The organism is Vibrio sp. 10N.286.51.E5 (assembly GCF_041469125.1).
Taxonomy (GTDB): domain Bacteria; phylum Pseudomonadota; class Gammaproteobacteria; order Enterobacterales; family Vibrionaceae; genus Vibrio; species Vibrio crassostreae_C.
In genome coordinates this window covers 1,188-57,863 of sequence record NZ_JBFRJZ010000008.1, presented here as the reverse complement: position 1 = coordinate 57,863, position 56,676 = coordinate 1,188, and the positions used below count along the sequence as shown (strand labels likewise).

The following is a 56,676-nucleotide window of genomic DNA, read 5'->3' as shown; positions in this document are numbered from 1 at the left end:
ATCGATGCTCATGTAAATTGCACGACTTCGGTAGCTCTGTTTCGACAATGAGGTACGCAAGACCCCATGACTAATGCTGCTAAACAAAATAATGCTCATAAATCACCTCGGCTTTATTCGGGCTCATACCCGTATTCGTCGAGACACAGACCACCAGCGTCATTGAGCCTCACTGAAACACCTTGAATGCCAGTGTTGTAAACAATGGATTCCTCTGTACTCCCGTTCGCCAGTGACTGGTCGATGAATTCCTTAAGCTCACCGAGCGTTAATAGATCTTGGGTCTGTGGAGTCGCGTCGATATCTTGCATTTGAATTGTGTCTGTCATGGTCATCACCTTAGTGTTGGTTGTGATACTGGATGTGGAATGAAACGAATTGGCAGTGAACAAGCGGTTAAACGTACCCGCAGTTACCAATCGAAAGTCTCAAACAAAGGGATTTGATTGGCGTCTCGGTCGAATTCAATTAAGCCGATGTGGTTGGACGTTGCCCAAGCCATGATTTGATTAAATGTGTCACTCATACCATCCATCGTATTGAGGGTTAGACCTTCACTGCTCATTGAGTCATCGGGGTCAGCGGCTTGCAGCTTAATAAAGTAGCCATACTCTCGCTCTAGAACGTGTGTGTGGGTGTTACTGTGTTGTTGAACCAAAACGCTCAAGCGTTCGGAGTCATCTTTCGTAAGATGGCTAGTCGATAATGCCAGTGAGAGATAGAGTTCCATGCTGCTTGTTTCAGCGAACTTTTGGATATCGGTTTGGATAGAGTTAATCATCGTCAATCTCCAAGTGATGTGGGTACATAAGGTATGGCCCATCATAGGGAGAGCTGAATGCCACTCCCCCCGAACTGGCTGGCAGGGCAATCATGACAATGGATAGTGAATGAAACGGGGGAGAGATAATTAACGAAGTTGATTTAATGGCAATACGAATGAATAAGGCTATTTATGGTGCCAACTGTTTCCCCACATAATTTCTGCTCGGTTCATTTCTCCCCCCGTTTCCGCCTGGTGCTGATTTGCTCCCCCCAATTTGCTCGCGTAGTTTGATAGGACATCCACAAAAAAAGGGACTCATTATGGGAATCGCAATCTTTACTCGTCAGCAAGTGGAAGAACTTGTCCAATTCTGTAAGAAGCACAATAAAACCCAGTTTTTCCTTGCCAAAGACCAAGGCTTGTACATTGGTCAAACCGTTGGCAGTCAAAAAAACAATGACTTTGAGAACAACATTCAATATGCCAACGGGTGTGATCCTAAGTTGGATGATGATGAGTGGTGGGATAATTCAAGGGACATCGCAGGTGGCGACGATTTTGGCGAACACCTCCCTTTAGGCACGATTGAGAAGACCTTAGCTGACAACTCTTGGAAGAATCTTAAAGTGAAAATCACTGAAACCGAACTGACGTTCATCGTCTAGTAAAGAGTGGCAGTGTTGAAGTATTTTGACATACGGCGTTGTGAGCACAGCGATTGATTTATTTATAGTGGAGTCGCACTACCCGCACATGCGTTCCCACTATAAATATCGCTTTTTCACGATCGATTAGAACTCAGGGCTGCGTTCAGGATTTGCAATGTGACCCCTACCTCTTGCCTCCCGCAAAACCGCCTACGGCCATAGCCAGTTGACAGTACGGCTTTAAGAATGAGTACACCACACTGAGTAGTGCAGATACTGAACTATGACCCTCACCTCCCCCCTAAAATCGCACAAGCCATTATCCAATCCCCAGCGAACAAAGAAATGGGGGGATAGCTCACTATGGCGAGCTAAATTATTCATTCAGCAGCTGACTGTGCTCAATATCAGCCGAATAATAATGTCCAACTAGGAGGTCAACCATGGGAACCCTAATGAACAACAACCAGATAACAAAAAGTATGGGTAAAGCCTTTGGGTTATTAAAGGGAGAAGTGGTACTTGATTCATTTGCGGGAGGCGGAGGTGCCAGTACCGGTATCGAACAAGCGTTAGAGTGCTCAGTCGACATCGCGATTAATCACAATTTGGACGCGATCAACATGCACAAAATGAACCATCCCAACGCGCAGCATTACTGTGAAAACATCTGGGATGTTGACCCTGAAGAAGCCTTACTTCGCAGTGGAGGTGATTCTATCGGATTGGCTTGGTGGTCACCCGATTGCACCCATTTCTCGATTGCGAAAGGAGGTACGCCCGTCAAGCAAGCAATACGTGGGTTAGCTTGGGTTGTCATCAAGTGGGCGCTACGGGTCCCAATTCGCGTTAATTTTCTTGAGAACGTTAAAGAATTCAGCACTTGGGGTCCCTTATTACAAGATGAGCACGGCGACTGGCGACCAGATCCTGATCGTAAGGGAGAGACATTCAGAGATTTCACCAAAGCGCTGACGGTAGGGTTATCCCCTCGTGACCCGTCGTGGAAAGAATGCGTACTTGCTTGTGGGATTCAATACGACATTAAGCAGAAGCTCAAACTGTTCAAAGGGCTCCAGTACGATGTTGATTTCCGTGAACTAGTGGCAAGTGACTACGGCGTACCAACGATTAGAAAGCGTTTGTTTATGGTCATGAGAAATGACGGACAACCGATTGAATGGCCAGAAGTCAGTCACGGTGATCCAGCAATCAATAATCAATTAGCCCCACAAAAGGTTGCTGCCGACGTGATTGATTGGACTATCCCTGTAAAATCCATATTCAATCGTAAAAAGCCATTGGTAGAGAAAACCATGGCTCGTATCGCCAAGGGGTTACAAAAATTCGTTTTTGATTCTGATGCGCCTTATATCGTCGAGCACAAAAACCAACGACCATTCATTACCGAACACGCCAATGCGAGCAGTCAACGCAATATGCCAATCGATGAGCCGTTAAGAACCATTTGCGCTCAGGTGAAAGGGGGGCATTTTGCTGTTGTGTCAGCAGATTTAGAGCAAGCATTCCCCAATGAGCAAAATAATGACTCGCCATCGGTCAAGGACAACAACCAAGAGTTGTTAGCGTTCATGGCCAAACATTTTTCAGGATGTTCTGGTGCCGATATCAATGATCCGTTAGCGACGATCACAGGCGTCGACCACAACGCATTAGTGACAGCGAACGTCGAAAAATCGATTATTCCCACCTATGAAGAATGGATTCAATCTACTGAAAGATGGGGAGGGACACGCGCTGAATATGAACGCCTGTTTGGTCAAGACGTGGACACAGTTACTACCAGTCACGTTATTAAGATGAGAGGCACCAATCTTGGGCATACAGTGAGTGAACCGGCTCATACAGTGAGCGCTGGTGGCAATCACTTAGGGATCGTCAACAGCTTTCTCATTAAGTATTTTGGTTCTAATTTCGGCACTGACATCACTACGCCAGTTCACACGTTAACCACCAAAGAGCGCTTTGGGCTCGTTGTCGTGCGGGGCGAAGTGATGGTTAAGATGCACGGTGCTATCTATCGAGTGATCGATATCGGTATGAGAATGCTAGAGCCCCATGAACTCTTCTTGGCTCAAGGCTTTCCAAAAGACTATCAATTTCAATTTGACCAAAATGGAAAGAAAATCAGCAAAGCCAAACAGGTCGCACGCTGTGGTAATTCTGTTTGTCCTCCCGTGGCAAAAGCATTGGTTTCGGCCAATATCAAGCACATACCGATGAACTACGCTTTACCAATAGCCGCTTAATACCGTCGTCTCCAGTACCCATGAACTAGCGGCCTAGTTGGTCGCTAGTCACCGAAAGCCAAAACAATGTAACACCATCACGGACATACGGAGTTCACATGGCAACACAGCTTCAATGCGAAATCAAAATCTCGACAAGCTTAATGGCCGTTTCAGTGGTATCTGTCCACTACGATAACAATCAATTTCTCGGACTCATCGATCAAGACTGAGATATTTTGGGTATGCCATTCAACAGCCGACCTTACAAGCCAGTCAATCCATACAGTGAATCACATAGCAAACCACGTATCGGTGAGCCCTACATCGGTTACGCCGCCAAGCAACGTTACGATGGCACCTACGATATCCTATCCGAGCCAAAACCCGTTTCAAGATCCTGGGAGGACATCGAGGATGCACAAGTCACCGAACTTTACTGCAAATAAAGGCAGGAATCTCTGCGGCTAATTGAAATTTCACCGAGCCCTTCTTGTTATAAATGGATATCGTCAGAAATTGGAGACATCACAATGCTAAAGAAAATTACGAGCTTTACCCTAAAATCAGTGCTCGCGTTCTCTGTAACGATAATCCTCGTATCATTCGGTCAATTAGGTCAACTCATGGCGAGTAAAACCCACCTTGAAATGTCAGTCATTGAAAATTGGATCACCTCTCACCCAGCTGATATCGTGCTGGTGGCCGAGTATCGAGAGAATTGCTTAAATCATGGCAAACAGGTTACCAGAGATAACCTCGAACAATCCTTAGCAGCGGCCAAACTAGAAGATTTCCTTGTCACCAAAGAGCGCTGTGCGAAATCGATGGGTTTAGAAGAGCTGCATAACAACATTGAAGTCGCCGTCCAACAAATCGAGTCGTATGCTTGGCCATTGTCATTGCTGGACGACTCACTAACGAACTAGCGATAAGGAACTTGCCATGTTACATACACAAACAAGCCCAACTGCGGCACAACTAAAACATATCATTGCAAAAGCCGAACAAGACAAAGCGTATCGATTAAAAACGGCAGCGTTTAAAGAGTGGCAGCACAAACTCCACCCAAATGACCAACTCCCCCGAGGTGCCTTCTTTAAGAACAAACGTGCGGGAAAGCCCATCGTTATCATGGACGAATTTCATAGGTACTTTGAAAGACCAGCACATCCATTCCCGTATGACCCAACAGCCGCTCTCAGTACCACAAACCAAACACAGAACGCTTAAACCTAAGCCACATTGGGAACACGAGCGCGAATACTATTCAGATGATAGAGGAAAGGTATGACAACTTCACTTGAAGCAATGCAAAGAAACGGTGTTGTCATGGAAAGACAGTGAGGGAACGTAATCAAGCGGAAATAGCAGGTCAAAATATGCACAGTTTATGCAATTGGATTTCTTACACACCGAATTGGTTAAAAAATACACGGGGTTATACCCCCAAATCCTCTGAATGACAATCAAATGAATGAATATAGTTGCATAATAATTCACTCTAAAAAGCCCTGTCACCAACAATCAACCTAGAAAATATTGTCGATACGCCGTCGAGCGTCGGAACCACATCATCTCTACGCCAACAAAGCGACTCAGTTCACCATAAGCCTGTTTCATTTCACTCATCAAATCTGATGTTATTTCAAAGAGTTTGTAATAGATAACTTCATACTTTCGCTCGTTAAGTTTAGCCAATACTTGATAGGTAGGGTCTACATAGTCGCCATCAGCCAGTTTGAGCCAGCAGTGTTCTATCGGTAGCCAAGTGCCGCCACAATTCACCATCGCAACCCCGTAAACCACACAGTCTGCATTCAGTAAATTCAAAGCCAGAGCGCTGTTGTCATAGCAAAACGACGGAATTGTTACTTGCTCTATGACGGCCAATTTGTCATTAGGAAGGTCAGTCACCGTGACCCCCTCCATGTGGTCAGGATTAACGCAGATCATTTTCGCCATTTCTGGACTCGCTTGAATACTCATACTATGCCCACCACGGTTTGTTGCAGGCCCAAACAATGGTTGCTCCCGCTTCATATTTGCATTGCTCTGCAAAGTCATGAGCCTCTTCTGAATGGCCAAAGCTTTCATCGGTATCAATACCGAACACATCTGCCGCATGACCGTTCAGTCTTACGCCGAAGCCTGTGAACTGATTGGCTTTATCAAGGACTTCATAAATCGTTGCTGTGTTTTCTTCTGTATTCGTTGCTGTATTAATTGACATGATATGAACCTGTTATTGGTTGAGGACAGGTTCATTATGCGTAATGAAATATGCCTTCCCCCCAGAACGAGACGATGGCCAGCAATTTAGGGTTTCAGAGGCATTTACGGGGGGAGTTGGGGGGAGTGAGCGTTGTTAGCATGCCGAGTTTAGAGAGCGCAGTGCCATCTCACACAGACAGTATCACCTCAGTGACAATCAATGACATCAATCTAACAGGTCATGATCTTGTAATGCCCCATTGTCCCTCTTAGAAATTCTTTTGATACCCTCTTAATGTGCTCGATATCCGAGTCGTTGAGTTCCGGGTAGTAGTTGACAACCAAGGCACGCACCGCCGCATCACGACTGACATGGATACCCAAATCTCTTTCAATGACATTCACAAACTCAGGTTTACCTGAACCGCGAATACCTTGATCACGCTTCCGGCACGTCTTGAAGATAGCCCACTCTTTCTTGCTCATCGTAAAGCCCTTATATTCTGGATGCGCTCTGTATTAACGCGACGCGACCTTGACCACCAAATCAATGAATGGGGGTTAACGTCATACTGAAATCAGGTGCCACCCATTGCTTGAAGTCACCGGAATGAACAACAAGTTGAAGCTTATAGCCAGTATCCACCCCCTTACTTCCCTCGCCCCCCATTTGGGGTCTGGAGTGATATATGCCCTACACACATTGATCGAAAGGGGGGAAAAATAGTGTGCAGCCATAGAATAAAAGTTCAGGTACATAAACCGTCATTCAAAAACAGGGAGAAGAGCATGAGCCAAACCATTACCGTGTATTCATCGAACTACCATCACGGAAGCAAGTCTGATGGCGTATCGAGCAACGATCTGGAACCGTACATCTCCAACAATTACGCCGACGCTTTGGGTTACATATTCGATTACGTGAAACAGCGCATCATCCATTCTTGCCCGGACCTCTTTGTTGAAGAGCAGCTTGAACGTCCGTCGATGAACTGCGATGAGCTAAAAGTAATGCTCGACGAAGCGAGCCAAGATCAGCAGGAGAACTATTGTGATTGGTATTTTGAAATGGAGAATGAAAGCCTGACCACGGCTTCGTATTGCATCAAAGAGCATTCTATTTCGTTGTCGTGATGACGGATGGGGGCGTCCACCAGCAAATACGTATTGAGCCAATGTCCGTCTTAGACGGTGAGCCCCCCTTTCTGAATGTAGATCTTTTATACACATCAAAGTGACTGCATTCGGTAATTAATATTCCTAATTTGGGTCACTAATTGCTAATAGTAATTGTCCGGTAATGTATAAAAGATTGGCAACGATAAGATATAGCTTTGTACTTGTAAAAAATTCTCTTCTCGTTGCATTGTTGCTTTTTGAACATCGAAAAAAGTCTATTAGGATTTACTCTATGAAGAACCAATTTGTTAACAAAAAACTCGCTGTAAACCTATACCTTCCAGCTCTACTAGCCATCATCGTCTTTTGTTCTTTCTTAGGAGGTATCAAGTGGATGGGTAAAGGACTGTCTGATATCAGTGACAAATACATTGAACAAGTTGACACCTTGATTAATCAAAGCAGTAAATCGAACACAGACGAACGATTGTACGCTCAAAAATTTTCACCAGCGTTAGATTCCTTCGAACGAAAAATATATACGATAGAAACAAAAAAAGGGGTATATCATACTATCTACAACAGTGAATTGATCGTACCTCTTGGGGCAAAGGTCTTCGTCATGCACCCAATCACAAAGGACACTGAACTTTATACCCACCTGAATCTGGACAGATTTGCGGCCATTTGTATCGAAGATATGGATGATATCGAGTGTTATCGAGGTAAGATTCAGGAGCTCTGAATGGCTATCTAATCTCTCAAGTGCTCCCCGTTTCGTGCGAAAATAAACTCTATTACGTAGCCGTGATGCATGCTGGTGGAAGAAATAAAGTGAGTCTTGGCCAACAGAGAGAGTTTAAGACTCACAGCCTGCCATCGAATCAACGCTCGACATCCACTCCAGGTATGAGCCACCAGCCCTGAGCGCCTTCACCTAAATGTCGGTGGACAACTAAGATCGAAACTCAGACAATAAAGTTCGCAACTTTAACATTAAAGATTGAAACTTTTAGGGGTAAGCACTACTCCTGCTGAAACAGATTTTTGGACATTTCTGTGCCAGTGGTTTTGCTAAATTAGCAATTCATGAATAACTACAAGTATGGAAAGTCACTAACTTGGTGCCATGCGTGAATAGACCAGTTCAAGGCGCAATGCCCCTCGACCATCATCGAATAATTTACTTAATAAAGTGGCTTCAGGCTTGTTCAACACTCGGGATTTAACATTGGTTGCGCAACGCCTAATCCTTATTTGTTAAGCTAATTTCTGTCGACTACCTTTGCACAACTAAAACCGCTACCCCGAGAAAAGTCGACTGAACCAAAGAACTTAGGTGATTGTACAAACCAAACAGTATCCAAAAATTCCAAAGCTTTTTATAGCTTTCACAACTTTCTAAAGATCTTTGAGCCATAAAGTCTTTTTCGTGTTTTGGAGGATGTACAAATTTGTCTCCAAACTGCTCAAGACCGATTAGTTTTCTCTCATCCTCGAAATCAATGTTTTTAGAGTGAGCCACTGAGTTCCTGAATGAAACCATATTGGCAATAGTTTCACGGTGAGGCTCAACTAACTCTCTTTCATCAACTCCAAGTCGAGAAAGGAGCCAATCAAATTTACCCTGAATTGTAGCGTTGCCAAACTTTTTAAACTCTGCATTTTTTGTAAACACCTCTTTTCCGAAGGTATTTAGCTTTGACTCCATAGCGAAACAATAGAATGTCATAGCTGGGACTAACTTCTTGAAACGATACCCATCTTTTTCAACTTTTGCTTCGTTGTATAAAGCTATGGCGATAGATTCTAAATAACGGTCGTTTACAATCGAGCCTTCTATTTTATTCATTGCTGATATTTCCTCTATTAGCCTAGCCCAATTAAGGGGTGAGCAACGCTACCACCTAACCTAAAGCATTGTATCGTAAACACTAAAATTGAAGTAGAAGCAAAAATGCCAAGCGTTGTGAATCACTCTTAAATTGTTTATATGGCTATTCGATGAACCTACTGAACCACACCTTGAAAGCTTCAACTATTTCCATTAGGTCATCAAATTTATCAATTGTGGTTATGAAAGTGGCGATCACTAACAAAAATGTTAGCAACAACATTCTCTGTTGAATCTTAACCTGAGCTTTTTGTATGAGGCGATTATGCTCTTCATTTTTGATTTGCTCTTTTGTCAACGTGAAGTAGTGAATGCCTTTACCTTTCATTTTAAAAAGAGGGTCATGGTCTCGCTCGTGACTAACTCTGGATATTTCTCCATCTTCAATGGAAGATTCAAGTATCCAATCTAACGACTTGGATAGTTTCCGTGTTAGATCGAAATTAGCAATATGTTTGCCACCTAACAGACCACTAACAATGTCACTTTGACGAAATTGACCTGTTTTTAGGAACGTATCATTACTCATTAAGCTTTCATAGATTTCATACTTTGACTTCAATGGAGTTCTAAGTCTCTTGGTTACACGCCATGAATTGAGCTTGTTTTTTAGTTTTGTGTATGTGAGGTATGGATAGATAAGAAACAAAGCTCGCCAAAGCACAAACTTAATCAATGTTATTTCACTACAATGTTGCTCATCTATACGCCAACCTTTGAAATAATAGATTACGTCAAATCGGGCTCTTTTGAGCGAATGTTCTGAGACAAAGCAATTTTCAGTTAATTCTGGATTAACAAACTTGCATCCTGAGACTAATCCACTTCGGACAACACCATTGTCCTCTGGCATAAATTGGTAAAGAACTTTATCTCTACCTGTTGGGAAAATAACTCTAACTTCATAGAAGTTATACTTTTTAGCTTCGTCTGAAGACAATGAAAATTTCTTTGGACAGATATGCTTAGAGAAGTATTTTAACGCCCAAAATTTTATTATTTCTGAAAACACTGAACCTCCAAGCTCAACTGCCACATAACATTTAAATATCGTGCAGGCACGAATTTACACTTTCAGCACATCCCAAGATCATTATTTAACCAACTGAAAAATAAGGAAAGATCCTGATTTTTAGCCTGAGTTCAATTCCTATCTGGCTCATCTTGGGGCAAAAAGTGTTTCCGGTTTGCTAAACAGCGAAATACGGATTGGCTTATGTATGGTGAACTTGCAAGTACGTGGCCAAATATTTTTGGCCACTACAATGAGAGGGTTTAAATTGATTCAACTAGTTGTGATTCAATGTTATCTATCTGTTCAGAAACCCACTTTCTTGCAAGAAACAGTTCACTTTGTATTCCTGTGCCTAAGGGCTCCCATTCAGACTCAGATCTTACCATTGCTAACTCTTTCGCCGAACTATAAAGCTGTATTAGCTTCTGACTATTCTCTTCACTATGAACTGAGTTGTAATATTGGCACCATTCTGCAAACAGCCATATCCATAAAGCTACCTTCAAAGCATCATCCCATTTAGACCAATTTGCACTGCTAGCCAATGGCTGTTGAATTATTTGCTTTTGCTTTCTCAGTACTCTTTCAAAGTTTTTGAGACACTTTTTTTGGTGAGCTTTTGAGCTCTGTGTCCATAACCAAGCTGCTATGTTGGTCACTTCGCCTTCGCGGGAGGAATTGAACAAGCGCGAGCTTGTGGAAGTTTTTGGTTCGAGCAAATTAATAAGCTCTTCATGCCAAATCTGACTAGCATCTCCGAATAACACTCTGTCATCTTCGAGTAGAGGGGTAAGAACTTTGCGAGAGATCCAAGGTTCAGCCCAAGACAATTGCTTCATACGCCCTAGCATCGAGTCAATTGTACTTTTTAATTGGGGTAGATCTAACTTATTAGGAAGGCGTTGGTGAAGCTCTTTAACCAATTTATTGAATGACTCCGTGTCTTGTTCAACTTTAGAATTACGATTTATCAACCAGCCAATGAAGATACATTGCTCATGGCTTGGTAAAGTATCAATGATGCACAGATCACATGAAGAGATGACTTGCTTCTCCAGTGCACACCATCCCAGCCACTTCAAAAATTCGTTATTGCTGCGTAAAAGAGCTTTTAATTGAAGATCGTTTGTCTGTCCAAGCTCAATTGTCTGTGACATTTCTCGCAGTATCTGTCCTAGTACAGATAAACGTATACTGTCTTTCTCAATAAAATCTTTGCTTATCTCCTGCACCTGAACATCCACAATCTTAACTAAAGAAGTGGGGTCATATGCCCATAAATATTGAATGCAGAAGTAATCTCCCCAAGTAAGAAGTGACTGTTTGATCCCAAGTGAAAAATGATGAGGTGCTGTTGAACTACTTAGTAATTCAGACAACGTTTGGTGGAAATAACTAGGGGAAATTACAGATAGTTCATGTTTGTTACTTTCATCACTCGCTCTGTTGAATGTTGCATCCAAGATACTGGCAAGTGAACTCAAAAAGCTCGAATTTGATGAGAAATAATCAACATCGTGGCATTTAGAAACTGTACGGGATAAGACCACACCGATCTCCTCCCAGTAAATGCTAAGATCAACCTTAGATAAGTTGGTAGCATCTATAAAGGACTTAAGTCCACGTGGGTCTATAGCGTGAGGGAAGTCATCATGATATAGGCCTTGCTCTCTTAGCTTACTAGTTAATTCATTCCCTTTTAGCCCCTTTAACAGCGGTTCATTGAGCCAATGAGATAAGATATCGCCTATCACATCACTATCAAAGAGCTCATCATTTTTACCTGATTCAACCGCGTGAAACTCACATGTTTTTGAGTTGTAGAGATGGGAGACTTTCTCGTTAGAAGCAGATAGTAAGCTGTTCTTATATTCAACAACCTTATACAACACATCTGTAGGTATCGGAGTAATAAGTAACGGGAAGTTCTCGTTAGCGCTTTGGAAGGAATTTGATAGATGGTAGCCTTTGACAGGAAGCCCATTACCATCTGTCACTAGTATGTATCGATCGTGTAAACTGCCATCACGAACACCGTAGATATTCACGGTTTTTTGCTGCATTAGCTTTTGATTATGGCTACACGCTCGCAATAATGTTTCAAGCCCTTTAGTAGCTGTGTCACCATCTTTCTTATGATTCGTTCTAAAAATCGTATAGTCAGAATTAGGAGCTGAACTCAATAGTATTAGAGCTAATCCAGCGTCTTCAAAATACGGGTCAAAAATCGTAATTGAATTGTCTTGGTTAGTTTGTGCTAGAGATTTAAACCATTCAGTGAACTGAAGTCTACCTTCACCAGAGCTCATACCCCATTTAAGGAAGAAAGCACCGTCTGACTTTTTAGGATGAATGCGGTCAAATGTTTTTCTCAAAGAACGGTTTATCGTAACCCAAGAGTCTGTTTTCCTAGTCGTCACATTGTTTCGCATAGGAGAATTATTATTCTTTATCGATAGTACTTTCGCAACACGGTCTGACATCTGAGGAGTTACTGTTTTCTCTAACCACTCAAACTTGTTAAATTCAGAAGATCCACTGACTATACTTAGTTGAAAATTCATCTCCCTAATAAAATGGGAAGTCCAACGATCACAAAGAATTAGTTCATCTTTTATACTATTTCCACCATAAATGTCCAATGACATCGAGTCGGCAATGGAGTGAAGATCAGTGCTAGTCTCAAAAGTGCATTCATAGTTACCGTCGTCATTTTGGGTAGCTACCTTAAGTGATGAATAGAGAAGCTGCCCATCGTTCTCAATACGTAAATTGAACTGAAAGCGAGTGTATTGACGAATCTGAGTCGGTGTTAGACTAACATGAACTTCGTCTTTATCATTCGACCATCGAACATTCTTTAATGAACTCTCTTGCTCGTTAATTGAAGGGAGAATCATGAGTTCAATGTCACCAAACCGTTGTAGGTCACGGTCCTCAAACTTCAATCCCGTGTCTTGATTTAATTGTTCAATAACCATCGCGGTTAAGTCAGCGTTATAGTCACCTTGAACAACAAATAGTTCTTGCTTATTGCTTTGAACAATAGAAGAACATAGCCCTCCAGCTCCTCCATGAGGGCTAGCAATAGTCCCCATTGGATGAGCATCCTGATTAATCAAATATGCAAGAGGCTTATATATAAGCTCTTCATGACTGAGTTTCACATCACCAAATAGGTCGCCAATCTTGTCCTGCCCAAAGCCCAGTCCACATGCTTCGTTAATGTTTCGAAGGGTATCTCCTGAACAAAGCCTCTCAATAACATTTTTGGCTTTAGCTCCTTTCACATACAAATTAATCTTTTTGACTTGCGCTCGGTAACTGGAGAAGGCCTTAAAGTTTTCATTGTCACTAAATGACCACAAGTTATTGTCAAAGCTGTAAGGTAGCAGTCGTCCATAAATGACTCGGTTGTCAATAAAATCAACACCTTCGATTCGTAATAACCAGAGCTGTAGAGCACATGGGTACTCCTCTGAAAATAACCTTTCGATGCGTTTATCGTTCAAGATAGAGTCAAGTTCGAATGGCATAGAGTCTTGACTTTTGATCATAGTTGTCCATCCCTATGTGGTGACTAAATTGTTAGAATTTAATTTGGAATAATACACGGTATATGTATGTCAAATGTATGAGCACCTTCACGTTACCTCATAATGCTAACGCCTAAAACAATCATCACGGAGTAAGCCGTGGCCAATTTGAGGTACAAGACCACGATGCATTAGCTCACTTTATAGGAGAGCAAACTGGTCGTAAGAAGGTTTGGGCAGATCTGAGCTAGCTGGCACTTTTTAAGAAAAGTGCCGCGAGTAAAACTTCAGGTCGATGAAGCCTCTGGACAGGAATGCATTAGATATAAAGCTCTAACACGATCCCTTTGGTGAGAAAATATATGTTGAAACCTTAGGTGTTGAGTTAGTACATCTTAGGTGTCTAACATATCCCATTCATCACCTAACACCCAACGTAATGCTGACAATTTTCCATTAATCATGCCCCACTCAAAGTCGCTCCAAGGCCCTACATTGTCATAGGAGTCTTCAACACGTTTTGCAGACTTCATAGCACCTTTAAGGATATCCTCGTGAATGACATTATTGCCATATCGTTCAGTACCCTCAGAAACAACTTCGATTTCGCCATTTTCAATGCCCCACATGCGATTCTGGTGCCTGTTATACCAAACTTTATCGACTAGCTCGTCCATCGCATCGAGGATTTCTCTTAGACCTCTGGTTTCCTCTGTGTAGTCATACTCAAATTCAATACCATCTAAAAAATCCTCGTCAATTTGATTAATTGCTGATGCTAGATTATTAAAATAGAGAACATTCGTATCATTAAAAATATTACCAAAATCAGAATGTGGTTGGCGGTGATCCTTTGCAGAAAAGTCATTGTGATTGTGGGTTATGAAAAAACAGCAAGCTGACTCACTATCTACACCCTGCGAGAACTCATAAAATTGTTCGATGATGACCGCATCTGCTACAGAGTTTTTACTAATGTGAAATGGTGCTCTTTTATCTAAGCCACGCTGAACTGTGGCTACTTTAGATCGTTCACTAATACTGATTTTTTTTGCTGATTCGATGAGCTTTTCAACCCTGTGAATGGTCACATGATTGGCATCAGTTAACAGTGGCAAACGCGCATTGATGTCATTTAATACATCTATTGTTTCCGCTTGTTTATCGTCTGCAAACTCACTTACTACTGCTTTGACTTGTTTAAATTCTTGGGACAGCCTTTTGGCAGTTTTGTTTGCTACATCTTCCTTGTTCCTCTCGTACTCTTCGACAACTAGGTCGGTAACCACAAGTGTAATCACACCCGATGTAACCAACTCTTCCAGTGCAGAAACCAAAGGAAGGTCATGCTTTTTTGTCGAAATGTCTAAAAGAACACAGGTATCAAGAAAAATATAAAACATAGCACCTCTAATATGATTAATTTCTGCTAATAAAGTATCGTGCTACACAACGAGATCACTGATCTCAATGTTGCCATAAATATTGTGTTTGGCTACGCGCAACTTTAGATGAGACAAGTTTTCATTTTTCCTAACCAGTTCCGTAATAGTAGATTTGTCAAATTCGCTCATACCGTAACCAAAAATGATAGATTCAAATGCATCAAACGGTATTCGTTTGAGGTTGATTTCAGGGTAGCTCTTAAGAATAGGGGAGAGTTCATTAGGTAATTCAGCGCCAAAGTCTGGTTGTACTAATAGCCCTACTTTCTCTTCGCAAAACATAAGAGGGCATACAATTCGAGTTTCATCTTCAGAAGACCATTGTTTAGCTTTCGAATATAGCAGTCGTTCCGAGAACTCAATTACATTAATACCATTGCTACTAAGAGATTGCAGAACTCCTAATGGATTACCTAAATCTGCAACATGGAAGTTTTTCAACGGAGCACCATTCATTCTCATCATACCTTTATAATATGTAAGAGAAGCTCTTTTATCTGGAGTATAACTAACATCTTTCGGGGGGAGTTGGTTGAAAAACGCATGATCCTCATTGAAAGTAACAGCTAGTCCCTTACCTTCACTAGCATAATGTGTCCACATAAGTTCATTTGTGTCAGATTTTGACAGGGATAAAATCCCTAACTGGCAGCTTAATGCCTCAACTAAAAATGAGTTAACTCTTCCAGCCGTTTGAGCCAGTTGCTCCCGATCATAATCTTCCATTGAGTTGAAGCCTTCTTGATCTAGCATATGCGGGAAATGGTCTCCATATCGAGAGCCACACGGTTTTAGGAAGAAGTTTTCTAATTCTTCATTTGATGGGACATAGGAAGGATCTGTTTGCATTTTATCATGTTCTTTTTTTGCCCATGCATAATCCGCTGGTGAAAACTCATTAAAATATGGCCATAGTCTCGCCTCACTTCCTTTATCATTAAGGTATTTAGGCTGAGTCATGCGAAATAAACCGTTTGATATAAATTCTACTCTTGGTGACCAACTATTGGTTCTATTGTCGAAAACCAAACCATAATACTTTACAAGCATTAGTACTCTCCAGTCATGTAAGCCCACCTATGCGGCGCTGAGCTACCTTCCACACACATAATGCGCCATCTTTTATATGCTTGCAATTTACAATCAGTCCGTCACTTGAATCAAAAATTCATGAATTAGAATGCAGTAAAACCATTTAGTGCAACAGAAACCCATTACACACCTTCAGATAACTTTTTATAAGGCAAAGTCACACTAACAGGTGATGAATGAGTATTTACTCTGAATGTTTTTGGGGCATTTTCGTGATAGAAAGTACCGTGAGTAAGAATTCAGATTATGAAGATTTTGGACAGAAATGGTTTAGATCAAACGCACTAAACCATTAAATGAAGATTAGAAAAAGTATCCTGAACTGAAGCCTTAGACACTAATTATGTGTGATTTTAGGTAAGGGCGGATTCTTTCAAATAAGTCTTCATCGCTAACTTCATGCAAGGACAGTGCTAAAAAGTGGACCTTACCCTCTATCAATTGGTAAACCATCCATTCTCCAGTTTTGTTACGTTCACCCCATTCGAAAGACTTCAATAATTCTGAATGTACAAACATAGCAATATGGTCATTCCTCTCTGGGGAACTTTCTTCTAGATTTTGTATTGCCTGATAGATCGATTTATCGTTCGGATACTCGTCTTCGAGATAGCGCTTGAAGTTAAAGATTACTTCGAAGTTCAAGCTATGGTGAACGTGGTATAAATTCCAGCCGACCAAAGGGGAACCCTCACCTTTAAAAGGTTTATAGCTAGGTTTATTTTCCTCAACTCTTCTCATGCGCTCTAGCAGCTCAGTGTAGATATAAGGATAACATTTGCCTTGAAGTTCTAAGAATTTGTGGCTGTGAACCATAGCTAACTGATGAACCATTAACTCAGAAAAAGTAGACTCTGGGCAATAGTAGGTCAAAGATTCACGCACATTGTTATATGCACCTTGAACCTTTAAGGCATCTACATCCACTTGGGAAAGATGATAGATTGCATCTAGATGGGATACCGAATTGACAATTAAATCTCTGAATTTATTCATAATAAAAAACATAAAGCGATTTCACAGCGGCTCTATGTTCCTAATTCGCTCTACATTTATAGGTGTTCCGTAGGAATTAAAAAAGGTATTCGCTGAAGAACCGGACTCAAGTTCGGATTCACCATCTTCGATAAGCTTTAAGAAAAACAATGCCCTCGAAACTTCACCACCTTTTGGCTTAGCTGTGAATGATACGATAAAGGGATTTGTAATGTCTCGAAAGCGTTGAACCAGCTGCTCATAGTTTTCACCCAATAGGCTACCAGCAATATCCTCAACCATTTCAGGTGTGTGAGTATAGCTATGATTGGATCCCGGAGCCTCAATTGCCACACATCTGATTAGGAAAGCAAATGGTCCCTCATCATTGACAAACCCTTTTCCAGCAATAGATTCACAAAAAGGGTTTTTTCCTTTTTTTTCCAACCCCGAGGATAATGATATTAATCGAGAGTATAGCGTATCTCTAACTTTGCTCTTAGTCAGTATCCCATGGCTATAAAATAATGATTCATCCTCGACACGAGTTCCGTGAAACCAGAGAACTTCCATGTCATCATCAGGTTCTCCGAATTGCTGGCGAATATAAGAATCAACATTTTTCTCTAACGTGTAGTAGTCAATTTTTCTGTCATTTTCAACACTATCTAAGGCTGCTAAAAGGGCTTCCTCTGTCACATGAAATATCTCACACAGTGACTTCTTTGCTGACTCGTACGATGAGCAATCCAATATCATTGACAGACTCCTTTTGTGGTAAAGACTGAAAATATCAAGCGTCAAAAATTACGCCTAACTACCTGTAATGTGGTAATTTTTAGAATAAGATATTTTGCATATTTATAATACCCGAAACTTCCTTGTAAAACGGTCTGTCGTTCTTATCACACAGTTCGATAAACGCTTTGTAGGTGGTACTTTTAGTGAAAAGAAGTGTTACGTCCTCAATAGCAAACTCAAAGTCACCTTTCACTCTCCACTCTCGCTCATGTGTCCAATCAATGATGAAATCTGGATTTGATAGATCAAAGTTAACAATACGCCACCACTCAGACTCTGGTAAATACTTCTTAGCGTCTGCTGTTTTATCGTAGATTACTGGACGACCGCCGCTTTTATATATTTTTTGTTTAGGAAACATGAAACCACAAGGATGGTACCTTGTTTTTGATGTGTGACCACTAGCCCTAAGCTTTTGCTCAAACCAAGTGTTTTGACAAACAGAGCTTAAAGGAGCATCTTGGAAGCACACAGCCGTATCTTTACCAACAATAAAGCCTTGCTCTGTAGTGCTACCTTTTAGGGTTTGTTCAGTCAATATATTGAACATTAGTTCAGCAACAGCTGCATTGTCTGTAGCTCTTGTTAAATGAACTAATCCCGTGGATAAATCCGAACGCTCTGAATAACGATTGCGCCAATCTTCAAATTTATACGACATGTTTCCCTCATCACATAATGCTATTAGGCGGCTAATAGCCGCTTGTAATTCTCACATAATGCCGTCATTCATTTATCTCTTCAATGTATAATCAATAGGTTAGTGACATTGTTAGAGAATTAACTGTTCAGAGATGCATAATTTCTAGATGTGTTTAATTCGGATAACTTTTGGTAAGGCAAAGGCGCATTAACAGGATGTGACTGAGAAAAAGCACTAACCAAATAAGAGGCAGATCTGAGCTAGCTGGCACTTTTTAGAAAAGTGCCATGAGTAAAACTTCAGGTCTATGAAGCCTCTGGACAAAAGTGAGTTTGGCTTGTATGGCAAAATCTACCCATCATAAAGTTTTTCATCTCCCAAACAGCAGAAAGGCACCACTTCAGGTAATGCCGCTCGTAAACGAAACCGGACAATAGATTGGACAATAGCTTCCATCTCTGGTCCTCGGTGTCAGATTCACTTTATGCAAAGTATTGTCAATCAAGATAAACTCAATGCGTTATTTTCAATAACCTACAATCAATGACAAACTCAAGAAACATTGGACTAATCTGCCCAGTTTTTGACCTTATTTGACAAGTGCCAATGCACAACTTATTACTATTATCTCGTCCATCTAATCAATGATGGAAATCGTAATGAAAACAATATCAATCAATTCAAAAAATTTAGCCCGTGCAACCTTCGTATGGCTCGCGATATTTACCGTTTATGAAATTGTAGACAGCCTTATGTGGATGACACAGACTTCTACAATGTTTTTAGCTCACCCTGCATTAGGAAAATTTTCCGGTTATGATGCAGCTATGATGGGAGACGGTTCACTACAACGTTTACCAATAATTGTTGGAAAATGGATTGGTATGGCGAAGTTTTTTTTAACCGGAGCGCTACTTACCGTGCTCATTTTTGGTAATAATAAAGCAAGAGGATTTCTGTTTGCGTGGAATTTTATATGTCTGATGATTATGAGTGCCGCACTGTACCCAACACTTGATCATATTGCAGTGCAGTACCCTGAAGACTTCTCTAATGGTTTTTCAAAAATGTGGACACTTGAGACCTTGGTTGGTGTGTTTAGTGGTATTTTTTGCGTAGTTGCGATTGCTTCAGAAGTTCTTGCTCAGCAGGAAAAATAACAACATTAAAAATACCCATCATTACTTTAGTTACAAGATGAATCTATTAGTCAGTAAGCCGAGTGAGTAGATATCTTTAATCTGCTTTATCCTAATCGTAGTGTTATGAACGGTGCCTTAAAAATGAAAACAATCAAATATAATGGACTTGTTGTTTTTCAAAAACAAGATATCCCCAGTTTCAAGCGTATGCCGCGTGTGTTTGTAGACAGTGAAGCCTGTTTTGCGTTTGTTACGAATGGTAATTTTAACGTCAGGGAGCAGACAGAGTCCGCTTCATTGAACAAAAACTGTGGAGTTCTGGCAAAATGCACCAACTACTTTTATGAAAATACCAGCTACCATAATGATGAAGGTGTAGGTGAAGCGATTGGCATCTTGCTTTACCCTGAAATATTTCAGTCACTGTTTAACTTTGATATTAGCCAGTCAAACTACAGGGTTGATTATAATATTATGCAGGTTGAAGTGGATAGATTGCTTGAGCACTATCGCGACAGCATTAGCATATTGCTAGACTCTCCAGAGTTGGCGGATGATTTACTTATCGAGAGTAAGCTACGCGAATTTGTCATTCTTATGGCGAAAAGAACCAATGCCCCGTCTGAACTCGATTTTCTTGCTTCCATGTTTAAACCTAATTTTGCCAAATTTGAAGATATTATCCAAAGTAATCTGTATGCGGATCTGAGTGTGAATGAGTTGGCGGCATTGTGTCATATGAGTATTTCAACCTTTAAACGAAAGTTTAAAGAGGTGTATTCAGAAACACCAATGAAATACATTACCAAATTAAAGATCAACAAAGCTAAGGTATTATTGAAAAATAATACTTTACGTATCTCTGACATTGTTTTTGAAACGGGTTTCGAGTCTATTTCTACCTTTAACCGTACCTTTAAAGCTCAAACAGGTCTATCTCCTTCCGAATTTCGTTTAGCTTGACACCTCGTACTTACTCTTCGTACTCAGAATGGTTCGCTTGAGCTAATCTGAGCAATATTTGAACTTTTTTGAAGAGTCTGTCTCCTCCATATTCCATATAGTTACCCCATCAGAAAAACTGAGAAAGGTAACGAATTATGGGTATAAGCTTCAAAGAAAAGTATGGTGAATGGGCACTTATCACAGGGGCAACGTCTGGCATCGGTGCCGAAATGGCCAGCCAGATTGCGGCGAAAGGATTGAATGTTGTTTTGGTTGCTCGTCGAGAAAAAGAACTTGAAGAGCACGCTACTTTGCTTGCGGAACGCTACGGAGTTAAAACAATGATCGTTTCAGCAGATTTAGGTACCGCTGAAGGCGTTGAAAAAGTGAAGCAAGTGAAGCAAGCGATAGGCTTACTGGTACTTGCAGCAGGCATTGAAGTGAATGGCGCATTTGCTAAGTCATCGATAGACAAAGAATTACAGATGGTACAACTTAACGTGACCTCTGTATTACAACTTACTCACCACTTTACACCAGCGATGGTCGAAAGAAAAAGTGGTGGCATTCTAATGATATCAAGTCTTTCTGGTCATATGGTTTCCCCATACTTTTCAAATTATGCAGGTACCAAAGCCTATGTTCTTCAGCTGGGGGCATCTCTTCATGGCGAGCTTAAGCCCAAGGGTATTGATGTAACCGTTCTTTCTCCGGGGCTAACTAGCACTCCGATGACTGCGGACAATGGTGTTGATTGGACCAAATTACCGATGGTTGCAAAGGACCCTGCGGAAGTAGCAGAAATTGCTATCAAAGGTCTAGGTAAAAAAGCGGTTGTGGTTCCCGGTAAACGAAATCGAATGACTGCTATTCTTTCTGGAATAATTCCTCACCAAAAGCAGGCCACGATGGGTGAGTCAATGATTGGCAAAGCAATGCCTAAGGACAAAATGTAAAACTCAACTACTTAAAACTTAACTTAAAGAAAAGGTAAAACAATGATTAAAGCATACGTACTGTACCCAAATAAAGATGATGTTATTTTTGATTTTGATTACTACTGCAACAAACATGTTCCTATGATCGGAGAGCTGTTGGGAGAGGCCGTAAAAGGGGCAACTGTCGATGCAGGGGTTGCCAGTGTAGTTCCCGGCGAAGCTGCGCCATATGTGGCAATCAGTACCATTTCATTTGAATCTTTAGAGTCATTTCAAACTGCTTTTGGCCCAAATGCAGAAAAGATAAAAACCGATGTTCCAAACTTTACTAATACCGCTCCGACAATCCAGCTTTGCGAGCAAAAAATATAAACCGTCAGTTTTCAAATGTGAAAATAAGCAGGATACGAATAGCCAATAAATTTGGGTTCTGCTTAAAGTTATTTTGGTAAAAAAAATCAAAGGCGAAAGTCATGGGAGTATTGGGAATAAATATGAGCAAGAAGATCAAATTAGATATTGTCTCAGATGTGGTTTGTCCTTGGTGCATTATCGGTTATAAGCGTTTAGATGCCGCCATAAAAGAGCTTGGTATGGAAGATAACATTGAGATTGAGTGGCAACCGTTTCAGCTAAATCCAGATATGCCACCTGAAGGTGAAGACTTACGTGCCCACCTCAAAAGAAAGTACGGCACCACACTGGAAGATAGTATTCGTTTCAGAAAAGAGATGGCAGAGCTTGGAGAAGAAGTTGGATTTAAATTTGACTACTTTGACGGACTAAAAGCTGTAAATACGCTTGATGCTCATATTCTTCTAGAATACGCAAAAAGTGTAGGTAAGCAAACCGAGCTTAAAAATAGATTATTTGCTTCGTTTTACAGCGAGCAAAAAGATATATCCAACAAAAGTATCCTCGAACAAGAGCTGCAAAGTGTTGGTCTCAATGTTGACGACGCAATGGCATGTCTTGATGACGATATTCTGCGAAATCATGTCCGAGCGCAGGAACAACAATGGAAACATACGGGTATATCAGGAGTTCCAACGATTGTATTCAATCGTGAGAGTGCTATATCTGGAGCCCAATCAGTGGATACGTATAAGCAAGTATTAACTGAATTAGCTAAGGCGTAATTACTGCATCCCACACAATCGAAATTTTACACTATTTTGGCGTTCTGAAAAGGTAACGGTCTATATGAAAAATAGAGAACTTGAAGCCTACCTTCATCTTCATATTCCAGTCTCAAAGTCTCTCGGTATCGGTGTGAATATTTGTAGCGACAAAAATATCGAGCTTAACGCACCATTGAAAATAAACATCAACCACATGAATACGGTGTTTGGTGGCAGCTTATCTGTTGTCGGTATTCTAGCTGGCTGGTCTTTAGTTCATGCCCAGTTGGAGGGGGAGAAACATCAAATAGTAATTCAAGAAAATAACATTCGATACCTGAAACCCGCCAACGGTGATGTTCGTGTTGTATGTATATATGACAACCATACAATGTGGTCTCGGTTTCATCGTGCGTTTCAACGTAAAGGCAAAGGACGTGTTCAAATAGCCTGCAACCTATTTTGTGCTGATGAGTTGGTTGCTACTTTTGAGGGTGTATATGTCGTTTTTAATAAAGAGTAATTAGGTAAAGACAAAATGAAAATTATAAACAAAACAAAAGAAATTCAGTCACAGATTATCGAGGCATTTGAAGCTCGCCATGCCACGAAAGTATTCGATCAAGAAAAATATAAAACATAGCACCTCAAATATGATAAATTTCTGCTAATAAAGTATCGTGCTACACAACGAGATCACTGATCTCAATGTTGCCATAAATATTGTGTTTGGCTACGCGCAACTTTAGATGAGCCAAGTTTTCATTTTTCCTAACCAGTTCCGTGATAGTAGATTTGTCAAATTCGCTCATACCGTAACCAAAAATGATAGATTCAAATGCATCAAACGGCATTCGTTTGAGGTTGATTTCAGGGTAGCTCTTAAGCATAGGGGACAGTCCATTAGGTAATTGAACGCAAAGTCTGGTTGTACTAATGGCCCTACTTTCTCTTCGCATAACATAAGAGGACATACAATTCGAGTTTCATCTTCAGAAGACCACTGTTTGGCTTTCGAATATAGCAGCCGTTCCGAGAGTTCAATTACATCAATACCATTGCTACTAAGAGATTGCATAACTCCTAATGGATTTCCTAAATCCGCAACATGGAAGTTTTTCAACGGAGCACCATTCATTCTCATCATACCTTTATAATATGTAAGAGAAGCTCTTTTATCTGGAGTATAACTAACATCTTTCGGGGGAAGTTGGTTGAAAAATGCATGATTCTCATTGAAAGTAACAGCTAGTCCCCTACCTTCACTAGCATAATGTGTCCACATAAGTTCATTTGTGTCAGACTTTGACAGGGATAAACCCCCTAACTGGCAGCTTAATGCCTCAACTAAAAATGAGTTAACTCTTCCAGCCGTTTTAGTCAGTTGCTCCCGATCATAATCTTCCATTGAGTTGAAGCCTTCTTGATCTAGCATATGCGGGAAATGGTCTCCATATCGAGAGCCACACGGTTTTAGGAAGAAGTTTTCTAATTCTTCATTTGATGGGACATAGGAAGGATCGGTTTGTATTTTATCATGTTCTTTTTTTGCCCATGCATAATCCGCTGGTGAAAGCTCATTAAAATATGGCCATAATCTCGCCTCACTTCCTTTATCATTAAGGTATTTAGGCTGAGTCATGCGAAATAAACCGTTTGATATAAATTCTACTCTTGGTGACCAACTATTGGTTCTATTATCGAAAACCAAACCATAATACTTTACAAGCATTAGTACTCTCCAGTCATGTAAGCCTACCTATGCGGCGCTGAGCTACCTTCCACACACATAATGCGCCATATTTTATATGCTTGCAATTTACAATCAGTCCGTCACTTGAATCAAAAATTCATGAATTAGAATGCAGTGAAGCTATTTAGAGCAACAGAAAACCATTACACACCTTCAGATAACTTTTCATAAGGCAAAGTCACACTAACAGGTGATGAATGAGTATTTACTCTGAATGGTTTTGGGGCAGATCTGAGTTAGCTGGCACTTTTTGAGAAAATTGCCACGAGTAAAACTTCAGGTCTATGAAGCCTCTGGACAGAAGCTTGTTAATGCCTTTGCTAAGTTAGCGAGTCATGAATAAATGCAAGTGTAAAAGTCCCTTAACTCATTGCATTGTATTGATTGGAAAGGTCAGATACTGGGTGCTCCCAATTGATGAACAATTCCAAATCATCGCAGGGAGCAACCGTAATACCCTTAAATTATGTATGAAGAGGTGCTAACTGATAGCTCTGGCTAAGAACAGCTAAAAGCACTGTTCTTAGTTGAATTACTTGAAGTAATAAGAAAACACGAGTTCGAGGGTATCAACATCACCTGCTAAATGATGCCATTGTAGATCTGACTTAATTTGACCAAAGTCCAATACATTCACGCCGACGCCTATGTTGGGGTGAACATTATCCTCCACCTCGAAATCTTCCGCGTGGTTCGAACTTGCATCAAGATAACCTAAGCCCAAACTGAAGTACGGGGCGAATTTATCGCCCCAAAGCTGCGTAACTCGATAAACAAAGTTAAAGCTGTAATGTTGGTAATCGACCGTCATATCATTATATTGCGTATGTTCTGCTTTCAAATCGACACTATTTAGCCAACGATAAGTAAACTGGATACTCGCGTTATTATCAAATTGGTACCCTAAGCTACTTCCGAAAGAAAACTGACTGTTACTTTCCTGACTCCACGCGTTGTGGTCAGTATCTGGCTCTAACCATGAAATCCCAGGATTAGCTGTTACATATATTCCGTTATTCTCTTCTGCAGAATGAGCGAAAGGAGAAACACTTAACAATAGTGGGACGACCACTTTAACGGCAAGTGACTTTTGATGTCTAAACAGTGCGAGTATCGTCAATAGCAGCGTGCTTAAGAACCCTATAGAACCACCACTGCTGGTTCCCGCGATAACCTTCCCCCCATAAGGAACACCGGCTTGAATATGAAGATTAACGGTAGCAGGGTAACTATGTCTTGTTCCAATATCTGTAACATCATATTCAAAGCTATCATCGCCTATAAAACCAGCGTCAGGCGTGTAAATGAATTCACCAGTCTCCTTAAGTGTTACCGACCCATGCATTGGTTGTTTATAGATTCGCGCAGTTAAATCGGCATAAAAAGGAGCTTGTGTATTCGCGTCATCTGTATCGTTAAGCAACACACCTGGTGCAACAATAGTATCAATACTGTCTGCGTAAAGTGAGTAGCTATCATTATTAGCAACTGGCGCAGCATTGTTAGGGATAAGAGTCCAACCTGTGGAGAGAATTGTTATTGATACTTTTGCTTGGCTAGTATTGATTGAATAATAAAATTCATCATTGCCATAATAATCAGCATCAGGTTGATACTCAAAACTACCGTCAGCATTCAATGTGACACTTCCATACAAAGCATCTTGGTCTAATGCAGCGGGTGCTGAGTTTTCATTGGTATCATTTTTAAGCACTCCATTTTGACTAGAGACAATCAACTTAGTATCTTGATCAACCTCATAGCTATCTGGGTGAGCATAAAGAGATTCATGTTTTTCGAATGCGCCAATGTCGATTCTCAACCCCTGCGGGCGGGTTTGTTTGAGGTAATCTGATGTGATTGAGCTACCATCGTCATATAGCGCTTTATCGTCGTCGCCTTTATCAACAAGGGCTATTGAAAGCGTGTTTGGAACGAAACAATTAGTTGTAACGCACCCTGCAAGTGACAGGCCAGTGTTAGGGGTATCATCGACACCAGGTGACGAAATAAAGTTATCATTGTTCTCTGCTAATGGGTAAATAGTTGTATCGTCCCAATCTGTTGGATAAATTGCAGAGCCAACATTATTTACACCATCGACTGTAATGAGTAGATTGTTATTGGCTATAAGTTGAGCACTATTGATTAACTCTATATGGGTCGCTTTGTAAGTAGCAGGGTCTACATTTTTAGTAATAGTCGGGTAATACAGCGTGCTATTGGTTAGCGTCAATTTTCCTTTATTGACATAGATTGGCCAACCTCTATTAGCATCCCTTCCATCAAATAAAGTATTTATAATTTGTGCATCAGCTTCATTAAATCTAAAAGTAGAATTAAATAAGCCTTTAAATATACTATCTTTGATGACTGCCGTTGTGCTGCCTGAACTATCTTGACTAACTTGAATAACATGACTCGCTGTGTTTTCATCCAATGGTCCATTAGATTCAAAAGCCGTGTTTTCAATAAAAACATTACTATTAAAAATAAGGGTAGGTGCTGATCTTGGGCCAAGATTTTCGAATATAAATGAATCTTTTATTGTAACAATGCCATCTTGAGTAGACATGATGGATGCCTCTCCTTGCCTAGGCACTATCTTATATAGGATAACGTTATTGAGTGTTACATTAGCGTTATCGGAAAAGATAAAACCTGACATGTGTTCTGCCCACACATTTTCAATGGTGACATCAATGGGGCGCCCTGCGGTATTTCGAGGATTGATGTCAAATAAAAGACCAGATGATCTTAGAATCAGATTGTTAGGATCATTCGGATAACCAGTATTAAATGAGCCAGTATCAGAAACCCAGCGTTGATGGTCATTAATGTGGACATAATCATCGCCTAATCCTCGAATGATAATATCATCAGTAATTGTCATTCGGTTGTCGGTTTGACCTGAAGGGACTTCACCCAAATTAGGCGAGATAGGTGCTTGTGCATTATATGAAGCCGGTATTTCGATAGTATCTAAACCAGGATTAGCATTGGCCTTTTCGATGAAATCTCGAAGTGAGCCCATGCCTTGATCACTACTTGTTGTTACCGTATAAGTGGCAGATTGTACGCTCAAAGAGCTAAAAAGTAGTCCAAATAAAATTATTGACTTTGGAGTCATATTACCATCCTTGATATCCATGAAAAAACTAAGCCCAGATTTTTTTAAGTTCCTTGCAACCAACAACTTAGCTCATATATAAGAATGTCACAACTCTCCCTAAGTAATAACTTTTGGAGATGTGTACTGCTCCCACAGCATAGATAAAACAGACACTACATTAGCGGGTATTGCTGTCTCTCCATCTAAAACAGTTTGAACAGAAGCCTTCAAACCTTTTTCACCTTTTGGATTAGCAACACAGTATCCTAAAATTGTTCCTCGAATGTGCTGCCCTAAAGAAACAACACTGCGAGATAAGAAACGACAACTACTCTCTAAAGATTGCATAGATTGTTGTTCAAGCGATTTTGGGCGACTGCATTTAATACCTATTTGTATCGCGGCATTAGCAATGGCCAGAGTGTCGTTGTGATCAGTTTTATGACCTTCAAGGTATCCTTTTACTTTTTTGGGATTGATGATCCGTACTTCATGCCCAAATCTTTCAGCTAACTGTCCCCAATAATGACAACCACAGCAACCTTCCATGGCGACAATAGAAGGTTTTGCCTTAGCAAGAAATTCCTTCATTTATTGTCGGCTTAACGGTTTGTTGGAAAGCAACTCACCATGAACACTGATATGGCAGGCTTGAAGCACATTTTTTGCTAGGTCGATAGCGATAACATTCTTAGTCAGCATATTGGAATCCTCGTTTAGGGTCTCACTTTGCTAAGTGTAGATTGGCAAAGGAGGGAGTGGATTCCCTACATCAAGCTATATGACCCCGCAAGACTATGTAAACTAAGCAAAAATATTTGCCCAGTTTACTTACTTTCAATGTACCATCTAGCGGTTATTGAGGATGTGTTTCTGATTTAATAAATGGCTATGGAATTACACCACAAGCGAATTTATTAAATAATCTAGTATAGGGCTACTAGTAACAGCCTCTTCTCTACACGGCATAAACGTCGGTTTTTTTAGCCATCCACGATTCATTAATTCATCCAACAAATCATGATAACGGAAGCTGCATTTTCCAACAAACATACTGTCGATAGAACGCTGCTTCTCTGTCTGTAACGCTTGTAAGAAGCCCTTGAGGTAAAGGTGGTCCTTTGTAAAACCACCACCGCGATACACTCTTGACGTCAATGAAAATGCGCTCTCTATATCGAGATTCAGCCCATCATTGAGATAACTATAAGTTTGGTAAAAGTCCTGTTCAGTCAGCATTGAATCAACCGCTAAGACGCGTTTTGCCAGCATATTGATACGCTCGTGCGACAAGTCACCAGACTGGTACTCCGCTAAGATTGCGATGCCTTCTTGAGACAATGTAGAACCAGGCAAACCCAACCGAAAAATCTTTAGGGGCTGATTTTGAGCGTTGTAATTTGTTGCCATGTGAACGCCAAGTTCATGCTGGATCAGGCGAGCGACCTCTCGGTCAGTGAAGGTCGCTTTACTGTTCACATGCAGCGTTGGAGGGTTTGATGTCACCATCGCCCGCGCGGCGATAGTATTTGAACACGTTACCTTGCATCTCATGCCAAACTTCAGCGCAGCTTCGGACAATTTCTCCATGGTTTGTTTCGAAGTAAATGTCTCATTAATCTTTTCTTCAAGCGGTTTTGCGTAGAGTAGAAACTTAGCATTATCTAAGTCCTGCTCATTAGGCCGTCCGTGATAGCGCAGTGCGTTATATAGGAATGCCTCACTACCGACAGACGCGAGTAAGTCCATCTTATCACTCAGCTTTTGTACCATGTCACTGTACAAATGGCGCATATCAGGATCGGATATATCCTCTATCGGTAATCGGTACAACTGTTGTTTAAAATCGTTAACATTGATTGGTAGCTGTCGATAGCGATAGTTCGGTTTATAGCGACTAGGGTTGGCCTCAAATCGCTTGAACTCCGCATTCAAGTTTGTCGGGTTTACGTATTTGAGAGTTTCGACTTTACTAGCCAGTTGATAAAGCTGTCTGTCAACATTAAGTAGGCTTGACTCAATGCTAGAACTCAACATATCGGCTTTTCTTGTACAGCGCTTTTTGTTGTATTTGCGTTGAACAAAAGCACTAGTTTGGCTGAACGCAGCTTTCAAACCAGACTGTAATGCTTCGAGCACCAATGGATACGGTGTGCCGCTCTCTTCTTCCATAAAGACTTTTTTGACTTCAGTTGGTAGAACAAGGGTACGGTCAAAATGAGCATTGGTATGAGAGATTAAGTAGCCTCTGCCCTCAAAAACAGAGTCTAACTCAGCCGTTGTTGAAATATTAGGCAAAGGAGTCTTAGATAATTCAGAAGCAAACCGATGCACCACTGCACCCCAGCGCTCCATATCTATCTGAGTGGTGCCAATATTGAATACTGGCGCATCAATGCGCTGGCGCTTGTAGTTATATGAGTGGATATCAAACACCACCACGCTGTCATGCATTGCCTCAAGCTTGGTAATGATAGCTTCATATAGGGTATAAAATACCGAGTGTTTACGATGGCTTTCTGTTCGAAGTTTGTTGCTCAGTGGTTTCTTCCAGACCAGTCGATTCCATGCTGACTTATAATAAGTGCTTAGGGTCATCGCTCGATTTAGATCATATTCAAATCGCGAATCGAGCCCAACCATCGTAATGGGTTGGGATGAAATCATATTGTCAGTGAATGGGTCTTCTTCAAACAGTCGTTCAGACTCATTAAGCACACAGCGCTGAACTAAATCATCACGCAGACGTGAGCCAGCATGAATGGCGGTACAAACCACAGGAAGATATTCATCGATTTTTATGAAGCAGCCAGCATCTAAAAGTTCACCGACAAAAGGTTGCCCTCGCTGGATTAGCGAGAGCATTTCAGACAGGGTATATTGTTTATGGTTCAATGTGGGCATTCTCAACAGCCATACGGAAAGCACTTTTTCTCTGTTGAAGCAGATCTTTTGAGTTCACTATGTTTTCAACGAAATCAATAACCTGACGTTGTAGTCTGACACGGTTTAACTTGTTGATTCTCATGATACCGCCAGGACTTAATACGTTAACCTCAACCAACTTGTTGCCAATCACGTCCAAGCCCGTGAAGTAGAGACCATCTCGAACCAGTTTAGGGCCAATCGCGGCACATAAACGTTTTTCTTCTTTGGTGATACTGTGTTTAACAACGGTGCCACCGGCATGAACATTTGAGCGGAACTCTCCGGTAGCAGGTACACGTTTCATCGCACCAATTGGCTCACCATTTAGCATGAGAATCCGTTTGTCGCCTTCTTCTGCCCCTTCAATATAATCTTGTAGGATCACATAGTTACTTTGTTCACCTTCTCCAATATAGAAATCGAGCAAAGAACGGAAGTTTTGCTGTGCATTCTTTTCAATCACGATCACGCCGTGGCCGCCAAAGCCATTCAATGGCTTTAAGATCATTTTTTCGCTGTCACTTTCTTCTAAAACACGCTGTAGGTAATCGCGATTTTTAGAGACGTGTGTTGCTGGAATAAACTCACTAGCAGTACCACCCATACTCGCGGTATAGAGCTTATTGTTTGCTAGGCGAAGACCCTCCAGATCATTGATGATGAGAGTGTCATCTTTGATCGAGTCTAAGAAGTTCAGTGCCAAGTTATCCAAAGGTGGATTTGATCTCATGAAGATGACATCAAAGCCAGCCATAGGAAGGCGGGCTTTAGAAAATTCAGCTTGACGATAAAATGTAGGGATCTTATCTGATATCTTTTGACCTTTTTTCAGCACATTACAAAAACCAAATACGGTGCTGTCACGGATTGTTAGCCCACTTGTCGTTGTAATCGCTACGGTATGACCGCGAGATACACATTCGTGAACCAAACGCAGTGTAGTGTCAGTTTCCGGACAAACACGCTCCCATGGGTACATCAAAAAGCAGATGTTCATTAGTCGTCATCTCCGATGGAATAAGCGTTGTAATCATCCTCAGCGACAGTTGGCTTACTGTTTAATGTGTGAAAGCGTTTTTTCCCCCGAGAGAGCTTTACGTATTTCGCCCAGGTTTTTTCTAGTTTTGTTGAAGGCTCTTTTTTACCTTGAACCACTTCTAAGAAGTCCAATTCAGACTGATTTTCTGGTGTTAAATCTCCGCTTTCAAGCGCTAACAGAGTGCTGCCAAAGAAGGTTAAAATCTCGTCTTCAACCAAAGTGAAGTCGCCTGATTTAGAAAAACCACGTGAAAAGTGTTTATTGTCGTAAAAACGAGTTTTTCCTTGTCGAATTTCTTGAATAGACATCGCAATCGTCTCGATTAATGAGTGTTATGGATAGGCGAAAGATATGCGTAGATGAGCGACGTGAAAAACAAAAAATTTTTATCGTAAAGATTTGTTTTTTTTATTGCTCAGACGGTTATATGCATAGGTATCTACACAAATTGAGCAAAAAACGAACTAGCCAACTCTTTCATCCTGTTGATTTCCTCTGTAGTGTAAGAGTTTAATACCTCACACATTTGCAAGAACACCCAGAGACCTGCAAGTAAGGCTGAATGTGTTACTGGCTTTGAACGCTTCGTCAAACGCCCACTTAATTTCACTAAAAAACTCTTAAATTCATTCGCTTCTTCTGACTTATCTGAGTAAAGCTTGAAAACGAGCGTGGTCGCAACACTGGCTACAATTAATCGTTTGAGTATCAATTCACCCGTTGTCTGTTGCCACTTCTCAAGCTGATGACCATTCGTTTTCAACAGTTTGAACCAAGACTCAATATTCCAGCGGTGGCAATACCACATCGCTATATCTGTCGCATCAACATCGAAAACATTCGACAATAAATACCACCTTGCCAACTCATTGCCTTTTTCATCGGTCACTAAGCTCATAACAAGGCGACATTCAGGCGCTTGCGATGCCAACTTTTCCGACTTTCTCTGTAACTCAACCTTCGTCTCTCCGACAAAAAGATAACCCTCTCTCCCTCGTATTGAAACGACGCCTTTGATATCTGGATTTAGCTTTCGACCAATTACCTCTGCCGTTTTAAATTGCCCTTCATGACGGAAGGTGGAGGTTTTTTTGTTCGTGTTAGCCAATTTATAGACCCAAAGCGTCTTAAGTCTTTTGCTGAATCTGCTTCCCTGTCGACAACGTGGACTAAGGGCTTATCTAAGCGCAATTGTTCTTGCCACTGAATGCTTTCAAATAACGAGTCCAGATGGCTTTGTTTTGGTTGAATGTCTTGAGACCGACATTGATAAATTCCTTTATCAGTCAATAAGTTCAGACCTGCTGGAGCAATAGGCTCTCCCGTCTCAGCATCAACGAGTAGAGAGGTTTGTAGCTCATAACCCACATCCATAGCATGAGACATCTGGGTCTTATCAAACTTACTCTGATGTTTAGACAAATTGATACGACACCAGTCATGTGCCATCAAGACATAGCGACTTTGAGTGTCTTTTACTCCAGTTCTTGCCAGCCCGAGCATCGGACTACTCAGCATAGGGAAGGTCACATTGTCATTGTGGTAAAAGCGCCATGTGGCTTGGGTCGAAGCCCAAGATTGCGTATGGTGCTCTAATGATTTAGCCCCAGGGGCATTAGTCGAATTCACAGTCATATGTTCCATAACAATGGTCTGATAACGTTTAGAGAGTCTTGATTCTAAGAGGCACGGTAAATGATGTTGTTCGAAAAGAGTCATAATCAGTAAAGTGAAAGAATAGTTAACTCTCTTGATCACTGATCCGTGGTTCAGTTCCCTTAATCAAATTAATTGCTCAATATGCGACCAATCTGTGTAGATACCTATGCTCTTTAGCCTAAAACAAGGTGCGATCTCTACCGTTTTTGACTCATATTTTCTGTTATGTCTTTTGACAAAGCTAAGTTCTGCGCTGCATCCATCGACGCAACAAAATAGTTTACCAAAAGGTTGTTGTTCAAAGCCCAAAGCTGAGACCGAAGTGCCACTCGCTCGAATCGCTTCTGGAATTTTACTGCCCACTATTCCTCCATAGATTTATCAAAGTTCTGTTAAGGTGAATAACCAAAATGCCACGCGAGCCGAGTTACTTTTAATGCTGTTATGCGCCTATCCCTGCATAGTTTTCTCGGACTATTGCCATTGCAGACTCAGCAGCGACGTCATAGTCCTCAAACGTTCGTTTGTAAAAATAGAAAAATGCGACACCAAACTCAGCTAGTTCAATGAAGATAAAATTATTCGTAGAGTGGAAGAAATGGAAGTCATTATTCGTGGTATGGATAACACAAAGAGAGTTAAGCCTGTCTACCTTTGATTTCATACTCAATACTTGCAATGCAGAACGAAGGTTAGAAAAAATCTTTGAAGGACTTGTCTCCATAGGACCTTGAAACATTGCTATTGGCATTTTGCCAATAAAAGGAATGTAGTCTGCACCTTTTACCTTGTTTAAGTTTCTTCGAAGGTCAAGCACTTGAAATTTGTACTCTAAAGTTTCTAACCATAGAATGATTAACTCTAAGGTCTCTTGAGAGAACCCTTGGTTACTAACATCGAATTTTTCAAATTCATGCTTCAAATGCCTCTCTAAGTAACCGAGGAGATTCGAGTTGCACTCCTTGCACGCTGGTAGCGTCGTTTTATTGTAAGTCTGAGAAATGTCGTTAGTTGTTGTTTTGAACGTTCGTTTTGTACAACGGTTGTAGACCCATTGAGGAATCACATGCTCTCTAGTCAACTTCTCTTGAGAACCACAAATTATGCACATTTCTGCTGAGTGATCGGCAATGATTGCATCAATTACTTTCTTCTTATTTAGTCTAATTTTCTTTCGAAGTTGAACCAGCTTTAACTGAATGCTCATTTGAGAATTAGCTCCTAACTTACTCGGGACACAGAACGCTTTGATACGGTGATTAGCCGTATTTCATGGATATATGATGTGGTCTTTCTTTTAAGGGTTCAACATAAATTCAATAGCTTAGTTAAAAAGATAATAAGTTAGATTTCCACGTGATGCATTACTTCTTGATTTTCTGCATTCAGATAACTTTTAGTAGGGAAAATTCGCATTAACGGCATGTGAACGAGCTTTTACTCTAAAAAGAAAAGGGGCATTTTTGATTCAGAATAATTTGTGCAGCAACAAAAGACAGACTACGACAAAAAGCATCTAAAAGTTTCTAACTTTATTGTTACTTCTTGCTTTAAGTTGGCCTATTGAGTGAAATTGAGTTTTGATCTTTATTGTCAAATCTTTGCTATAGCGTCACGTAGCAATCAGCTCTGCGTAACAGAAAAGTTTCAATCTTTGTTGTTCACCGACAACAGCATGCACCAGTTTTGATTTCTCACGTTTAACTCTTGCTTGCCCCTTCTCGCTTACGACAAACTCGCAGTCCATCAATGACAATGAAGGACTGTAGCCAATCACCTTCCCATAAGACTCTTTCTCTCGTGACCGAATAGAATACACACGCGTCGTATCAGTGGAGCGATGTAAGTTCAGATACACATCAACTTTCATGTCATGATCTCCAAGGTGTTAAGAGAAAGAATCGAACAAGGTGTCATTTAGCAATAGCGAGCTTCATGAGCGGCTTTGAGCTTTTCCATCAGCGACGACAAGACAGCGGCTTCCACATCAGGCAGAGACTCACGAGCGAATACTTCAAGGAACTCGAAATCCAACGCCTCATAAGTAGCATCGAACTGACATACCTCATCCGGCGCTTCAACTGCTGCTCTTTGCATGTCATCCAAGAGCTTGCAATGGTCTAGGTATTGCTCGGTCGTACCATCAAGTAACTGGTTGGTTTCAAGCCAATGAAGGAGCCTATCCCATGCCATGTCTTCGTCCGTGGCATGCACAAGGTATGATTCAGGTTCGCCGCCTTCTGCGTGTGTAACGACTAAAAATAATTGCTTCATGTCTATCTCCAAATTAAAAAAGTTCGGGGGACTGGGTACACCATTACGTCCCGTTTTAGTCAGCTAATGCCACCTCTTGAGCTTGCTTTGTCGCGATGTCCACAATTTCGCTTTCGAGGAATTCCTTGATTTTACTTTTACGAATTTGCTTCAAGTTCTTGGCTTTAAGTTGAAAGTCTTCAATGGTTTCCTTGCTGGAGGCAATTTTCGATTCCCAATACTGAAGTTCGGTAGGATCGGATTTCAGCTGAACCTTATATTCTTCAAGATCACATTGAGCGTCATTGACCACCCATAAGTGAGCAAGCAAATCCAATCTCGATTTATCTAAGATATGACTTTTGCAGGCCAGCATCGCTGATCGTTGGTCTTTATGCTCAATGAAGGAAAAGCCTGAATTTTCAGGTAACGAAGGCATGATCACTTCTACAACCTCATTGCCTTTACTGTCGTAACCACCATCAGCACTTGGGTACTTCGATAGCATTAGAACGCCGCAATATGCGATCTCATCATGAATGACTTGATACCAACTGTTGCCCCAAAACATTGCCATGAAATTTCTCCAATCTGTTGTGTGTGATGACAGCTAAAGAATAGATTCGACCTATCTCCCCTCCCCCCACTCACTGTGGCAAGTCAATCGCTATCTACCGTGCTAACCAATACGGGGGGAGCCCTTACATTCATCCACTAAAGTATCTCTAAACCGCAATCACGGAGATGCAGCATGAACAACCTTACTTTTGAAACTTGGGTGGAATCCTTTAAACCAATCATCAATGAGAATGGGGGTAGCGCCATCTTCCTTGATGAAAAATGCATCTCATTCGAAACCTATGGCAACGACCTAGAAACCATCAAAAAAACCGACGCCAGTCGAGTTTGGACGATCATTGAGATTGACGTAGATGAAGAAGAGGATGAGCTGGGGGAGCCTATCGACAGTAAATGGGTGATTGTCAATGGATGCCATTGGGTTAACCGAGTTGCCTACATCATTACTCAAACGCCATGGCAAGACGGCAGTGACTACGAGATCACTTACGACTGATACAAATCACACAGACTCCTGAAAGGCAAAGAGAGGCTAATATGGACATGAATAATCAAAAAATCGTCGCTAACGATCTACTCAAGGCAAGAAGTACTGCTGATCCATCAATCGTATTGGAATGTGCTGATGGCAAAGTACGCATTTATTCGTTCCCAATCTCAGACCAAGACAGCAAAGAAAAGATGACCATGGCGCTGCGCGTTCTTATGGGTAAACTCAACGTGCTCAAATACACGTTCGTTCTAGAAGCTTGGATGAGTACCAACCCAGACATCAAACCTTCGATGTCGCCTACACGACAAGAGTATATGGTGTTTTTGATCAATGACCGTGTAGACGAGACATGCACATTCTGGCCGATTCAAAGAAAAGAAGATGGCTCTGGCTTTGTCACCGAAACACACGATGTAAACCAAAACGGACAATCCGGTCTAATGTGCGATTTGTTTGACACTGAGCCGTATGAAAAACTCAGTTTTACGAAAAAACGAGCGATCGACAAATTGGTTCTCAGACTACTGAACATGCGTGCAGAAGCAACGCCAACCTTTCATTAGTAAAAATATACCCACATAAAAAAGAGCACCTGAGTGCTCTTTTTTATATTACGCGACTTGTGAGTACTTGCTATCCGGTTCGCCATCTCGGACCAACTCATAGAGCAAGGGTTCATAATAGTTTGTGGACATAAGGATTAAGTACACCGGAACGCCTTGGTCATAGAGCGCTTTCTGAAACACTTTGATTTCTTTCAATGTCATAGAAGAAGTGCGCTCCTTCATCATTCGCGCTTCGTTAATCATGTTCTCTGAATAAAATTGGACGCCGATGGAATTGACCTTCAGGTACGGCTCGATGCGCTTCCCCAATCGGTGTAACAAGAACTGATCACTAAAACCAGACTGCTTCAATCGCATAACCTTGTCCTTCAACTGCTTTTTCCGAGCAGAGACGTACCGCTTTTGTTCACTTACCAATTGAGCAGCCTTTTCAGTAAGTCCTTTTTTATTTTTAAAAATGCCGTGCCGTGCGAGTCCTAATAATTCATGTTCATTCACTGTCGATGAAGATGGCGAACCATCAAGGTTGTACCGGGTGTAGGAAGCTCGATAGCAATTGATTAACGCCAGCTTGTATTCCCTACTGGAGAAAAACCTATCCAGATATACAGAGACATCTGCCTGCTCGAACGATTGGCAGAGCGTTTTGTGTAAAGAAGCACCAGCCCCAATTGCCAATGGCTTGAGTGGTGTTCTGGCCAGAATAGGAAATAGTGTGAATGCACATTGTTGGATTTGCTCTTGAATACCACGATCCATGTTTACCCTCGACGATTGTTCCATACCATCCTCATTGTATCTAAATGAGTTTACAGATTGACAAATAGCGAGTGAAAAAGGCGAAATTACCTAACACATGAAAATGGACTGGTAAATTGCTAAACCGTCATGGGTTTCGTCGTATAACAGAGTTAGTGCATAACTAGCGAGATATAGTATGACGCCTGAATTTGAAGCAAAACTCGACCGCTTGAATAAACTTCGAAAAAACGCAATGGAAAGCAATGCGTTCTCGGATGCTGCCAAAGAACACGAAAAAGCCATCCAACAAACCGACAGCCACTCCCCTGCCACCACCAAAAAGACCAAAAAGAAAGGTCCCAAATCATTAGCGGAAATCTACAAACCGCATACACATGAAGAAACCCATTAGATAATGGAATCTAAGAATGGGCGCTGCTGGTGGTATTAGCGGATACCCAATCTTTGATATACGCCGAAAATGCACTCTGGTCAGAGATATGCCCCGAGCAAGCCGGTTGACCCGTAAACTCCGCTTTTCGTTTAGCAATAAAAGCCATGAACTCCCAATTGGTGCCAGTTGGACACCATTGTTTGAAAGCCAAATATCGTTCATTCATGATTCTTCTCCTCGGCAGAAACGCTGTCTATTGATAGTAACGTCCCCTCGTCAGAGTACCTAGAAACCTCCCCCCGTTTGGTATCGCTGGTGGTTGAAATCATCGCCATCGAAGCCCTTTCTATTCTGGCTGCAGCTCTGTACTCAGAACCCGTCATCCGCCTGAAATATGAAAGTCACAGTTGGTCGATGCATGGAACTCAATAAAGCATATTGATTGTCAACAATGAAATTTTGGATAAATCAAGATTTTGCCACATAAAAATAAGCATAAATAACAGGTGCTTATGTAAAAAAACAAATAAACCTAAAAAAACGGCTCACTATTTGGAATTCAAAATTAGGTTACCTGCAATGATTCAAGGGCCTACTTAAAAGGTATTTACCGGAATTATTGGAGATATTTCTATGCAAAACACAATCAACGTCAATGATGTACAAAAAGTAGATTCAAAGACGACATACCTCGGCTTAATTACATTCGCGCTTATGTTTTTTACCGTCTCGGCCATTGCCGGTTCAGGTGGTGATGCGTTCCAAGGCCTATTTGATGAACTAGTGAGCTTTGCTGAAGGTGTTCCTGGACAAATTATCGCGTTCTGTTCTTTCGCAGGGATCATCATCTTCTCAATGGTTCGACCAAACCTTATCGGTCTTGGTGTTTCTGTCATCATCATGCTGGTGCTGGCGCAACTTCAAACCATTATCACTACCATGCTAACTGCCGGTCTTCCGGTATAAAGCAACAGATGTCTCTGGGCCTTATAGAAGAGGCCCAGAAGTACATAAGGGGGTCATATGAGTAAGTTAGACATCAATAATGATGCTCGTCCTCAACTACCGAACAATCAAACCTATGTGCCACTTCGAGTAAACGACAAACAATCGGTGATCGGAATGGAGTCGGATACAGCGGGGATTTTGCTTGTCGGTATCGCTATCGGACACATCAGCAAGAACCTGTTACTTATCGGTGGAATCGCCATTCTTTTCGCTCTCGCCTATTCATGGGTCAAAGATAACTATCCCAAAGGTCGGCTCAAACACATGTTGTGGTGGGCTGGAATCATTAACTTTAAATCCCGTAAATCGTTTCCAGAAGCATTTAACCGTACTTATTTTCGCTAACTCTTTGTAGCGATCCGTTTTTAAATTCTATGTGTTGTTTTAGCAAAAGTTTGAGGTTTGCTATGAATATATTTAACCGCAAAAAAAAGGGGCAGGATGAGTCTGAACTGGAGCATGATTCAGATTCGAATGTCCAACGTTCTTGGCAAGCAGCCATCGACCACAGCAACAAAATGACGAAGATGATGGGGCTGTCCATCATTATCTGCGCATTTCTAGCGTTTAAGGTAATGACAGCGAAACCCATCACCGTTGTTACCCCGCCTAATTTCTCTGAAGAAATTGTCATGATAGGCAACAAAGCCAACTCAGGTTATAAGAAGCAATGGGGCATATTCATTGCCAGCATGCTTGGTAACGTGAATGTCCGTAATGTGGATATTGTCTTAGATACGCTCAAACCAATGCTCTCCATTCGAGATTACGATGCATTGAATGAGCAAGTGATCAGTCATGTGAAAGCTTTAGACATCAGGGACCAAGTGCAAGAGTTCAACGTATTAGATGTGTTCTACGATAACAAATACGACAAAGTGATTGTTTACGGCGAGCGTAAGCTTACTGAGCGGAAGAAACGCGGCAATAAAAGCGATGAACGCCGTGCAGTACGCTGGACATACGAACTCAAGATTGCCAATGCACACGGTAGTCCAAAGATGAAGTCCATTGACCAATACGAAGGCGCTCCGCAGATAGAACGCAATCGTATCGAACGCAAGCAAGACAAGTAGGTCCCGTTATGAAAAATTTACATCACCTCGCTAGATATACGACCTTGCTTTGTGCCACGTTATCATTCGGTGCAATGGCAAACCTAAACGTCATCCCTATTGAACCTGTTGGCTCGAAAGTGGAGCGACAAACAACGCAACCAGAAAATAAAGCAGCTGTTGCGGCAATGGTTGACCAAGTAGTCAAATCTTTACCGACCGATAAGCAAGAGTCATTAAGTCAATTCACTCCAGTCAATGACCCAGCTGCGAAGCAACCTATTGTCAGCACAAAATCCGTCGATGAATTTGGAAGAGTCACCCAATCAGACAAGAACGTGATTGTCGCAACACCACCAACGGCCCAACCACCGAAACCTTCTCTGACTGCATTCGAACGTATGCAGCGACAAATGGCGAAAAAGTTTAAGCCGGTTCAGAAGTACAAACTACGCCCTTCAGACAATATTACGTTGCCTGCAGCAAAGTACATTCTCAACAGTATTCGCACCTCTTTCAAAGAAATTAACATTCGCAGTTCAGATCCCAATGTTGTCATGAAAGTGGATGGTAGCTTTATCTATTTCACATCTAACAACGATGCCCCTTTTAATATCATTATGTTCGAAAAAGGGGTGCCTGAAACCCAAGTTAACTTAACGATTTGGCCACTTGATGTCATGCCTGCAATGGTACAAGTCGATGTCCGATACAACAAAGCACTACAAGCAAAAGTGAACCGCGTATTGGCGTCCAAAAAACAGGATAAAATTGAGCAAGAAAAGCGCATTCAAGATATGGAATCTGAATTGGCCATTGCCAGTGATCCTGAAGTTAAGTCATCTCCATACGTCGAGGGTATCAACAAACTGTTTGCGCAAACGGCAGGAAAAGCAACACCTACAGGTTTTGACTTGCAGACCAACATTCCGCGAGACGCGTTACGTCCTTGTCGATTTGGAACATATGCAGAGACGAAACAACGTTTAATATCGTCTCGACGAATCGTGGACGTTGTATTGGTTAAAAACGTTACGAATCGAAATGTGGTTTTGCGAGAGCAGGATTGCTGGGTAGATGATGACGTGATCGCAACGGGTATCTTAAACAAAGCGACCTTAAAGCCATCAGAAAAAACCGAAGTATACGTATTGCGCGACCGACTGTACTACCAACGTATGCATTCTCGCAATGAACGTCCATCACTTCTGGATTAATCGAGGTGAACCATGAAGATTAACTTTAAAGAGCTTTGGGAAACCAACAAAAATTTCCGATATGGGGTGATTGGCGTCTGTATTGTTCCTGCCGCCTATGTTGCGATGCAATTTATTCATCCGGGCAAAATTCAACGACCGAACGCAGACGCGAATAAAATCGAAAAAGTGTTCATGCCTTCGAGCACACGTACCCAACTAGAGAGGGAAGACGTTGACGGAGTTCGTGACGCCTTAGTTGAAATTTCGGCTATCGATAAAAAGTCGTCGGCACGTAATGACAATTACCAGTACGACCTGTTAAGACAAGAGGTCGATGGTCTTCGTCAAAAAATGGCCGATCAAGATGCTGAGATTGCCGAATGGAAGTCAGGCAAACGACAATTGGAAAGAACCAACTATGATCCGAACCAAATCCGACAAGGCCGCCAAGTCGTTGTAGATCGACACGGGAACGCAACGGAAATCACTGTCGACACTAATGGCGTGCCGAACCAACAAGTGAGCCAGTTGCGCAGCTCCCCTCCCCCAGCTCTTGCAGGCATTCGAAGTGTCGATGAAGGGAATGATGCGATTTTGTTGCAAGACGGGCGTGTAAAAACCTTAGTAGAAGCGAACCAACTGGTCGATGAAGATGAAATGTCAGAGGCGCAAAAACGTGAGGCATTGAATCAGAAAGAAATGGAGTTGGCTGCAGCCTTGAAGAACTATCAGCAAAAACCTGAGCAAAAAGGGTATTCAATTTCATTGCCAACCACCAGCCTTGTAACCGGTACTTTGCTATCAGGCATGCAAGCTCCAACCAGTATTGGTTCAGCGAGAGAGCCCCTTCCGGCGGTCATGCGCATCAAGACAGATGCACTGTTGCCAAATGGTTATCGTGCTGACCTAAGAGACTGTCAGGCACTATTATCCGGCATTGGTCAATTGTCAGACCGCAGAGCCTACATGAGACTAGAAAAAGTGGTCTGCATCGATGAGGACGGACTCACGGCAGAAGCAGCGGCGCAAGGCTTTGCTACTGGCTCTGACGGTCAGGCAGGGATTCCAGGCACGTTAGTTGCTCGAAACGGTGAAGTATTGAAAGGCTCCATGTGGGCGGGTTTCTTTTCTGGACTGGCACAAGGTATTGCCCCATCAAGGGTGCCGGGTGTCGACATCAACTCTGACGGAACAGGCTTTCAAACACCCGATCTAGGGACACTAGGCACCTCGGCAGTACTCCAAGGTGGCGCCTCATCTTTGGACCGCATTTCGGAATACTACGTAAAAATGTTGGAAGAAATCTGGCCAACCGTTGACGTACCAGCAATGCAAGAAGTGACCTTCCTACTTCAAGCCCCTTTAAAACTGACGTTTAAGGAGATCTAATATGGCCACTGGTGATAATGAAAAGAAAAATGACCAACCAACTGAGGCGTCGAATTCCAGTCAGGAGCTTGAACAACTCATTGAGAAGGCATCAAAACCAACAATGCCCGACGAACCTAAAGGCGACGAAGAACCGACCGTGATTGAAGCAACGCAAACGCAAACGGAAAGTAAGACGTCAAATCTATTGCCGAAGATCATCTTAGTGTGGTTAATGGTCCTATCAGGGGTAATGGCTTATGCCATGATGGTGATCGACAAACAAAGTGAAACGTCATTAAGCCAACACCCCATTGTGTTTTACCCGTTTGGTAAAGCGTTTTCGGCTCTTAAATCTCAGGGTTATGATTTTGCTGCTATAGAAAAATATAACAACAACATGATCCAGATATTGAACTCTGAAGGGAAAGTGGTGCTACCTGCAGCTAGTGTGCATGGTCAGTTACCAGATTCTCTTGTTGTTAAGCTAATGTCCGTCGATGAAATGAACAGGCTGGCTTCGCAACAATCGGAGTAACAAAACCAATAAAACTAGCAAACAACACAGCTTGGCCACTTTCACAGTGGCCTTTTTTAATGCACTCCACTCGCGGCATCCATCGCACTCAAACAGATCGTGTCATACTTCGTCTTCATCACATTGACTTTGGTTTCTGCTCGAACCGCTCTGTTATATGAGGCCAACACCTCTTCGCTAGAGTCTTTCACCAACGCCAAGATCGCTTTTTTCTGAGTCTCTGTTAAGTCGGTGGCCAGCAACGCGTCGATGCTTTCATCTATACGATCAAAATACTGAGCTAACATACTTCCCTCCTAGTTAATTTCATTTTGAATATTCAATAGCAAGTGACGACAAGCATTGTCTCTAAAGCGAACGTAGTCCACGGGTGAACCAATACCATGTCTAAGCGCATCTAACGTTTCCCGAAGGACGACGACCGGCATGTCAGGGTTTCGGCACTGTAGTCCATAGAAGTCGAACTCAAAAACCGTCATGTTTGCTTCGTCGATCTGATAGCGCCTTGAGATATCTTCAATACGTGTAAATAGCCCATAGGCATCGATATATATCGTTTTCCCTTCAATATCGAAAGCATTGAGGTAATGAAGGTCAACGCCATACTCAGACAGAATCACACCTCGAATCGGGAACCGGCTACGTTCTCCAGCCACAATCAAACCCTCGCACAAGACATAACATTTTGAATGAGCGAACTCGTCAATAAATTCAGTGGTAACTGGGCTTGGCTGCTCACACAGATATTGGATGTCACTGAGAGACAATGAACGCATCACATCAATCAGCTCACGACATCCATGGCTATGCCACATTACCCGCTTTACTTCATTCTCCATTGCTGCTCCCCGGCTATTCGTTGAATTCAATATACGACGTTTCCCATACCTGGCCTAGCAATCTCCCCCCACTTAGTACGTAACCCACTGAACGAGAGCTCGAAACATGTATTTTGGATTCGTTAATTGCCATTTATTTCAGCCCCATACGCTAGATTGATACGGTTCAACCCGAAAACATCATCACTAGTATTAGTGATCGTTTTCTCCAAGCTGGAGAGCTTCCAATTCTCCCATGCTATGCATGTCCTTACTGTCAATGCACTTTGACACCAACAAGAGTTACCCACTCGCATTACTACACGTAATTAACCCCAATCAACGGTTCAAAACACACACCTCTTTGGTGTTTTTTGTGTACCTGCGATATCACCTACCCGTGAGGAACTATCCATGAAATTAAGCACTTTGTTCACCATACTATTTGGTTTAACGACGGTTTATTTCTGTATTCACCCTGTTCTTGTCGTTCGTAGCACAGACTTCCCTTCTGCATTCCATAATGTGGTCGAATTCTGTGAAACATGGCGTCATGTTTTGTTGATCACCCTACTCTCTTGGGCTTTGGCAGGCATAACACTTTGGCTAACATTTACGATTCACAAACACAGAGTTTAACCCCCTGTTAGAACCTGGTACTTCCACCAGCACTTAACAAACCTCATTGTCCAGCAATGACAACGAACCTCATCCAATCGGATGAAACTTCCCGGTCAATCGTTCCCCTTCAGGCATTTATGTCTCGTTGAATGCGCTTATAACCGGCTTGTAACCCCTTGTGATGTGCTCACCCAGCGCTTCGCAGATTCATTACCTACCCTATATCGAGGATAAGACTATGACTAACTCAAACAACTCAGTTCAAATCAAAATTAATGAAAACAATTTTCTTTCGAACCTTGGTGCGATTTTTTCCAATACCGGAAAAGTGATCAATGAATTGATTCAAAACGCTTCCCGCGCCAATGCTACAACCATATCGTTTACCACATCAGTCGAAAATGGCCGTGCCTGCTTAACGATTCTGGACGATGGTTCGGGTATCGCAGACATGCAAAAGCTTCTTTCTATCGCGGAGTCAGGCTGGTCAAGCGATGTAGACAAATGTAATCCATACGGAATGGGATTTTTAAGCACTCTCTTCGCGTGCGAACACATCAAAATCCAAAGTCAGCATCAAATGCTTTCATCAAGTACTGAAGCCATCCTTTCGGGTGAATCTATCGTGATAGAAGACAGCTTGCGAGGGAACGGTACATTGATTGAACTGGAAGGTATTTCCGACGCTTTATTTGGCTATTTAACTTCTAGCAAATATGACCGTGAGGTTGATCGAATTGGTGAAGGCTATGACATTGACGTCGTTCTAAATGGAGTTCTGATGTTTAAAAATCACTCAAGAACGACTTTAGAAAGTTCGACCCAATACATCGAGCACAAATTCGAATACGGGAGTATCTATTTTGACACTAAACACAACGGTTTATCTTGGCTGGCATACCTGCAAGGCGCACTGATTTCTAGCACCAATGCGGTCACCAGTTCAAACCAGTTAAACCCTCATCATATCGTTCACTTGAACGACGATGTAAAAGCAAGAATGCCTGATCGAGCTGAATTGTTAGATGCAGAAACTGTCAAGCAATCAATTCGAACGAGTGTTCAAACCCTGATGATGCAGTTCCTCCAAAAAGAACTGAAACGTCTTGGCCAGTCGTTTGCGTTCGACCGTTTACTATGGAGAAAAGCCGTGAACTATGCCCCTCAAGTTCTCAACAACGTTGACTATTTAACGAAGTCTGAGATTGGGGATACCAAAAGTTACGAGCTCGGACTCGCTGGATATGATGGCGTAGAACATAGCCAACTTGAACAGCCGATTTCTCGCGCTGAAGTGGAATCATCTTTACTCTTTGCCCTCCCAGAGCATGAAAGTGAAGAAGATACCATCAACATCAACTACCTGAAGCACTTAAGAAATGTGTTGTTTGTCAACGTGTGCGGCCTGCATGCAGACCACTGGATCCACAAGTGTGAAATCCGCGAAGTGAGTGAACTCGATGTCAGTATCGAATTGGTTAACCCTACTTCGACGGCCAAACTCAATGGCATGTATTCAATACCTGTCGTTATGTGCGACCAATACACGCTGAAAGGAGAATATGGTCAGGTAGTCATAGAAACGGATGCCGTAGTTGTGTCTGGTGATGAATTTGATTATGGAACGTTAGTTATTCCAGAAAGAGAACATTTATCAACCGCACTAGGAATCTATGCCAACTACGAAGATGAATGGGGATGTTTTAGTGAAAGTGACAAAGACCGCGACAATTATCTGCTTGAGAAATTGTACAACAAACTCAGAGCGTCAAGCCCTGAAGTGTTGATTCAAAAAATGCTTGATGAAGCATTCAGGGACTCTGGTATGAAGCGCAACCTCAACAACCTCACGTTCACTGTTTCGTTTTCAGGCACTGACATTGTAGTTACCGAAACTAAGTAACCACACTAACCCGCCAACCTACCTGTCTTTGTACGGTAGAACACCAAGTATGGAGTTACTATGAACTCATTTACTGACTCCCTCATCGACCATTCTCATGAATTGGGTCGGGGATATGGTCCTTACGCTCAAGTCGATATGTTACACAATATCCTTGAGTTAATTGGCCCAACTTTGGATAAAGTTAAATTGCAGGAACTCATTAACAGTGTAGGGTTTATTGAAGCCCTAGACTTAAAGAGTGAAGAAGATAAGGCATTTGTATTAGGGCAGTTACAAGACGCTCTTAATCAATAACTTATCGTTATCGAAAGCTCCCATCATGATGGGAGCTTTTTTTTGGTTCGACAATAGACCGCAGGGAAAGTCAGTATCGTGTTATAGCAAGGGCTTTTATTACATGGCTGCTTGACCACCAGCATCAAGAGATAATTATGCCACTGAGTTTATAGTAGGACGCGTCCTACTACCCAAAAACCGCCCTAACCAAACAAAGTTTTGCTGAACTCTTCTAATTGAGCAATCTGCTCAGGCGTTGCATTGTTCAGTTCAATTTTCGACTTTGTTTTACTCACGACTTGGAATGATACCGATACCTTCCCATTCTTTGCCCACGATTGAGGTTCCTTATTAATGCCCCCCAATTTAGGAGAAACAGGACTCCAATCTTTCAACCGTGCAATAAGCTCTTTGTTCACTTCCTCTGCATTCATGGCTTCGAATTCTGAGCGGTTTTCGTCAATCCATTTCGTGAAGGCACTTTGCTTATCTTCACTCTCTGAAACCGTGCCGATCAATTTACGAAGGAACTTGGCATCTCGGCTACTAAAGGCATAGTTTGAAAACAGGCTCTTCAGACTGTCAGGCATCGAGTAGATAGCGAGGGAGAGTGAGATGTCTGATTTTTCGTATAGACGTTCTTTCTCTAATTTGTACGCCGACCAATCATTCACTTCCATCAAACGAGAATAGAGCTTGCCCTTTTCGTAGTAATTGAAAGACGTTTTGATGTCAGACGACGCCACCAGCCAGGTAATGGTTTCAGGTGTTGGGATTTGATCTAATATTTCAAAGTCCAGCCCCACTTTTTTATCCATGGCAATATCAGTACGACATGAGCCATCCACGACATAGATCAGGCCATCTTCACCTTGGTAAGCAAGTACAGGTGAAATTTGCATACCGAACTCGATTTCATCACTCATCTTGTTGAGTTGAATCGTATTGCGGCTCGACTGTTCACGAACGTTGTCCACGTCAATCCTAACCAAAGTCATAATCTCATCGTATGACAAGGTACGTTGGATAGCACGGTAGCTTGTACCATCAATGGACTTAATCTCACGACCTGTTTGTGCAAAGTCCAGCTTCTTAGTCTCAGTTAAAAACTCTTGGAGACTAATGCCGCCCTCCTTTAGTGAAGCTTCAATGGAAGCCAACTTCCCCTGTGCTAAGGTCATAGTGGTTTCGCGCTCATTACCACCCATGAAGGCTTGGGGCTTGCGTTGTGAGCTCGACACACTCTCCACTTCAGGTTCAGTGATTGAAGGTGATTCTTGTGCGGCCTTAGCAGCGTTAGCAGCAGCGATTTTCTTTAGACGGTTATTGGCCATGATTATTGATCCTCACCTTTGTCCTGTTGTTTCCAAACGTCCGTTATCAGCTTATGAATGTCGGCCACGACTTCTTTACAGTTCGCCTGTGCCGCTTCTAACGCTTTGCCTTTCTTACTGTCCATTGACCTAGAGAATTCGAAAACACTGCTATGCTCAGACGCACAACGTTTTACAGCTTCACTGTGTTTCATTTTGGTCGACAACACTGCATCACCAAACTGACTGACTAGAGCATTGAAAATGTCCAGTTCCGAGTCACTGCCCTTCCAATTGGAAATGACAATCTTCGCAAAATCGTAGCCTTGATGACCTTTAGCAATGAAGTTACCAATGATGCTATCCAGATATTGAAAGTAGGCGCAGGTCGCATCGGTATCATTATGTTCCGCCTTACACGGAATCAACACGCTAGTCGCAGCGAAGTAGCTGTTCAACGTAGCAAAGCCCAATGAAGGCGGCGTATCAATCAGGATAATGTCAAACTCACCGTCGAGAGCATCTAAGATGTTTTTCAAACGGGTTGTAGGGTCAACATTCTGTCCCGCTAATTGGTTACTGGCACTCAAAGATTCCGAGTCTCTATCGGACTGAGACGCAGGGATAATTTTCAGATTGGGGATGAGCGTATCTGAAACGGCGTTACGAACCTCGTCCTGAAACGTGTCTGTATTTGGATCAAGTGCCATCAAGTCGCCAATGCTGGTGCGAGCGTCTGAAATATACTTAGCACCATTTCGCTCAATGTGTTTGGTTTCGTGTTTATGCACTGGAGGGTAGAAACTCGTCAGAGTTGACTGACCATCCATATCAATAAGACAGATCTTGTAACCAACATGATAGTTAATCGACAAACCTGTCGCTATTGCATTGGCCAGTGACGTTTTAGATACCCCGCCCTTTTGGTTTTGAACGGCAATAATCTGCGTCTTTTGTTTCGCTGTTCTTTGGAATGGTTTGTGTCTTTTCTTAAGAACGGTGGTATTCGGCATGTTATCGCGGATCAAGTACAGCTCTTCAAGAGTCAGGTAGTACTGAATACCAACCTCAGCATAGCGTTTAGGATCGATACCTAACGCTTTCGTTAAATCGGTCAATACCTTTTGAGAACATTCGAGGTACTTCAATGCCTCAGCTTGTGTGAAAGAACGAGGTTGCTTTTCATTTGTTTCGCGGCGCAATTCCAAGAATTTAGCACCTCCGTCCCCAAGTTCGTCAACTAATTCAAGCGTCTTGAGCTGTTTCTCTGTCATTGTTCCCATAGCAATATCCACCAGTGGCCTGTTTGAAAGCTAGTATGAACCAATATTAAAGGTAAGAAAAGATATAATAAGTCAATTTTGGATAAATTCATTGAAATTCGACTTACGATACAGTTTTGAACTAATGATGTACTTTTCTGCAAAAGATAGGGGAACGATAGAGGAAAAAACAAAACACAACAAAAACAACAACTTAAAATAGTAGGACGCGTCCTACTATTGTACTTATCGGCCATGTTGTGCAATTCATAAACGGACGTGAGTAAGGAGTAATGGGTTTGAAGCCACCACTAACATACGAAAAGTCAGCTCTGCGATACATAAACGCGGGAACTGACTGAATGTTAGGCTTCAATGTATGAGAAAGAAATTTTGTTGTAGTAGTGACCAAACAGGTGTGATGAGAATGTGGAAATGCCAACAAGATGAAAGCAAACCAGAATGAAGCTAGTCACACTAAACAATCAAAATCTCTTACTATTCTGTCATGATGACAGATTGGAACACGGGTAAAATGCCGGAAATATACTCTACGACACTTGCTCCATTAGGTATTCAAAAGCGGTTTCTACCTGTGCTTCTGTCATCGAATCAAATTCAAAGCGTTCCATCGATTCAATTAACTGACTGGGTACAGGTTGTGTGTCGTGATCAGAGTGAGTGCTCGGCACTTTAGTTGTATTCATGTATCTATCACCTTCTTGTCTTTGATGAGTAGATACTAAATCAACAAAACACCCCCTCCCCCCATATTGGCGTTAGGTAAGCATAAACAGGGGCCGAGAATAGAAAACGGGGGGAGATTGGCTTTGAGGTGCAGCACCGAATATTAAATTTTCGTCTCTAGCTGGCTTGAAGAGGACTCTTCATCGAGACAACTAGAGTGGAATTGATAGCTAAAGACTTTCACTAATTCTTGCTCACGAAAACTCGCCACAACAGCAATTTGGTAACCCATCGTAAAGAAGTCGTCATAAGAATAAGGGATCTGTGTTAATCGCTCACCGGTATCAGTAAAGCCAAGTACCCATGTATTGGTGCTTGAATCGAAATCAATGATGGTCAGTAGAATTGAGCGTCTTGCATCGAATCGATACACAGAATTGGTGGCCATGGAAAAGGCAAACCCAAATTCATCGTCCATAGTAGGTTCAGCCGGGACACGAGCATCAGCAAACAGCTTACAGGCAGATAGCTGACTAAGGAGAGCTTCAGAACTGCCTTCTACTTTATTGAAGAAACCAGATATCGCTCCGAGGAAAGTATACCCGCGTTTATTCGCCATCTTTGCAAGACCAGGTAAATCAGATTGAGCTTCACTGTCAATCAGAATCGCAATTTCTGTCTTCACCACCGTTTTTCGCCATATCGGTACTAACGACATCCAATGGCTCATAGGAAGACCGGTATACCCTTGTTCAGTTTTCAACGTTGCAAAATATCCAGAATCCACAGGGTAAATTGTCAGAACAGCAAGGGTAAAATTACTTGTGCCAGAAGTAGGAAAAAAACTGCAATCTGAATTGAAACATGTCGTCGAGTCAACGGAGAGGATGTCGTTATCTATCCAAGACATTGACGCCTCGGGAACTCGAAAACGGACCAGAACATCTCTTTCACGCACTGCCTTATATTCCTTGGGAAGACCTAACATAGACATATGTGGCAAGTTAATGTCATCAGGATGTGTTCGCAAACTCTTCACGACTTGCTGGTGGATATACACATCGGCCTGCTCTTGAGTACACTCAACTTCTTTGACAGAGCCGGTATCGCTGCGCTTAGTTTTGTAGATCAGTTTTTTGGAGCGACCACTCACTACAGAATGAGTGAGGAATACATTCTTCTTCCCTTGCGTGATGATATTCGCAGTAGGCAGTCGCTCAGGTTCGTTGTAAGTTTCAGTGTTCGTCATTAGTACCCCCACCCGCCCATAAAGCCATCAGAACCAAGAGTGGTTGGCGATGGGTTATCAGTTGACGGTTGTTCTGTTGCATCTTGAACCGGAGGAATAAATTCCATTTTTGGTCCATCAGTGGAACCTGCACGCTTAATCAAATCAGCAGCAGACTCACCTGTGTGTGTAACTACCTTCGAAGTACACACAGTATTGGTGTTCTTGATTGGCTGTCCAAAGGTGTTAACAGGAACGTTGTTTTGGTTTGAACTTAATAATTGCTTCTCTTTCTTTCCACGAGCGATCTCGTGGTCCATGGTGGATTTCATGTTCGTCCACATATTATCTTCTACGCTAATGAGCGTTTTAATACGACTGCGGTAATGAGGCTTATCGAAACCGAGTTGATTGAACAACAAGCGCATCATTCTACGAATTGCAGATTTCTTACGCATCTGACCAACAAATGCAGTATTCCAAACCGACTGGTTAGAACTGAAACTCATAGCCGCCATAAGCTCGATCTCATCCAACTCTTCACGGGATAGTGCTTCACAATAAACATGCCCTCCCAGTGTCTCCCCAACAGCATAAGCACATAGTAAGTCCCCACTTGCATAGGCACCTTGAGAAGTATGCTCAGGCAGTGAACGAGAGCCATGATAGACAAATTGGTCATTGCTAAAAACTTGATCCGCTGTAACTTGCGCCATTTCACCTGACTCGAACGCTAAGTGAATCAGTCCGTGGTATGTCGGCATAAATTCCAACACGAAGAAATTCGATACATAATCGTGACGATACAAAAAGGTGCCGTGATTCAAGCCTTCCTCAACAGACAAACCAATGGTCGCTTGGTTCAGTATGCTCCAATACACTGAGTTCGCATCCATATTAGAGGTAATCGACTCACCAAAGCTTTCCAGAATGTATGCCACATATTCCAGCTCTAAGTCTGTATCAAGACCCGATTGGTTCTCAGCAACGATAGTCGAAAAATGAGGACGTGCAGCCTCGACTGCTTGTAATACTAGTGATTGATTAGTCATGATAGCGCCCTCCAATTAACGGCAGTACTTCGGAATAGTGATAGAAGTGATTCCTGATAGATTCACGCGTTTTGTCCATACGCCTGTAGAAAGGCAAGTCGCCAATGTATGTAGCCCATCTTTGAACTTAATCATCGATTCTTCCTTTCTTTGTAAGTCATAGACTTCACATAAATCAGCATCGACATACTCAATGCATGCAAACAAGAAGGCACCCAAGTTCACCTCAAGCAAGCTTGCTACGTAGGTATAGAACGCTTCTTGAATGTGATATCCCAAGTTACCCGCTTGCTTGGCAAACGCATCAGGGTCCGTACTCGCAGTTGTTTTTACATCAACGGCAATACAGTCGAAGCGTAGCCAGTCAAAGCGACACTTGAGCCACAAGCCAGTTTCTGGGCAGCGAGCGATAAAGGAGATCTCTGGTAACCCATCTTGAATCAATGCATCTGCATCAACATTATCTCGACATGTTTCGTGTACGCGGTGTGCATCGTCCCAGACAATGGCATCAATCGCTTTTTTACCTTTATGGATAGCCTTATTGTTGTGCTCTTCTAAAACCGTATCCCAAAATTGCAGGGTCGGTTCTACTGCCAATAACTCTTTCATCAAACGCTCTTTATTGGCGCTTTTTGGCACATTAGGGATGTTAAGCTTCTCAACAAGCGCTTGCATTTCTGCGACCGTTCTAAGGGCATTTGGGTAATCAGCTGGCACAATATCGCGGTAATAGCGGTCATAGAACCCATGAGGCTCTAGGACCAACTCATGACCATAAGTGCCTGCATCAAAGGTGCGTTGCAGCGACTTCGACACGGTTCTACCACGGTCAATATCGCTTATGTATTTTCTGTAAAAGTGGGCAGGGGATTTCTTTACAAGCAGTTTCAACTGAGATGATGAATACGCGGGTAGGGCATGGTAAACCTCGTTCTCCATACCAATGTAAATCCCCTCGATGAGCTCACCTTTTTCATCGAGCCAGCTCGGGGACCCATCTTTGTTGTATGCCTTAAGCACATCACAAGTACTACCATCAAATTTGAATGGAGTAACCGAATCTCTTAGCGAGCTAATCATTTCAGTAATCATAATATGCCTTCTTAAACTTGTTTGTGATGTTATGAATATACATCACGAAATCCATTTTTTAGTAGTAATCTCCCCCCACTTTGAAAATTAGCGAATTCTCCTTGAGCCCTTATATATCAATGTCTTTGAAAGAAATCCTAACTGTCTAAACCAGTCAAAAATCGGTGTATAACCAATGATGACAGAATCAAAAATGGACATCGAATATGCTAGGTATGAACTATGTAATTCCATACGCCAAACACAGAACAAATACTGGCAGTGGCGCAGGTGTGCCGTTGATATTGAAATCGAAAGGGCTCGCAAATGGTGAAGGACTTTATGGTGATTGCTTTAACTTGCCGATAAAGCAAGGCGGGGTGTGGTTGAAAGAAGCCGAAATGGAATCAATGCTCACGAGCACGCTGGTGGAGCTCGGTAAGATACCGAAGAAATTTATAATCACCCGGTTGAACTTAGGACCAAAGGCTGTTCCTGATGAGTTGTTTCTCAATATCTTTGCGAGACATCCTCTGCCCTCAAATGTGAAGCTCAATGGTGTTTGGGCAAGAACGCTTATCCCCGAGTCGCCGTTTGTACTTTCTGTTATCGACCTGCGTGGCCAGAAGTGTGAATTATCCGTGACGGAAAAAGTCAGCCTGCTGCTGGGCAATGTATCCGGAGAAGTCGCGATACTGTCAGACTCCCCTTATACGACCTTTCCAAAGTGCCAATATCAAGCCAAGATGCTGAACGCGGATTATGACAATGATGGCCGTGTAGCTGGGCGGCTATTGAATTTTGAACAGCTACAGCTTTCTAATGCGGCTGCGCTTTTGATCGATGAATCTACGAAACCAGAAAGACTTCAACAAGTTCTCCATTGGTGTGAGTTGTATCAAATAAAGGTCCGAAAGATAGACGCACGGCACGGTCAACAATAAATATTGCCAATTAACGCCCGAAAATTGGCTCTTTAATTGAAAACATCGTTTGAGGGAAACGTTACCTTATTACCGTCTATACGTTTATTGGTAACTCTATGATCCACTTCCTAACTATTGCTGCCGCCATTTGGGTACTTAAGTATCTGATGGAGCGCTTCCAAAAGAGCAGAGTACTCGTGTTTATCACGGGAATAGTTGGTGTACCTTTACATGAACTCGGACATTACCTGATGTGCAAATTGGTTGGGTTTAAGGTAACCGAAGTGAAACTGTTTCAAATGCCGACTCAAGATAATCCCGTGCTCGGCTACGTAAATTACGAATACCCAATGACCATCTCCGGTTCAATTCGAAAAGTAATAGTCAGTATTGGCCCAATTTTCACAGGCATCGTCGCACTGTATTTCCTCTCACCACAAGTGACACCGTATCTTTTTAATAACAACACAATTGACCTAACGTTGTTCATGAATAAAGCAGGGTGGCAACAGTGGTTTCTCATCTGGGTTTTATCTTCAGTAACACTGCACATGCTTCCATCTCTCACTGACATCAAAATCGCAATGGCTGGCTCACTGTGGATTGGGGTGTTTACTTATGTCGGCTTAATCTACGCAGCTTCACACACCACAACCGTTCTAAGCAGCGTCAATATCTATCTGGAAGAAATGGCAGGTTTGATGAGTGTTGGGGCAATCATCGCAACGGTCCCAGTCGCTATAACGCTACTTCAATTTATTTTCTCAACGATGAGTTCGCGTATGTATAACAAAAGCGTTAATTCATTAAAAAGAGACTAGACCAATGAAAATGACTCAAAAGAAAACATTAGCTGCGTTCATGATTTCAATCATGGCAGTCGGTTGTGCATCTAACGACATGACCAAATTGGAAGTAGAAAAGGCGAAGCATGACGCAACGGTTGACCGTGTGGATGAGACACTGAGTAACATTCCATCTTGGTACATGAAACCACCGAAGTCTAACGGTGAAGGCTTTTTTGCAGCCGGAACAGGAATGAGTTCTGACTTAGACATGGCGGTAACCAAAGCGAAGATTAACGCTGAGTTCGAATTGGCCAAGAAATATCGCCAAATCGTATCGGGCAGTGAACGTGCGTACACATCAGAAACAACCAATTCAGCAACAACGGAAAGCAAAGTCGTATCGTTGACCAAAAAGACAATTGATAAGCTGGTGGCGAACGCACAGCTCTCTGACTATGACGTAACGGATACAGAAATTATCCGTGAAGATACTCAGTACCGCGTCTACTTATTGTCATTCATGCCATACGATTCGAACAATGATGGCAATGATGACTTATTCCGTGACGTTCGAGCAGCAAGCGACATTGCCTTTAAAGACTTAGAGCGTCGTGTAGATAAGGCAACAAACGGCAACGCTGTTGAGTAGGGTGGTGCCGTGTGAAGGCTATCAATCATCAAATAACAACAGCAAGCGCCTATTACATCTGCATGAATACCATGCAAGACACATTCTATTGGATGTCATTTGCAGGTATGGGTTTCGCGATGTTAGGAGCATTACTGCCTGACATTGACACCAGACATAGCAGGGTAGGGCGCATTGTTCCGTTTTTGAGTATACCGATTGAAGGCATTCTCGGGCATCGAGGGGCGCTACATAGTTTACTTGCCGCGTTCGGGCTTTTGTTCTTATGTGCGACGTATGAGTTTCCTTGGGCATACTCGCTGACATTTGGCTATATAGGTCACCTGGTGGGGGATGCTTGTACCAAATCAGGCGTCAATTTCTTTTGGCCGATCACAACTCGGTATCGAGTGCCGCTGACGCCAGCAAGTAACGGCTTCTTTGAGGCTGTTACGACTGTTAGTTTTTTTTGTTTAGCGATGTACATCGGAGTACAAAATTAAAGTGGTGAAGATTCGATCAATTTCAATTTGGTTGACCTAATAGTCAAGGCGAACAGTCATATCAATTTCATTTTGGTTGACCTTGCAGTCAAGGCGAACAGTCATAGATGGTTGAGCCACAAAAGAACAACTGGTAAACACAAAACTGTTGAACACATGCTTCTATCTAACTGAAAAGAAAGGGGGAGACGCTTATGTCGGTATAGATCTCAGAGTTAAGTTGTGTACGATTCATATCTGTATCAAATGAAGACTTCGTATAGTCACGCTGTACAGTCATATTAATTTCAAATCGAGACACCATATAGTCACGCCGTGCAGTCATGTCACTTTCAAAAACTGACACGGTATAGTCACGCCGTGCAGT

General features: G+C 42.1%; 63 protein-coding genes and 2 pseudogenes (1 of these 65 cut by a window edge). 28 read left to right on the top strand and 37 right to left on the bottom strand.

What is annotated here, in order from left to right:
• From AB4161_RS02150 to AB4161_RS02140, 3 genes are all read right to left on the bottom strand, one after another.
• Positions 1-99, bottom strand: the beginning of a protein-coding gene (locus tag AB4161_RS02150; protein ID WP_136987137.1) for a hypothetical protein. Its footprint begins 387 nt before the window's first position; 99 of the gene's 486 nt are visible here — the first part of the coding sequence; it begins with the start codon at positions 97-99; the stop codon falls past the left edge of the window.
• 14 nt (positions 100-113) lie between these two features.
• Positions 114-329, bottom strand: coding sequence for a hypothetical protein (locus AB4161_RS02145; protein WP_136987138.1), 216 nt, complete (start codon positions 327-329; stop codon positions 114-116).
• Between the two features lie 83 nt (positions 330-412).
• Positions 413-781, bottom strand: coding sequence for a hypothetical protein (locus AB4161_RS02140; protein WP_136987139.1), 369 nt, complete (start codon positions 779-781; stop codon positions 413-415).
• 305 nt (positions 782-1,086) lie between these two features.
• Here AB4161_RS02140 and AB4161_RS02135 point away from each other — a divergent pair, with 305 nt between their 5' ends.
• The 4 genes from AB4161_RS02135 (at position 1,087) to AB4161_RS02120 (ending at position 4,895) form a co-directional block, all read left to right on the top strand.
• On the top strand, positions 1,087-1,431 hold the full coding sequence (locus tag AB4161_RS02135; protein ID WP_136987140.1) for a DUF3085 domain-containing protein: 345 nt from the start codon (positions 1,087-1,089) through the stop codon (positions 1,429-1,431).
• Positions 1,432-1,856: 425 nt separating this feature from the next.
• Positions 1,857-3,683 (top strand): DNA cytosine methyltransferase, encoded by a 1,827-nt coding sequence (locus AB4161_RS02130; protein WP_372082672.1) that lies wholly within the window; start codon positions 1,857-1,859, stop codon positions 3,681-3,683.
• 512 nt (positions 3,684-4,195) lie between these two features.
• Entirely contained in the window at positions 4,196-4,591 is a 396-nt protein-coding gene (locus AB4161_RS02125) for a hypothetical protein (protein ID WP_154723879.1), read from the top strand.
• 16 nt (positions 4,592-4,607) lie between these two features.
• Positions 4,608-4,895: a hypothetical protein gene (locus tag AB4161_RS02120; protein ID WP_154723878.1), complete on the top strand. Its 288-nt coding sequence runs from the start codon at positions 4,608-4,610 to the stop codon at positions 4,893-4,895.
• 294 nt (positions 4,896-5,189) lie between these two features.
• On the opposite strand, the gene AB4161_RS02115 is transcribed toward AB4161_RS02120, so the two are convergent.
• From AB4161_RS02115 to AB4161_RS02105, 3 genes are all read right to left on the bottom strand, one after another.
• Positions 5,190-5,651, bottom strand: coding sequence for a hypothetical protein (locus AB4161_RS02115; RefSeq protein WP_154723877.1), 462 nt, complete (start codon positions 5,649-5,651; stop codon positions 5,190-5,192).
• Between the two features lies 1 nt (position 5,652).
• Entirely contained in the window at positions 5,653-5,895 is a 243-nt protein-coding gene (locus tag AB4161_RS02110; protein WP_102305692.1) for a hypothetical protein, read from the bottom strand.
• A gap of 212 nt (positions 5,896-6,107) precedes the next feature.
• Positions 6,108-6,362: a hypothetical protein gene (locus AB4161_RS02105; RefSeq protein WP_102305693.1), complete on the bottom strand. Its 255-nt coding sequence runs from the start codon at positions 6,360-6,362 to the stop codon at positions 6,108-6,110.
• A 303-nt stretch (positions 6,363-6,665) separates the two neighbouring features.
• Here AB4161_RS02105 and AB4161_RS02100 point away from each other — a divergent pair, with 303 nt between their 5' ends.
• Positions 6,666-7,010: a hypothetical protein gene (locus tag AB4161_RS02100; RefSeq protein ID WP_102305694.1), complete on the top strand. Its 345-nt coding sequence runs from the start codon at positions 6,666-6,668 to the stop codon at positions 7,008-7,010.
• 277 nt (positions 7,011-7,287) lie between these two features.
• Positions 7,288-7,740, top strand: coding sequence for a hypothetical protein (locus AB4161_RS02095; protein WP_154723876.1), 453 nt, complete (start codon positions 7,288-7,290; stop codon positions 7,738-7,740).
• Between the two features lie 534 nt (positions 7,741-8,274).
• Here the strand turns inward: AB4161_RS02095 and AB4161_RS02090 are convergent.
• The 8 genes from AB4161_RS02090 to AB4161_RS02055 all read right to left on the bottom strand — a co-directional run bounded on the left by AB4161_RS02090 (position 8,275) and on the right by AB4161_RS02055 (position 18,414).
• Entirely contained in the window at positions 8,275-8,847 is a 573-nt protein-coding gene (locus tag AB4161_RS02090) for a hypothetical protein (protein WP_198591233.1), read from the bottom strand.
• A 145-nt stretch (positions 8,848-8,992) separates the two neighbouring features.
• Positions 8,993-9,901 (bottom strand): hypothetical protein, encoded by a 909-nt coding sequence (locus AB4161_RS02085; protein ID WP_102360597.1) that lies wholly within the window; start codon positions 9,899-9,901, stop codon positions 8,993-8,995.
• Positions 9,902-10,164: 263 nt separating this feature from the next.
• Positions 10,165-13,461 (bottom strand): VPA1262 family protein, encoded by a 3,297-nt coding sequence (locus tag AB4161_RS02080; protein ID WP_102360596.1) that lies wholly within the window; start codon positions 13,459-13,461, stop codon positions 10,165-10,167.
• A gap of 374 nt (positions 13,462-13,835) precedes the next feature.
• The gene (locus tag AB4161_RS02075) at positions 13,836-14,843 is read right to left on the bottom strand and encodes a PIN domain-containing protein (protein ID WP_102360595.1); all 1,008 of its coding nucleotides are present in this window, start codon (positions 14,841-14,843) and stop codon (positions 13,836-13,838) included.
• A 42-nt stretch (positions 14,844-14,885) separates the two neighbouring features.
• The gene (locus AB4161_RS02070) at positions 14,886-15,935 is read right to left on the bottom strand and encodes a DUF2971 domain-containing protein (RefSeq protein WP_102424545.1); all 1,050 of its coding nucleotides are present in this window, start codon (positions 15,933-15,935) and stop codon (positions 14,886-14,888) included.
• Positions 15,936-16,307: 372 nt separating this feature from the next.
• Complete coding sequence (locus AB4161_RS02065; protein ID WP_133146319.1) at positions 16,308-16,973, bottom strand: hypothetical protein; 666 nt, start codon at positions 16,971-16,973, stop codon at positions 16,308-16,310.
• Between the two features lie 21 nt (positions 16,974-16,994).
• A complete protein-coding gene (locus tag AB4161_RS02060) occupies positions 16,995-17,711 on the bottom strand; it encodes a hypothetical protein (protein WP_102353897.1) in 717 nt (238 codons plus the stop codon).
• Positions 17,712-17,790: 79 nt separating this feature from the next.
• On the bottom strand, positions 17,791-18,414 hold the full coding sequence (locus tag AB4161_RS02055; RefSeq protein ID WP_102353898.1) for a hypothetical protein: 624 nt from the start codon (positions 18,412-18,414) through the stop codon (positions 17,791-17,793).
• Positions 18,415-19,055: 641 nt separating this feature from the next.
• On the opposite strand from AB4161_RS02055, the gene AB4161_RS02050 reads away from it, so the two are divergent.
• From AB4161_RS02050 to AB4161_RS02025, 6 genes are all read left to right on the top strand, one after another.
• Entirely contained in the window at positions 19,056-19,556 is a 501-nt protein-coding gene (locus AB4161_RS02050; protein WP_102353899.1) for a hypothetical protein, read from the top strand.
• A gap of 123 nt (positions 19,557-19,679) precedes the next feature.
• On the top strand, positions 19,680-20,501 hold the full coding sequence (locus AB4161_RS02045; RefSeq protein ID WP_198591244.1) for an AraC family transcriptional regulator: 822 nt from the start codon (positions 19,680-19,682) through the stop codon (positions 20,499-20,501).
• A gap of 137 nt (positions 20,502-20,638) precedes the next feature.
• Positions 20,639-21,439 carry an SDR family oxidoreductase gene (locus AB4161_RS02040; RefSeq protein ID WP_102353901.1) on the top strand — a complete coding sequence of 267 codons (801 nt, stop codon included), beginning with the start codon at positions 20,639-20,641 and terminating at the stop codon, positions 21,437-21,439.
• Between the two features lie 42 nt (positions 21,440-21,481).
• Positions 21,482-21,793 (top strand): EthD family reductase, encoded by a 312-nt coding sequence (locus AB4161_RS02035; RefSeq protein ID WP_102353902.1) that lies wholly within the window; start codon positions 21,482-21,484, stop codon positions 21,791-21,793.
• A gap of 122 nt (positions 21,794-21,915) precedes the next feature.
• Complete coding sequence (locus AB4161_RS02030) at positions 21,916-22,560, top strand: DsbA family oxidoreductase (RefSeq protein WP_102353904.1); 645 nt, start codon at positions 21,916-21,918, stop codon at positions 22,558-22,560.
• Positions 22,561-22,624: 64 nt separating this feature from the next.
• On the top strand, positions 22,625-23,065 hold the full coding sequence (locus AB4161_RS02025) for a YiiD C-terminal domain-containing protein (protein ID WP_102353903.1): 441 nt from the start codon (positions 22,625-22,627) through the stop codon (positions 23,063-23,065).
• Between the two features lie 285 nt (positions 23,066-23,350).
• Here the strand turns inward: AB4161_RS02025 and AB4161_RS02020 are convergent, their stop codons facing one another.
• The 12 genes and pseudogenes from AB4161_RS02020 to AB4161_RS01965 form a co-directional block, all read right to left on the bottom strand.
• On the bottom strand, positions 23,351-24,274 hold the full coding sequence (locus AB4161_RS02020; protein WP_198591243.1) for a DUF2971 domain-containing protein: 924 nt from the start codon (positions 24,272-24,274) through the stop codon (positions 23,351-23,353).
• Positions 24,275-24,827: 553 nt separating this feature from the next.
• Positions 24,828-27,425, bottom strand: a complete 2,598-nt coding sequence (locus AB4161_RS02015; RefSeq protein WP_016800261.1) for an Ig-like domain-containing protein — start codon at positions 27,423-27,425, stop codon at positions 24,828-24,830.
• 111 nt (positions 27,426-27,536) lie between these two features.
• A pseudogene (locus AB4161_RS02010) lies at positions 27,537-28,109 on the bottom strand (transposase); the annotation flags it as partial.
• Between the two features lie 195 nt (positions 28,110-28,304).
• Entirely contained in the window at positions 28,305-30,311 is a 2,007-nt protein-coding gene (locus AB4161_RS02005; RefSeq protein ID WP_016794265.1) for a flavohemoglobin expression-modulating QEGLA motif protein, read from the bottom strand.
• Entirely contained in the window at positions 30,292-31,332 is a 1,041-nt protein-coding gene (gene gshB / locus AB4161_RS02000; protein ID WP_016794266.1) for a glutathione synthase, read from the bottom strand. Before gshB ends, AB4161_RS02005 begins: the two co-directional genes overlap by 20 nt.
• Entirely contained in the window at positions 31,332-31,682 is a 351-nt protein-coding gene (maoP, locus tag AB4161_RS01995; protein ID WP_016794267.1) for a DUF413 domain-containing protein, read from the bottom strand. The genes gshB and maoP overlap by 1 nt, the downstream gene beginning before the upstream one ends.
• Positions 31,683-31,813: 131 nt before the next feature.
• Positions 31,814-33,099, bottom strand: a pseudogene (locus AB4161_RS01990) (hypothetical protein).
• A 57-nt stretch (positions 33,100-33,156) separates the two neighbouring features.
• Positions 33,157-33,396: a hypothetical protein gene (locus AB4161_RS01985; protein WP_372082667.1), complete on the bottom strand. Its 240-nt coding sequence runs from the start codon at positions 33,394-33,396 to the stop codon at positions 33,157-33,159.
• Between the two features lie 79 nt (positions 33,397-33,475).
• Positions 33,476-34,240, bottom strand: coding sequence for a hypothetical protein (locus AB4161_RS01980; protein ID WP_274700431.1), 765 nt, complete (start codon positions 34,238-34,240; stop codon positions 33,476-33,478).
• A gap of 405 nt (positions 34,241-34,645) precedes the next feature.
• On the bottom strand, positions 34,646-34,903 hold the full coding sequence (locus tag AB4161_RS01975; protein ID WP_154724136.1) for a hypothetical protein: 258 nt from the start codon (positions 34,901-34,903) through the stop codon (positions 34,646-34,648).
• Between the two features lie 47 nt (positions 34,904-34,950).
• Positions 34,951-35,307 (bottom strand): hypothetical protein, encoded by a 357-nt coding sequence (locus AB4161_RS01970; RefSeq protein ID WP_102305698.1) that lies wholly within the window; start codon positions 35,305-35,307, stop codon positions 34,951-34,953.
• Between the two features lie 55 nt (positions 35,308-35,362).
• Positions 35,363-35,863: a hypothetical protein gene (locus AB4161_RS01965; RefSeq protein ID WP_154724135.1), complete on the bottom strand. Its 501-nt coding sequence runs from the start codon at positions 35,861-35,863 to the stop codon at positions 35,363-35,365.
• A 174-nt stretch (positions 35,864-36,037) separates the two neighbouring features.
• Between AB4161_RS01965 and AB4161_RS01960 the strand changes: the two genes are divergently transcribed.
• Positions 36,038-36,361: a hypothetical protein gene (locus AB4161_RS01960; protein ID WP_154724134.1), complete on the top strand. Its 324-nt coding sequence runs from the start codon at positions 36,038-36,040 to the stop codon at positions 36,359-36,361.
• A gap of 41 nt (positions 36,362-36,402) precedes the next feature.
• Positions 36,403-36,921 (top strand): hypothetical protein, encoded by a 519-nt coding sequence (locus AB4161_RS01955; protein WP_136987017.1) that lies wholly within the window; start codon positions 36,403-36,405, stop codon positions 36,919-36,921.
• Positions 36,922-36,969: 48 nt separating this feature from the next.
• Here the strand turns inward: AB4161_RS01955 and AB4161_RS01950 are convergent, their stop codons facing one another.
• Positions 36,970-37,707 (bottom strand): hypothetical protein, encoded by a 738-nt coding sequence (locus AB4161_RS01950; RefSeq protein WP_154724036.1) that lies wholly within the window; start codon positions 37,705-37,707, stop codon positions 36,970-36,972.
• A gap of 154 nt (positions 37,708-37,861) precedes the next feature.
• On the opposite strand from AB4161_RS01950, the gene AB4161_RS01945 reads away from it, so the two are divergent.
• Positions 37,862-38,077 carry a hypothetical protein gene (locus AB4161_RS01945; protein ID WP_154724035.1) on the top strand — a complete coding sequence of 72 codons (216 nt, stop codon included), beginning with the start codon at positions 37,862-37,864 and terminating at the stop codon, positions 38,075-38,077.
• A gap of 10 nt (positions 38,078-38,087) precedes the next feature.
• Here AB4161_RS01945 and AB4161_RS01940 read toward each other — a convergent pair whose 3' ends face one another.
• Positions 38,088-38,285: a hypothetical protein gene (locus AB4161_RS01940; RefSeq protein WP_081230237.1), complete on the bottom strand. Its 198-nt coding sequence runs from the start codon at positions 38,283-38,285 to the stop codon at positions 38,088-38,090.
• 407 nt (positions 38,286-38,692) lie between these two features.
• Between AB4161_RS01940 and AB4161_RS01935 the strand changes: the two genes are divergently transcribed.
• The 6 genes from AB4161_RS01935 to AB4161_RS01910 all read left to right on the top strand — a co-directional run bounded on the left by AB4161_RS01935 (position 38,693) and on the right by AB4161_RS01910 (position 43,227).
• Positions 38,693-39,025: a hypothetical protein gene (locus tag AB4161_RS01935; RefSeq protein ID WP_081230238.1), complete on the top strand. Its 333-nt coding sequence runs from the start codon at positions 38,693-38,695 to the stop codon at positions 39,023-39,025.
• A gap of 57 nt (positions 39,026-39,082) precedes the next feature.
• Complete coding sequence (locus AB4161_RS01930; protein ID WP_136987019.1) at positions 39,083-39,412, top strand: type IV conjugative transfer system protein TraL; 330 nt, start codon at positions 39,083-39,085, stop codon at positions 39,410-39,412.
• A gap of 62 nt (positions 39,413-39,474) precedes the next feature.
• Positions 39,475-40,143 carry a TraE/TraK family type IV conjugative transfer system protein gene (locus AB4161_RS01925; RefSeq protein WP_162299030.1) on the top strand — a complete coding sequence of 223 codons (669 nt, stop codon included), beginning with the start codon at positions 39,475-39,477 and terminating at the stop codon, positions 40,141-40,143.
• Between the two features lie 8 nt (positions 40,144-40,151).
• Positions 40,152-41,339, top strand: coding sequence for a hypothetical protein (locus tag AB4161_RS01920; protein WP_154724034.1), 1,188 nt, complete (start codon positions 40,152-40,154; stop codon positions 41,337-41,339).
• Between the two features lie 12 nt (positions 41,340-41,351).
• Complete coding sequence (locus tag AB4161_RS01915; protein WP_136987022.1) at positions 41,352-42,710, top strand: TraB/VirB10 family protein; 1,359 nt, start codon at positions 41,352-41,354, stop codon at positions 42,708-42,710.
• A 1-nt stretch (position 42,711) separates the two neighbouring features.
• Positions 42,712-43,227, top strand: coding sequence for a hypothetical protein (locus AB4161_RS01910; protein WP_136987023.1), 516 nt, complete (start codon positions 42,712-42,714; stop codon positions 43,225-43,227).
• Positions 43,228-43,283: 56 nt separating this feature from the next.
• Here the strand turns inward: AB4161_RS01910 and AB4161_RS01905 are convergent, their stop codons facing one another.
• Together AB4161_RS01905 and AB4161_RS01900 are read right to left on the bottom strand one after the other, a co-directional pair.
• A complete protein-coding gene (locus tag AB4161_RS01905) occupies positions 43,284-43,514 on the bottom strand; it encodes a hypothetical protein (RefSeq protein WP_086714999.1) in 231 nt (76 codons plus the stop codon).
• 9 nt (positions 43,515-43,523) lie between these two features.
• Entirely contained in the window at positions 43,524-44,066 is a 543-nt protein-coding gene (locus AB4161_RS01900; RefSeq protein ID WP_154724033.1) for a hypothetical protein, read from the bottom strand.
• A 393-nt stretch (positions 44,067-44,459) separates the two neighbouring features.
• On the opposite strand from AB4161_RS01900, the gene AB4161_RS01895 reads away from it, so the two are divergent.
• From AB4161_RS01895 to AB4161_RS01885, 3 genes are all read left to right on the top strand, one after another.
• Positions 44,460-44,684: a hypothetical protein gene (locus tag AB4161_RS01895; protein ID WP_133150982.1), complete on the top strand. Its 225-nt coding sequence runs from the start codon at positions 44,460-44,462 to the stop codon at positions 44,682-44,684.
• A gap of 220 nt (positions 44,685-44,904) precedes the next feature.
• Complete coding sequence (locus AB4161_RS01890) at positions 44,905-46,569, top strand: ATP-binding protein (protein ID WP_162299031.1); 1,665 nt, start codon at positions 44,905-44,907, stop codon at positions 46,567-46,569.
• Between the two features lie 60 nt (positions 46,570-46,629).
• Positions 46,630-46,866: a hypothetical protein gene (locus tag AB4161_RS01885; RefSeq protein ID WP_086714996.1), complete on the top strand. Its 237-nt coding sequence runs from the start codon at positions 46,630-46,632 to the stop codon at positions 46,864-46,866.
• A gap of 185 nt (positions 46,867-47,051) precedes the next feature.
• Here AB4161_RS01885 and AB4161_RS01880 read toward each other — a convergent pair whose 3' ends face one another.
• From AB4161_RS01880 to AB4161_RS01855, 6 genes are all read right to left on the bottom strand, one after another.
• On the bottom strand, positions 47,052-48,182 hold the full coding sequence (locus AB4161_RS01880; RefSeq protein ID WP_136987026.1) for a hypothetical protein: 1,131 nt from the start codon (positions 48,180-48,182) through the stop codon (positions 47,052-47,054).
• Positions 48,183-48,184: 2 nt separating this feature from the next.
• Positions 48,185-49,444 carry a ParA family protein gene (locus AB4161_RS01875; protein WP_154724031.1) on the bottom strand — a complete coding sequence of 420 codons (1,260 nt, stop codon included), beginning with the start codon at positions 49,442-49,444 and terminating at the stop codon, positions 48,185-48,187.
• 530 nt (positions 49,445-49,974) lie between these two features.
• Positions 49,975-50,130: a hypothetical protein gene (locus AB4161_RS01870; RefSeq protein WP_154724030.1), complete on the bottom strand. Its 156-nt coding sequence runs from the start codon at positions 50,128-50,130 to the stop codon at positions 49,975-49,977.
• Positions 50,131-50,273: 143 nt separating this feature from the next.
• Positions 50,274-51,359, bottom strand: coding sequence for a hypothetical protein (locus AB4161_RS01865; RefSeq protein ID WP_154724029.1), 1,086 nt, complete (start codon positions 51,357-51,359; stop codon positions 50,274-50,276).
• The gene (locus AB4161_RS01860) at positions 51,359-52,390 is read right to left on the bottom strand and encodes a recombinase RecT (RefSeq protein ID WP_372082664.1); all 1,032 of its coding nucleotides are present in this window, start codon (positions 52,388-52,390) and stop codon (positions 51,359-51,361) included. Before AB4161_RS01860 ends, AB4161_RS01865 begins: the two co-directional genes overlap by 1 nt.
• Positions 52,391-52,405: 15 nt before the next feature.
• Positions 52,406-53,485, bottom strand: a complete 1,080-nt coding sequence (locus tag AB4161_RS01855; protein ID WP_136987028.1) for a PD-(D/E)XK nuclease-like domain-containing protein — start codon at positions 53,483-53,485, stop codon at positions 52,406-52,408.
• A 206-nt stretch (positions 53,486-53,691) separates the two neighbouring features.
• Between AB4161_RS01855 and AB4161_RS01850 the strand changes: the two genes are divergently transcribed.
• From AB4161_RS01850 to AB4161_RS01835, 4 genes are all read left to right on the top strand, one after another.
• A complete protein-coding gene (locus AB4161_RS01850) occupies positions 53,692-54,408 on the top strand; it encodes a hypothetical protein (RefSeq protein WP_136987029.1) in 717 nt (238 codons plus the stop codon).
• Between the two features lie 98 nt (positions 54,409-54,506).
• Entirely contained in the window at positions 54,507-55,211 is a 705-nt protein-coding gene (locus AB4161_RS01845; protein WP_102423357.1) for a hypothetical protein, read from the top strand.
• A gap of 4 nt (positions 55,212-55,215) precedes the next feature.
• Positions 55,216-55,827, top strand: coding sequence for a hypothetical protein (locus tag AB4161_RS01840; protein WP_154724027.1), 612 nt, complete (start codon positions 55,216-55,218; stop codon positions 55,825-55,827).
• An 11-nt stretch (positions 55,828-55,838) separates the two neighbouring features.
• On the top strand, positions 55,839-56,309 hold the full coding sequence (locus tag AB4161_RS01835; RefSeq protein ID WP_154724026.1) for a metal-dependent hydrolase: 471 nt from the start codon (positions 55,839-55,841) through the stop codon (positions 56,307-56,309).
• A 166-nt stretch (positions 56,310-56,475) separates the two neighbouring features.
• Here the strand turns inward: AB4161_RS01835 and AB4161_RS01830 are convergent.
• Positions 56,476-56,676, bottom strand: a 201-nt coding sequence (locus AB4161_RS01830; RefSeq protein WP_235618375.1) for a hypothetical protein, incomplete at its 5' end; no start/stop codon positions are given.

Bases quoted from the DNA above. Each gene is read 5' to 3' on its own strand.
- AB4161_RS02145 (WP_136987138.1), bottom strand. From the start codon at position 329: ATGACAGACACAATTCAAATGCAAGATATCGACGCGACTCCACAGACC.
- AB4161_RS02140 (WP_136987139.1), bottom strand. From the start codon at position 781: ATGATTAACTCTATCCAAACCGATATCCAAAAGTTCGCTGAAACAAGC.
- AB4161_RS02135 (WP_136987140.1), top strand. From the start codon at position 1,087: ATGGGAATCGCAATCTTTACTCGTCAGCAAGTGGAAGAACTTGTCCAA.
- AB4161_RS02130 (WP_372082672.1), top strand. From the start codon at position 1,857: ATGGGAACCCTAATGAACAACAACCAGATAACAAAAAGTATGGGTAAA.
- AB4161_RS02125 (WP_154723879.1), top strand. From the start codon at position 4,196: ATGCTAAAGAAAATTACGAGCTTTACCCTAAAATCAGTGCTCGCGTTC.
- AB4161_RS02120 (WP_154723878.1), top strand. From the start codon at position 4,608: ATGTTACATACACAAACAAGCCCAACTGCGGCACAACTAAAACATATC.
- AB4161_RS02115 (WP_154723877.1), bottom strand. From the start codon at position 5,651: ATGAGTATTCAAGCGAGTCCAGAAATGGCGAAAATGATCTGCGTTAAT.
- AB4161_RS02110 (WP_102305692.1), bottom strand. From the start codon at position 5,895: ATGTCAATTAATACAGCAACGAATACAGAAGAAAACACAGCAACGATT.
- AB4161_RS02105 (WP_102305693.1), bottom strand. From the start codon at position 6,362: ATGAGCAAGAAAGAGTGGGCTATCTTCAAGACGTGCCGGAAGCGTGAT.
- AB4161_RS02100 (WP_102305694.1), top strand. From the start codon at position 6,666: ATGAGCCAAACCATTACCGTGTATTCATCGAACTACCATCACGGAAGC.
- AB4161_RS02095 (WP_154723876.1), top strand. From the start codon at position 7,288: ATGAAGAACCAATTTGTTAACAAAAAACTCGCTGTAAACCTATACCTT.
- AB4161_RS02090 (WP_198591233.1), bottom strand. From the start codon at position 8,847: ATGAATAAAATAGAAGGCTCGATTGTAAACGACCGTTATTTAGAATCT.
- AB4161_RS02080 (WP_102360596.1), bottom strand. From the start codon at position 13,461: ATGATCAAAAGTCAAGACTCTATGCCATTCGAACTTGACTCTATCTTG.
- AB4161_RS02075 (WP_102360595.1), bottom strand. From the start codon at position 14,843: ATGTTTTATATTTTTCTTGATACCTGTGTTCTTTTAGACATTTCGACA.
- AB4161_RS02070 (WP_102424545.1), bottom strand. From the start codon at position 15,935: ATGCTTGTAAAGTATTATGGTTTGGTTTTCGACAATAGAACCAATAGT.
- AB4161_RS02065 (WP_133146319.1), bottom strand. From the start codon at position 16,973: ATGAATAAATTCAGAGATTTAATTGTCAATTCGGTATCCCATCTAGAT.
- AB4161_RS02060 (WP_102353897.1), bottom strand. From the start codon at position 17,711: ATGATATTGGATTGCTCATCGTACGAGTCAGCAAAGAAGTCACTGTGT.
- AB4161_RS02055 (WP_102353898.1), bottom strand. From the start codon at position 18,414: ATGTCGTATAAATTTGAAGATTGGCGCAATCGTTATTCAGAGCGTTCG.
- AB4161_RS02050 (WP_102353899.1), top strand. From the start codon at position 19,056: ATGAAAACAATATCAATCAATTCAAAAAATTTAGCCCGTGCAACCTTC.
- AB4161_RS02045 (WP_198591244.1), top strand. From the start codon at position 19,680: ATGAAAACAATCAAATATAATGGACTTGTTGTTTTTCAAAAACAAGAT.
- AB4161_RS02040 (WP_102353901.1), top strand. From the start codon at position 20,639: ATGGGTATAAGCTTCAAAGAAAAGTATGGTGAATGGGCACTTATCACA.
- AB4161_RS02035 (WP_102353902.1), top strand. From the start codon at position 21,482: ATGATTAAAGCATACGTACTGTACCCAAATAAAGATGATGTTATTTTT.
- AB4161_RS02030 (WP_102353904.1), top strand. From the start codon at position 21,916: ATGAGCAAGAAGATCAAATTAGATATTGTCTCAGATGTGGTTTGTCCT.
- AB4161_RS02025 (WP_102353903.1), top strand. From the start codon at position 22,625: ATGAAAAATAGAGAACTTGAAGCCTACCTTCATCTTCATATTCCAGTC.
- AB4161_RS02020 (WP_198591243.1), bottom strand. From the start codon at position 24,274: ATGCTTGTAAAGTATTATGGTTTGGTTTTCGATAATAGAACCAATAGT.
- AB4161_RS02015 (WP_016800261.1), bottom strand. From the start codon at position 27,425: ATGACTCCAAAGTCAATAATTTTATTTGGACTACTTTTTAGCTCTTTG.
- AB4161_RS02005 (WP_016794265.1), bottom strand. From the start codon at position 30,311: ATGCCCACATTGAACCATAAACAATATACCCTGTCTGAAATGCTCTCG.
- gshB (WP_016794266.1), bottom strand. From the start codon at position 31,332: ATGAACATCTGCTTTTTGATGTACCCATGGGAGCGTGTTTGTCCGGAA.
- maoP (WP_016794267.1), bottom strand. From the start codon at position 31,682: ATGTCTATTCAAGAAATTCGACAAGGAAAAACTCGTTTTTACGACAAT.
- AB4161_RS01980 (WP_274700431.1), bottom strand. From the start codon at position 34,240: ATGAGCATTCAGTTAAAGCTGGTTCAACTTCGAAAGAAAATTAGACTA.
- AB4161_RS01975 (WP_154724136.1), bottom strand. From the start codon at position 34,903: ATGAAAGTTGATGTGTATCTGAACTTACATCGCTCCACTGATACGACG.
- AB4161_RS01970 (WP_102305698.1), bottom strand. From the start codon at position 35,307: ATGAAGCAATTATTTTTAGTCGTTACACACGCAGAAGGCGGCGAACCT.
- AB4161_RS01965 (WP_154724135.1), bottom strand. From the start codon at position 35,863: ATGGCAATGTTTTGGGGCAACAGTTGGTATCAAGTCATTCATGATGAG.
- AB4161_RS01960 (WP_154724134.1), top strand. From the start codon at position 36,038: ATGAACAACCTTACTTTTGAAACTTGGGTGGAATCCTTTAAACCAATC.
- AB4161_RS01955 (WP_136987017.1), top strand. From the start codon at position 36,403: ATGGACATGAATAATCAAAAAATCGTCGCTAACGATCTACTCAAGGCA.
- AB4161_RS01950 (WP_154724036.1), bottom strand. From the start codon at position 37,707: ATGGAACAATCGTCGAGGGTAAACATGGATCGTGGTATTCAAGAGCAA.
- AB4161_RS01945 (WP_154724035.1), top strand. From the start codon at position 37,862: ATGACGCCTGAATTTGAAGCAAAACTCGACCGCTTGAATAAACTTCGA.
- AB4161_RS01940 (WP_081230237.1), bottom strand. From the start codon at position 38,285: ATGAATGAACGATATTTGGCTTTCAAACAATGGTGTCCAACTGGCACC.
- AB4161_RS01935 (WP_081230238.1), top strand. From the start codon at position 38,693: ATGCAAAACACAATCAACGTCAATGATGTACAAAAAGTAGATTCAAAG.
- AB4161_RS01930 (WP_136987019.1), top strand. From the start codon at position 39,083: ATGAGTAAGTTAGACATCAATAATGATGCTCGTCCTCAACTACCGAAC.
- AB4161_RS01925 (WP_162299030.1), top strand. From the start codon at position 39,475: ATGAATATATTTAACCGCAAAAAAAAGGGGCAGGATGAGTCTGAACTG.
- AB4161_RS01920 (WP_154724034.1), top strand. From the start codon at position 40,152: ATGAAAAATTTACATCACCTCGCTAGATATACGACCTTGCTTTGTGCC.
- AB4161_RS01915 (WP_136987022.1), top strand. From the start codon at position 41,352: ATGAAGATTAACTTTAAAGAGCTTTGGGAAACCAACAAAAATTTCCGA.
- AB4161_RS01910 (WP_136987023.1), top strand. From the start codon at position 42,712: ATGGCCACTGGTGATAATGAAAAGAAAAATGACCAACCAACTGAGGCG.
- AB4161_RS01905 (WP_086714999.1), bottom strand. From the start codon at position 43,514: ATGTTAGCTCAGTATTTTGATCGTATAGATGAAAGCATCGACGCGTTG.
- AB4161_RS01900 (WP_154724033.1), bottom strand. From the start codon at position 44,066: ATGGAGAATGAAGTAAAGCGGGTAATGTGGCATAGCCATGGATGTCGT.
- AB4161_RS01895 (WP_133150982.1), top strand. From the start codon at position 44,460: ATGAAATTAAGCACTTTGTTCACCATACTATTTGGTTTAACGACGGTT.
- AB4161_RS01890 (WP_162299031.1), top strand. From the start codon at position 44,905: ATGACTAACTCAAACAACTCAGTTCAAATCAAAATTAATGAAAACAAT.
- AB4161_RS01885 (WP_086714996.1), top strand. From the start codon at position 46,630: ATGAACTCATTTACTGACTCCCTCATCGACCATTCTCATGAATTGGGT.
- AB4161_RS01880 (WP_136987026.1), bottom strand. From the start codon at position 48,182: ATGGCCAATAACCGTCTAAAGAAAATCGCTGCTGCTAACGCTGCTAAG.
- AB4161_RS01875 (WP_154724031.1), bottom strand. From the start codon at position 49,444: ATGGGAACAATGACAGAGAAACAGCTCAAGACGCTTGAATTAGTTGAC.
- AB4161_RS01870 (WP_154724030.1), bottom strand. From the start codon at position 50,130: ATGAATACAACTAAAGTGCCGAGCACTCACTCTGATCACGACACACAA.
- AB4161_RS01865 (WP_154724029.1), bottom strand. From the start codon at position 51,359: ATGACGAACACTGAAACTTACAACGAACCTGAGCGACTGCCTACTGCG.
- AB4161_RS01860 (WP_372082664.1), bottom strand. From the start codon at position 52,390: ATGACTAATCAATCACTAGTATTACAAGCAGTCGAGGCTGCACGTCCT.
- AB4161_RS01855 (WP_136987028.1), bottom strand. From the start codon at position 53,485: ATGATTACTGAAATGATTAGCTCGCTAAGAGATTCGGTTACTCCATTC.
- AB4161_RS01850 (WP_136987029.1), top strand. From the start codon at position 53,692: ATGCTAGGTATGAACTATGTAATTCCATACGCCAAACACAGAACAAAT.
- AB4161_RS01845 (WP_102423357.1), top strand. From the start codon at position 54,507: ATGATCCACTTCCTAACTATTGCTGCCGCCATTTGGGTACTTAAGTAT.
- AB4161_RS01840 (WP_154724027.1), top strand. From the start codon at position 55,216: ATGAAAATGACTCAAAAGAAAACATTAGCTGCGTTCATGATTTCAATC.